We start from the raw sequence: 57,671 nt of genomic DNA, 5'->3' as shown, positions 1-57,671 counted from the left end.
CCCTTGTTTGGCCCCTGTTACAAACGCATCAAACACATTGATCTTTTTGATGGAAGCGTACAATGGAATTCCAACGACAAAGGATAAAAAGATCAAATTGGATAATTGACTGGCCAAATCGCTCATAGAGTTAATCCGTATCCATCTTAAAATAAGAAAGTTTTGCAAATTGCTTAACAGCAACTATTCCAACAATCGTTGAAACAGAGGTAGCCAATAACGAACTAATAATTACATTACTCGGATGAAGATTGCCATTCGCTGCCAAAAAAGCAATCGCTGTTGCTGGAATTAATTGCACACTCGACGTATTAACGGCAAGAAAGGTACACATTGCATTGCTTGCTGTATGGGCATGAGTATTTAAGCGCTGCAATTCTTTCATGGCTTGCAAACCAAAGGGGGTTGCAGCATTCGCAAGCCCAAGCATATTAGCAGAGATATTCATAACCATAGCGCCCATGGCAGGATGATCGACAGGAACTTCAGGAAAGAGACGTTTCATAACAGGGCGAAGCACACGTGCAAACGTGTTAATAAGCCCTGACTCAGACGCAATCCCCATAATACCCAACCACAGCGCCATAATTCCTGTGAGTCCCAACGCTACTTCAAATCCAAGCTTAGCTGAGTCGGTCACGGCATGAACCACTTGATCAAGCCGCCCCTGAATAAAGCCTACAATGACCGATAAAAATATCATGCCAAGCCAAATGGCGTTTAACATGGAAATGTCTCCAAATAACGAATATCTCAGTATCCTGCAATTTATCTACGCTGATTCATCAGGGAAAAATTACCATAATGTACTAGTTATTTTTTGCTTGAATAAATTCGTGTACACTTATTCATTTGCATCAACGCACCTATCCTGATGAAGAACCATATTGTTTTAAAGCACTTTCTCGCGGCTGTTGTTCTTACATTAACTACGGTGAGCTTTTCAGCAACCACCATATATAAAGAGCAGGAAGCAGATAAAATAATTGCACAATTGTATCATAGGCTTAACGAGAAGCCGATATTAAGCATGAGCGATAGGATCGATGCATTCAGCGAAGCTTTATTGGGTAAACCTTACCTTTTAGGCGCTTTAGGTGAGGGGAGCGAAGGTGAGTTTGATCAGTTTCCCTTATATCGCTGCGATGCGTTTGATTGTGAAACCTATGTAGACACGGTGCTCGCTCTTGCTTTGAGCAATAATTTAAACACCTTTAAACGATGTATCCGTAATATTCGCTATCGTGATGGTCAAGTCAACTTCACGGATCGCAATCACTTCGCTAGCCGCGACTGGAATGGAAATAATCAACGCCAATCGTATGTGAAAGACATTACCCTTTCTATTACAAATGAAAAACAAACGCTCGTGGCGAAATGGGCCAAAACCACCATCGATAAGCCTTCTTGGTATCGTTTCTTTACGCACTCCAAAATTCGAGTTGAGGGTTTGAGCGAGCAGGAAAAAAATGAGAAATTGACCGCCCTAAAACAACTTGGCAGCACATTAGAAGTAGCAGAAACGAAAATTCCCTATATTCCTTTAAATGAATTATTTAATGAAAGAGGCGAGCCTAATCAATATGTATTTAATCAAATTCCTCATGCGTCAATCATTGAAATCGTGCGACCTAACTGGGATCTTCGTAAACAAATTGGGACCGCTTTACATGTATCTCATCTTGGCTTTGGGATATGGGTCAACGGGAATTTAATGTTTAGAGAAGCTTCCTCTATTCATCAAAAAACCGTTGATGTTTTACTGATAGATTATTTGCGCGATGCCCTAAAAAGCCCTACCATTAAAGGGATTAATATCCAAATCGTGGTTCCAGAAGATACGCTTGAAGAAGATTGCAGAGTTCCTAACTCCCTAATCCATCCTTAAATCCGACATTTCGCATCACCGTATTTTTAACAAAAAAGACGCCGGTGCGGAATATCAGTTAAATCATATTGTATGTACCAATCGCTATGGTGCGATTGTAGGGCAGTTGATAAAATTCAATATTTAAATTGGCTGAGTAATTTCTAACGAGGAATGCAAAGAGCTTTTCTTGCCAGTAAAACCATAAAGTATTTTTCTTTTTGCTGGCCACCACATTGGGTATTTCTAACAAATAAGTCGCAGAATCAATATTTACTGAAAAAGGTAATAAACCCCGATCATTGGCAACATATAATGCCTGAGGTATTGAAATCGAGTCCATGAAACCATAGTGCAGGGTTAACTCACAAATATTTTCCTTAGGGCAATGCATCTCAAATCGATCCATGGTTGAAACATAGGGAATGTTTTCGACCTTATAATTTACGATCAAAATATACTCAGGTAAGGTGCGAACCAACTTTAAAAAATGTAAAAAACTGCCGCCACTTCTATCATAAACATCCGTAATAAAAATAGCGGTTGTATCAGGAAGGTGATGAAGGCTTTTGTAATCAAACTGCTTTAATATTTTTGTAAATTCTTCTTTTTTCATGTAATACTCTTTTTGAAGAAATTGTCGACCTTGAAACCAGGTATACATGATGAACGCGCAGATCATCGCAAATACAACCGGGACCCATCCACCGGTCATTATTTTTTGAATATTAGCGCCTAAGAAAGCAAAATCGATGATTCCAAAAAAGCTAAACAATACAATTAAATTCAGTGGGTGCCAGTGCCATTTTTTAACCGCCAAATAAATAATTAGCATACTGGTCATAATCATATCTAAGTTGACGGCGATACCATAGGCATGTGCCAAAGCATTAGAAGTTTGAAAGGTTAAAATCAAAAACAATGTCCCGAGAGCTAAAACTAAGTTCATTTGTGGAATATAGATTTGCCCTCGCTTTGCTTTGGATGTTTGGATAATAGGCAAATGAGGATATAGCCCCAGCAGCACCGCTTGTCTTGTGAGTGAAAACACAGCAGAAATCACCGCTTGCGAAGCAATGATGGTTGAGACCGTTGCGATAATTAATAAAGGAAAAGAAAACCATTTCGGCGCGAGCATGTAAAAAGGATTAACAATCGCTTCGGGATGATTTAAGAGATAAGCGCCTTGACCAAAATAATTTAATAAAAGCCCAGGCAAAGCAACAGTAAACCAACTCACGCGAATGGGGCGTTTTCCAAAATGGCCGAGATCAGCATAAAGCGCTTCTCCTCCCGTTACGACTAAAAAAATTCCCCCCAACAGCGCGTAGCCCGTCCATCCATTAACCATAAAAAAATGATAGGCATATAGGGGGTTAACTGCCATTAAAACAACTGGATTTTGGATAATGTGAACAAAACCAAGGATCCCAATCGTCAGAAACCAGGTAAAAATAATCGGCCCAAAGATAAAACCAATTTTAGCCGTTCCGTAGGATTGAACTGAAAATAACCCAATTAGAATGATGATAGTAAGCGGGATCACCCAATTAGATAAAGAAGGAACAATAATATTTAACCCCTCAATGGCGCTAATCACTGAGATTGCAGGCGTTAACATGCCGTCACCAAGCATAAGACCTGCTCCGAAAATTCCGAGAATAAATAAAATTCTGGTCTTATCACCTATGTAGCGCTTCACCAACGCTAATAAGGCTAGTATTCCCCCTTCCCCATCGTTATCCGCACGGAATAAGATCACCAAATACTTAAGAGAAATGACGAGAATCAACGACCAAAAAATTAAAGACAAAACCCCCAACACATCCGTTAGATTAATAGGAAGTCCGTGAAGCGATTCGCGCATAGCGTATAAAGGGCTCGTACCGATATCACCATAAACGACCCCCAACGCCGCTAGAGACATGGTAAAAAGCGTCGGATTTGTCTCGGATCTTACGTCATGCAAAATTAAGATATCCCTTAAAAATCAATTATTAAAAAAAGGATATCAGTGGACTTCGGACAAATCAATCAAAGTATAAACGCTCCCTTCGTTCCGGACACCCATTAGAAGGCTGCCAAGATTTTTTCTAAGTTATGCTCTCTTCTAATTTCAAGGGGTTAAACAAAAGCAACTCAAATGGATCAATCTCATTTTTGTTTGCTAAGACCAATTGAACCATTTTTGAGTGCCCTTCGTGGTTTAGAATCCACTGAAAACGATACCCTCGTTCCTGCTTGGAGTGTCTTACGGCTGTATGCATCAAATGAAATAACCCCCAGGGACCAATAAATTCCCTGGTCATTAAAACTTCATTATTAGATTGGGTGATTCGGATAAACGATTCATGATCAACCATATCGCTGGAAGGCCAATTAAAGCTTACCCACTCTTGAGGACCATTCCGATAAGGATAGGATTGACCATTACTGACCAAAAGAATTTCTTTAACGCCAGAGATTGGGATCGGATAGACCGAAAAACGCCAGGTTAAATCATTTTTGCCATTAGGAAATAAAGCCTGGGTCAGACGGTCTAGAGCAGCGAGATGGTTTAAAAACGCGGTTGAAAACGGAATGCTAACACCTAGCCAATCTCTTGAAATATAGCGGCCTCCTTCACGCCGGACTAACGGCTGCAGCCTTTGTTTAAACGTAGACAATACCCCATCTTGAGGTTGAAAGAAATTTATAAACAACCCTAAGTTAGCATCCTGGCCCGCGTGATTAAAAGGAAAATTACTGGCTAATTGTTCTTTAAACGTTGTTAATACTTTACTCTTCCACTCGCTTTGTAATTCTCTCATTGTTTCATTAATAAGCGCCTGATAACAGGTTCGTACTGGAGACAAAAGTACGTTTCTCATGGCTTTACGCACAGAAACATCGGAAACCCGATTCATCATTTTCTCAACGAGCATGGATGTCTTATACAATTCCGTTTCCTGCCCATTTCCTGTTAATAAATGTACGACATACTGTTCAGCTGCTTGACCCAATCCTTGACCAATGGCTAATCGTTCTGTCTCTTGCTGCAATGCACTGAGTTGTTTTAAATAGGGTCCCAACATCGAATTAGAATTTAGATTCGTTTGAGTCATCTCAAACCAAGTGTTCATTTTCTGTTTGACGTAATTTGGTAAAGGGATTTGTTCTTCTTTGGGAAGAAAAGCCTTCAGCGCAAAATTTGCATGAATTGTTTGGAATAACTTTAAAAATGGCCCTGCTTCTTGTTCTAATAAGGTAAGTTGTTGTGCTGCTTCTTCATAAAACTGAATCGGGGTGTATTTGAGCGCAGATACGAATTTACTCCATTCTTTTTCATAGTTTTGAAAATAAAGCGTATTCAATTCATTCAACATTTTTTGTGCCCCATTTTTATCATGGATAGATTGTATGGTCTGGGGCTCATTTTGAATCAATTGATGTAATGGAGCATGAATGACCCAATCGTGTTTTGCATCATAGCGAGCATGCTTTATAAAAGCCGGCCTAATGACTTTTTTATAACTATTAAGCGAATAAAACTTAGGCAAACGATAGTTCACTTGCCATAAGGTTACGCCTTCCTCGCCAAACAACGCTTCCGCATTAAGAGAACCTAACGTTTTCTTAAACTGTTTTTCAATTTCCGCAAAGACATTCATAACGCTAGAGTCTGTTTTTAAGTCTTGACGTGCAATGCTTATCAACGCTCGATTAGGGGTTGCAAACTGCTTTCGTTCTTTTAAATTTAATTGCTTTAAATATTCTAAATACGTTTGGCTTAAGCTTCGAAGTATGGCTTTGGAGTGCGTTTGTTTTGAGTGATTGCCACGAATGGCTTGCCAATTCGATGCAAACGCTTCACTGGCAAAATCAAGCTCAATATGCTGCGGATAATTCAACATTAAATATAATTTGAACTGGGTATAATAACTCCCACGAATTATGGAATTCGCTTCTTTATTACCTCTTATCCACTGTTCATGATAGGCCTGCAAATCTTTCATGACCTTGTGTTTAACCCCTTGATAAACTAGGTTTAACCCTTTTGCCAATATTTTGTCATAGACCTCAAGCTGACTCTGTACTTGGCTAATTCCCAGAGTTTGATAACTACTCTGATTTTCTTTAAAGTGGCGCAAGTTGAATACATGTGCTGCAATAGGTTGAAGCTCGGATAAATCAAACGAATCGATGGGATTTTCTAAAGCTTTGAGCCCTGACTCGGCGAGTTTTTTTCCATTATTCAAAAGCGTTGCATGAGTCAAGTAAGTTGAAATGAGTGAGCCAAAACCACTTAGAATCATTAAAATAACCAGAGCCAATTGGCTCCGATGCGTCCACTTTTTTATTTTTTTACGTTTATAACTGGGTTCAACCTGTAAGTTCTGATTAAACAATTGCTTAGACATTAACTCTTGAACAAAATAAGACTCTGATTGAGCGTCTGAGTTTTGTCCTGTTAAATAAACGCCACCTAAGTATATTTTCTCTTGATATATAGAATCCTGGCATAATCTTTCCACAAATTCTAAGAGCGCTTCGGATAATTGCCTAAAGTGCTGAGGAAACTGCAAAAGCTCTGCTTTTGTTTTATTAGGCCGCTGAAGAGAAAGTTGCTTAACCAAGGCAGCATAAAGCCCTTCATAGATCTGTTCTATCCATTGGTTCAACTGCGATGAGATGCATTGATGTTGAGCAAATATAACCCCAAACACTTTTTTTCTTGACTCGATATTCACTGAATCAATAAAGGAGTAAAACCCTTCTATGCTATCGCAATGGGTGATGACTAAGTTAATTGGAAGTTTAATATGTAAGGCTTCGTAGAAGCGATTCAGTTGTCTTAGAATGGTTTCTTGTAGATTCACTTCCTGACTTAGGGATTCTGCACTGATTACTAACGTCATCCCTTTTAATCGGGACTTAATTTTTGTTTTTTTTAATTCTGAAATGAACCACAACCAATTTTCGTCGTTATAAAGCATTGAGCCAGGTATATCGAATAATACGCGTTCATTTAAATACCATTGATCATAAGAACAAGTCTCTTTTGCAGTTTGACATGTAACTTTTTTAGCCGAACGACCCAATTCGTGCAAAAGTGCTGTATTACTTGATGCTGGGGAGCCAATTATCAGATAGTAGGGGATATTTGCCTTTGAGGCTTTACGTCCGAGATGTTTTTGCCAGTTGAATGTTTTAATGTGCTGCCAATGATTTCTTAGAACAAACTCGAAGTGTCTAAGCCAATCAGGCTTGCCGTATTTGAAGAAATACCGCCCGCTAAAGACGCCGCCTATGAAGACACTAAGTCCTATAATAAACATCAATATGCGAAGTATTGAGCGGGTATATACGCCAAAAGCTAATAAAAAAAGCAATAAGGCGATGCCTGCTAGAATTAATCTTTTTTTTGAGAGCATTCCATTCATCAGTTGGACGTATTGTTTCATTCTATTCCTTTAAGAATTCAAGGGTTGATAAACGAGAAAAAGCACGTTGATATTCACGTATCGTTTTACGATCTTGCTGGGCTTGATAATGGATGCCGCCCCAAAGCATAAGGTAAGCTAGGCTTAATGCGCTTAATCCTAGTAGTACCACTTTAATCACGCTAACCTCAGATTTTAGGGATTTAAGCGCTAATGCATCCTTTGCCGTAGATAAATTAAGTTCGGGATAATGGCGTATTTGCTGAATCTGCAGCTTGAGTTCTTGCTTTAATCGAATTAATTCAGACCTGTCTTTTGTTCGATATTGCCCTTCAAAGCCTAATTCAAGGCAGAAATAGTACAACTCCAAGCAATCAATGTATCGCTCGCCGTGAAATCTTATGTGATTTAATTTTGTAAAAAAGTGTTGTCCTGCGGTATTTTCATCAAAATATTCCAGTTGCAAAGGATTTGTTATCCAGATTTCGCTTGCAGGCCCTTGCTTTCGAATAATTAACTCATCAAGTAATGCAATCAATGCATATTTACCTAGTTCAATAAGTTCGGGATGAGCCTTCTTTTCACCTGCTTGGTGCTCAAACTGCAACAAGCTTTCTTTACATTGATGACGTAATGTCTTTGCTTCAGGAAAAATATCCTGTTTTGGACTGATGATTTTGGTAACTAAATTAAGTACCTGGTTGGCTCCTAGAAATAAACTATTCATAGATCAGTCCTTTTTATAAGGAAAAGAAATAACTTCAATGGGCATGAACGCTAAGTCGGGACTTATAAAGATTGCCAATTTATTTTCAGATAGGACGCCATCCCAAAACTCAGATTGTTTGTTTAGCAAAAAATAATGATAATGTCGTTTGGTCATTAACTGTTTTGCAGGAGACGTTAAATATTGAAACTCTATTCCCTGGGTAAAGCTTTGAACAATATTCATAATGTGTGAAGGCGCTGCGATTTTAACTTGTGATGTAATTTTCTTTAAAAGCACTTCAGTCATTTCTTCATGATAGAACGCCAGACAAAATTGCTTCGTGTTCAATTCACTTTCACTTAGTTCATTTGATTCAAAGTGGGTTTCAGAAACTTTGCGCAAAACAACATCCCATGTATTAGACGGCATAAGACGCTTCATAACGGTATGAAATCGTTGATTCAGTTCCGAAAATAGAGGTTGTAGGCGGTTTTGATTATAGGCTGGTAATAAAGACTCTGATAATGGCTTATCAAGATATCCCCATAACTCCCCAATTAAAGCAACACAAGCCTTATAAAGCTCGTAAGGATGTCTTGATGGTGCAGTTTGAATTTCAGAGAACACGGCATAATGCAACGTTAATGTTTTCGTTAAATTTAAATAAATGAAATCGCGATAATCAAAACCATGGGTAAAATCCTGATGCTTTAATTTTTGTTCAGTTAATTGCTGAATATTGCGTTGCAATGCATTTTTAAATTCTATAATCCAAGAAAGGATAAAAGGCGATACTCCAAGACGTAATAAAGGGGGACAATAGGTATGGCTGATTTTATAGGTGCATTGGAGCGTATCGTATTCAAGCTCTGCGATTTTTATTCTTAGCTCATGATCGCTTCGATCTGCATCTAGTTTCAAATAAATATGTTGCTTGGCGAGCAAAACTTCTCTTTTTCTATTGGGATCATATTGATCCGCAACGAGTTGGTAATCTCCTTGCCATGTGGGATGGCTTGGTGGACTGTATCCAGATACTCCTGTCACCGTTTCGGATGTTGGCAGCGCCAAATAGACATCAAGTGTTGGGAGCGGTTCTTTAGGTAACTCAACCACCAGCGGTTCATCTAGTGGATCATCAAAGTCGATCCATCGTCCATCCTCTAACAGTGCAACACATCGAATAACTTTAAATAGGCCTTGCGGTAAAAAACGTTCATCGAATGTTAACACAGCAATTCCCCAATTATATGCGTGAAGATAATTTTGAACTAATCGTTGCTGATGATGCTGATACCTATCCCAGAGTTGAAAATGCTGTTGTCCTAGTAGCGTACCTTCTGCCCAAATCACTTTGCGATAAGATGGCATTATTGAATCTCCACGGTATTTTGATTGGCTATAACGGTGATAGGCTTGAGGAACGCTCCTATAGGCCCCATAATGGGTTTTAACGTTTTCCAGCTTTGACCCTCTGGATGCCTAAAAAGAGCGACAACGGCTAAGTATTCCGCTTGTGCTTTAGGCGTTATTTTGATTGCTTCACGTTCCCCAGGATTAAGGGTTAGCTCCCTTTTTTCAAGCAAAGTTGCCCCTAGGGTTTGAACATCTGATTTCCATAATTGTCGAAAGGTCGCTTCCTTAAAAAGCGTTTCGTCATTGAGTTGATAAATTTTGATTCGCACCGGGAGTGAATCGCCCATGTTATCGCGATTTAATTGTTTCGTTGCTGAAACCTGCATGCGAATTGAGGGATGAGTTAATGAGCTACAAGAACAGAACAAACAAGCTAAAACCAATAACGAAAGATAGCGATATTTCATTGGACCTACTTCCTTGTTGTGGATTGGACATATGGTTCATTTCCCGGCTTTTTCCTCATCTTCCCCGGGCAATGCGTTCGTAAATTACCATCGCCATGTTGAAATCTCAAGTGTTGATTGCGAAATTTTTTGCAATCCTTAATAATGAGATGATAAACCGTATACAGGAGTTGAAATGCCATTTTGGATTGATTCCAGACGTTTGACCTGCGTAGCCTTATCCACTGCCTTATTAAGTGGCTGCTTACAACCGTTTAATCCACCTTATAATAATTTTCGTGACGATCATCGCAAGGTAAAATATACAGTCGCTGGTGCTGCCTGGGGAGCAACGGTTGGAGCAATAGCTGGCTCTATTGTCAGTAGTGCAGGAGTAGGCGCGGTCATTGGTGGCGTAACAGGATCTTTTGCGGCTTATCAATTAACCAGAAAACCCCAAGTTATCAATGAGTTGAAACGCTGTGATATGCAATATATAAAATATGCAGACATAGAAACCTTGATTGTTCCTACGGATACGTATTTCTATTTTGATAGCCCAAGAATGAATGATTTAGCTTTTCAGGGGTTAAATAACATCGTTCGATTACTAAAATTTTATCCTTGCACCCCCATTTATGTCGCTGGATTCACGGATGACGTAGGTTCCAGAGAACACAAACGAAAATTAACACAAGCCCGCGCCGAGGCCATGATTACGTTTTTATGGGCCAATGGAATACAAGCTTATCGGCTACATCCTGAAGGATATGAAGATAAATACCCCGTCGGGGATAATGATTTAATTCGAGGCAGTGCATTTAACCGTCGGTTAGAAATTCAGTGGCAAAGCGCTCCAAGCACACAAGCCCAACGTCTGGCATGTGCTATGCCTCCTAAACGACTCCCCTCTAAGTTCGGTCGCACAAAATAGGATGGCCGAGGGAATAGCCCTCATTCATATTTTTTTACAAGTCGTTGTATTTGTCTACAGCAGCTCCTTTTGCTATTATCGCTTTTCGGTCATTAAAAACGAGTCCCATGCTGTCCAGATTCATAGGCGGAATTCTTCTTATTGTTGGCACATCCATTGGTGGCGGAATGCTGGCTTTGCCTGTTGCCAATGCAGCGACTGGCTTTTGGCAATCCTCACTTTTTTTATTGTTATGTTGGATTGTCATGACCTTAGGTGCTTTTTTCATCTTAGAAGTCAACCTATACCTCCCCTCTGGAAAAAACATGATTTCTATGGCCGCAGCAACGCTTGGGAAACCAGGCATACTGACGGCTTGGCTTAGTTACCTTTTATTACTCTATGCATTACTTTCTGCTTACATTTCAGGTGGGGCTGATGTGATGGGGGGATTGTTTAAGCTGATTGATATTCACATTGCTCCTTGGATTTTAACGATTGTATTTACCGTCTCATTCGGATTAATCGTTTATAGCGGCATTCGAAAGGTTGACTTGCTAAATCGTGGTTTAATGTTTGCCAAATTAGGCGCATATTTTCTACTTGTTTTTTTAATCGCTCCCTATGCGAGCGTAAAGAACTTTGAAAGCGGAGCAATGCATCATATTACTGGAACCATCATGATATTAATCACGTCTTTTGGTTTTGCCATCATTGTGCCGAATCTTCGTGAGTATTTTAATGACGACGTTAACGTATTAAGAAAGTTAATCTTTATTGGCTCACTTATTCCGTTATTCTGCTATATCGCCTGGGATGCAGTGATTATGGGAACGTTACCCTCTCAGGGCGACCATAGCTTGGCCAGCTTGATGCAAGACCCCCATGCTACCAGTACACTTGCCCGGATGCTCTCTCTCCAAGTGGACAATAGCCTTATCAGCTCAATGTTTAATTTTTTCACATCCATCTGCATGTTAACTGCATTTCTGGGAGTCTCGTTATGTTTATTGAGTTTTTTAAGCGACGGCTTAAAATTGGCTCAGAAAGGTAAAGAAGGTTTCGGTTTGTTTTTATTGACCTTTCTGCCACCGTTACTCATTGTAATTTATTACCCTGGGGCGTATATTCATGCTTTAAATTACGCGGGATTCTTGTGCGTAATACTGTTATTGCTTTTACCCGCATTGATGTCTTATTGCGGACGAAAGCATTTTAACCCAAGGTTTGTCGTTCCTGGTGGAAGAATTACCCAGCTTTTGGTTATAGCGAGTTCCATTGCCTTAATTCTCATAGCCATGTAACCAAGCCACTTAGTAGGCAATACAGCTGATCTATTCTTGTGGGATTGACGCATTGTGGTTTTTTATTGTACCATATTGTATAATTTTTGGGCTGTTGATTGTGTTAAACTCTAAACTCATTGGCGGTATTTTACTTATTATTGGCACGTCAATTGGCGGCGGTATGCTGGCTTTGCCCGTTTCCACTGCCGCGACAGGCATGACCAACTCCATTGTGTTCTTATTTGTCTGCTGGTTGATTATGACCGCTGGGGCTTTATTAATTCTTGAAGTTAACTTAAGGCTTCCAGCAGGCAGTAATATGGTCTCCATGGCTCGTGAAACTCTGGGCTTACCCGGTCAATTAATTGCCTGGATAACGTATCTTTTTCTCTTATATACATTGCTCGCCGCTTACATTTCTGGTGGCAGTGATGTTTTCAATGCCCTCTTACACAATGCACACATCGAACTTCCCAGCTGGCTTACTTCCGTTACGTATACTTTTTTATTTAGCTTGGTTATTTATAGCGGAATTCGTGCGGTAGATTATGTAAACCGAGGGCTTATGTTCGGTAAGCTAGGCGTGTATTTGCTCTTGGTTTTTATTATTAGTCCACATATTCACCCAGCCTCATGGCAAGGTGGCCAATTATCTGCCATAACAGGCAGCTTAATGATTTTAGTTACCTCATTTGGCTTTGCTTCTATTGTTCCAAGTCTTAGAGAATACTTTAATGATGATATCCCCGCGTTACGAAAAGTGATTCTATACGGCTCTCTCATTCCTCTATTGTGTTACATTGTATGGGAGGCGGTTATTATGGGTGTGGTCGATCGCCATGGCATGCATGGGCTTATTGCATTAACCCACAGCGACCACGCAACCAGCGGCTTGACTCAAGCATTAAACGAGGCCATTCATAGTAACTGGATCACTGCATTTTTTAGTTTTTTTACTTCTATATGTATGATTACTGCGTTTTTAGGGGTATCCCTTGGTTTGTTTGACTTTCTTGCTGATGGTTTGAAGTTACAAAAAGAGGGGCTTCAGGGTAAAGTAACCTTGGCCTTAACGTTTATCCCACCGCTTGTCGTTGTGCTCATGAGTCCTGGGATCTACCTAAAAGCTTTAAGTTATGCAGGCGTTTGCTGCGTGTTATTATTGTTGTTACTTCCTGTGATGATGGCTTGGCGAGGACGAAAGCAAGCATCTCATCCGCCATTAATTTTTATTCCTGGAGGGAATATAGCGTTAGCGATCATAGGGCTTACCGCGGTAATCTTATTAGCCATTGCCTGGCAATACGGATAATGTTTCTAAAGGACTTGACGAACCCCCGTTTATGAAAATTCGACCCTTTTTAAAGTGGGCTGGCAATAAGTATCGCTGCCTTGATGCCATTTTAACTTCATTACCTGAAGCTTCAAGGCTGATTGAGCCTTTTGCAGGTTCAGCCGCAGTATTTCTAAATGCAAATTATCACGAATACCTCTTGGCAGAAGAAAATAACGATTTAATTGCACTCTACACTCATCTTCAGCAGGAAGGAGCTTCGTTTATTCACTACTGTAAGAGGCTTTTCACACCTCAAAATAACGAGGAAAGGCAATATTACCTTTTACGTGAAGAATTCAATACATGCAGAGATTCACGTAAGCGCGCAGCCCTTTTTCTGTATTTAAACCGCCATGGCTATAATGGATTGTGTCGCTACAATCTGCAAGGGATCTATAATGTTCCTTTTGGGCGTTACACTAAACCTTATTTCCCTTTGTTTGAAATGGAGTATTTCTTTAATAAAAGTCAGCAAGCAACCTTTATGCATCGCGACTTTCGGGAAACATTTAAGCTTGCAAAACCAGGGGATATTGTATATTGCGACCCACCCTACGCGCCTCTCAATCAAGACAGTAACTTTACCGGTTATATTGGAAAACAGTTCGGAGAAAAAGAGCAGATCATGCTTGCGAAATTGGCTGAGGAAAGTGCAAAACTCGGGATAACCGTTATCATTTCCAATCACGATACCGATTTTACTCGCCATCATTACCGCCATGGTGAAATCAAATCGTTTCCAGTGAAGCGCTCTATCAGCTGTAAAAGCAATCGGCGTATCAATGTGAATGAGTTAGTAGCGATATTTCGTTAGGTTAAACTACCGCTGTATGACGGTCTTTTAAAAAGAAAGCAACGACCATCACCATCAATAACGATAACGGCAGAATAGAAAGTGCAACCTGATAGTCGATGACGGTGTAAATATGCTCGCCATCAATCATTTTTCCATCCCCAAAGGTATCTAATAATTTGCCGACTAAAGGTTGAAAAATAACGCCGCCTAACGTGACAATCATATTGGTCGCGGCAAATACCGTTCCGGTTAAGGTTGCTCCGCTATTTTCTTTAGCCATCACAAATGCAATAATTTCCGTCGCGCTGAATACGCCATAGAAAAACATTAATATATTTAAACTAGAATAAGAAAGATCAGGACAATATAAAATAATGCTGATGCAAACTAAGGACATCACTGCCCCAACCACCAACGACAACACTCTTCGCCCACTTAAGTCCGAAATAAATCCAGCCACAGGGGCTCCAATGGCCCAACCTAAAAAGAGCATGGAAATGGTTTTAGCTGCTTCAACTTTGGTTAAATTATGAGCTTGCTCCAAATAAGTCTTTCCCCAAAGTTCCCCAAAAACTGAAAGTGAGGTATATAAACAAGCAGCAACAAAGCCAATTAGCCAAACTTCTCCAGAGGTTAAAACCTTAACCACATCTTTGCAAAACTCAGGCCAAGGTAAACTTTTTAATTGCCGAGCCCCAGGGCCATCACGAACAATAAAAAAGATAAATACTGAAAGAATGGCACCAAACAAGACCATCGAAAACAACACCGGCTGTAAGCCAATGCGAATCGTCATTTCCGTAAGTTTTATCTCGCCATAAACAAGCCCCAACATTCCCAATGTCGTAATTAACCCGGCTACGAGTGAAAAATACTTACGCGGCAACCAATAGGTCGCAAGCGATAAAACGCCTACAAACGCAAACGACGAACCAAATCCAACTAAAAATCGACCACTTCCTGCAATAAGCATGGATGAGGAGTAGGTAAACATAAAAGAACCTAACGTGCAACTTAAGCAGGCAAACGTCAACAAACGACGTGGGCCAAAACGATCCATTAAAAGTCCTACAGGCAATTGCATCGGTGAATAGGCAAAATAATAAAACGCTGATAGTTGTCCAAAAGTCGATGCTGAAATATGGCCAAATGCAGCACTTAATTCACTTTGCAAAGCGCCTGGTATAATTCGCAATATAAATTCATAGCAATAAAAAATTGCTCCAATGGTACATACCAGATAGCCAAACGATAAGGTCTTAAATCTAGGTAGTTTATTGTCTATTACTTCTGTCTGCGGATGCATAAGTTTCTCTTAAAAACAGCGTCAGGATAGCGGCGATTAAAATGCCCAGAGGAATAATTGACATGGCAAATTGATAATCATCTGCGGTATAAAACTGACTCATTTTATCTAAAGGCAACACTTCTACAGGGACGGAAATCACGTGCATATGAGAACTCCAATCTAACAATGCGCCGACTAAAGGCTGTAAAAACATAGCGCCTATCATGACAATCATATTCGTCATGGCGATGGCGGTTCCGGCTGCTTCCTTAGGGCTTAATTCTCTTCCCACTGCAAATACAATGGCTTGAGCGCTATACAAAATACCAAGCATTAACATCAAGGCATACAATGTGTAATGGTTAAGACCAGGCATATAAAGTATAAACATCATAATAAAAGCCGCACCCGTTGCGCCCACAATCATCGGTGGTTTTCGTCTATGAAGCTTATCCGATATAAAACCCATTAAAGGCGCACCGATTGTAAAACCTAAAAACAATAACGAGTTTGCAAAATGCGCTCCTGATTCCGTCATACCATACGCATGACGTAAATAAGGAATTCCCCATAACTCTGCAAATACGGTAGTCGGCAAATACACAAGACATCCATAAAATCCGTTAATCCAAATCTGTCCATTTTTAGCGATAATACCCAGATCAACCATATTTTTTTTAAAGCTGTCTATTGTCCCACTTTTCCGTGTTTTTCGTTTATTATCTTTTATTCCAAACCACAGTAGAACGGCCAACCCTATTCCGAAAAAACCGGTGATATAAACCGTGGGCTGCCATCCTAAATTAAAAACCATTGAGCCTAAAATATTATCACCCACCATAGCGCCGATTGTACCCAAAGCGGCCGCCATGCCTGCCACCATAGCAAGTTTATCTTCAGGAAGCCAAATTGTAGCTAATTTTAACACTCCTACGAACGCAAAAGAAGAGCCTAGCCCAACTAAAAAGCGTCCGGAAGCAGCAACCGCGAACAACGTGGTCCCTGCAAACAAAAATGTACCAATCACACACAATAGACAAGCGAGCGTTAACAAACGACGCGGTCCATAACGATCCATTAGAACACCCACCGGCAGTTGCATGGGAACATAAGCGTAGTAGTAAAAAGCAGATAAAAAACCAAACCCACTGGCCGAGAGATTAAAATGGTTTCTAAGCTGTGGTTCCATAACACTTGGAGCAATACGCAAAAAATACTCATAAGCATAATAAACCGCTCCAAGGCTGCATATCAGCCATGCGATGATTTGATATTTTTTATTCTTATTGCTAGACAAAACATTCTCCTTAACTGATTGGGTTAAGTATACGTTTTAGTTCGAACGGCACTAGACGTCTTTACGGCTAACACCACTTGCAATGGCTGCATTGGCAACAGCCTTGGATACTCGTTCACGAAGTCGAGGATCAATAGGCTTCGGAATAATATAATTAGGACCAAATTCCCAGTCGGTAACCCCAGGGTAATTTTGTTTCACTTCTTCGGGAACTGGCTCATGAACAAGCTGGCGTATCGCTTCAACCGCAGCGATGTGCATGGCCTGATTGATTCGCGTTGCACGAACGTCCAATGCGCCCCGAAATATGTAAGGAAAGCATAAAACGTTATTCACTTGGTTGGGGTAATCGCTGCGGCCCGTTGCAATAATTAAATCATCACAAATTTTTAAAGCCAGTTCCGGACGAATTTCTGGGTTTGGATTCGACAGTGCAAAAATCACAGGTTTGGGTGCCATTAATTTGAGTAGGTCTGCGTTTAAAAGATCAGGTTTTGCAACCCCAATAAAGACATCCGCATCGACCAAGGCATCCGCTAACGTTCTGCGATCTGTGGCACGAGCAAATGCATATTTATAAGCATTCAAATCATCTCTTTGGGTGTGGATTACGCCTTTGCTGTCTAGAAGAAGCATTTTATTTTTATCAGCGCCTAGTGCAACCAGCAAACGCATGGAGGCAATGCCTGCAGCGCCTGCGCCGATACAAACAATTCTTACCTCCGAAAGGGATTTATTTTGTAACTCCAATGCATTTAAAAGACCTGCCGCGACCACAATGGCAGTCCCATGCTGATCATCATGAAATACAGGAATATTGACTTGTTCTGTCAAGGCCTGTTCTATTTCAAAACACTCAGGGGCTTTGATGTCTTCTAGATTTATACCACCAAAGGTAGGAGCAATATTTCGTGCAGTAGAAATAAATTCTTGAGAATCCTCGGCTTGTATCTCAATATCAAACACATCAATGCCCGCAAAACGTTTAAACAAGACCGCTTTTCCTTCCATAACGGGCTTGCTCGCCAAAGGGCCAACATTTCCAAGACCCAACACCGCTGTTCCATTGGTCATGACGGCAATTAAATTTCCTTTAGAAGTATATCGATAAGCATTTTCTTGATTTTCAGCAATGGCCAATACTGGCTCAGCAACTCCGGGGGTATAGGCCAAGGACAAATCATCCTGAGAATTGGTTGATTTTGTAATGTGCACCCCGAGTTTGCCAGGAACTGGAAACTCATGATAATGCAGTGCGCGCTTAGTTAATACATCTTTATCCAACTCATTACTCTCTATAATTTAATGTCAGTTCGATATCACCTTAAACAAATGGTTCAATCGAACAGGATTATTGAATGATCCCTATAATAGGCTTTGTTTTCGTACCCTGAGTCAAGTCTTTTTTATAGCAATAGATACTTACAAAAAAAAGGCGCATCACAAATGCGCCCTGGTTTCATTCAATTTAACTATCTAAATGAATTTATCGCAATCAAATTATTCCTTCTCTTCTGCATTGCTCTTGCGTGTCTTATAACGATCACGGAACTTCTGTACACGACCTCCAGTATCCACCAGTTTTTGCTTACCGGTATAGAAAGGATGGCACTGAGCACAGACTTCAATCGTTAAATCATGACATAAGGTTGAGCGTGTTTCAAATGTACTGCCACAGCTACAGGTCACATGGATGGTCTCGTACTCAGGATGAATCGAAGCTTTCATATTACCACTCTCTTAAAAATTCAAAACGGGCATCGCCACCTGATCATTTGCCAGGCACCATGCTCTAAAATAAATGACGTGCAACAATATCAGACTTCGGTTATAAAATCAATTACGAGATTAGATAGTTGGGCCAAGGCCCAACCTACAATAACCTCACATGCTCATGAGTTAATGAACTTAGTCTAAATAATCATGCACCACACGACCATAAGGTAAGGTTAGATCAGACACAATATGAGTTGCAGCAATAATTTTTTTCACTGGCAATTCCGCCACAGGCGCCAAGGCATGCTGAAACAATTGTAATTCAGCAGGGCCTGTCCAGGCGCCTTTGATGGAGATATCCTCAAGTACATATTCAACCAACTCACATACACGAACACTGCCATCCACATGCGGTAAAATTTTTAATAAATAATTCTTTCCTTTTAATGATTCAGCGACCTTACTCGAATCCAACGATTCATATTTATAACCCATTGTTCCTGTAGCCACCCGGCAATCCCCATAATCGAGAGTCCCCATGAGTGTTTCTTTTTCAACAATTAACCGTGGCTTAGCCAATTTTTTAGGAAACCCCCAAATTTCTCGCCCACCGGCAATAGGAGGATGGTCATCTAAATACATAGCATGAGAATAACCGCCGTTTTGCCCTTTATAACGCACTGGAATGACTTGGCCAGACTCGGTATAGTCACCAAACCCTGTGGAATCGGGCATACGTATGAATTCAAATTTTACTATGGGATCGGTTACTTCCAAAGGTTCTGGAACGACTTCGCGTAATAAGTCCATCTCCGTTTCATACGTAATAATCAAAAACTCGCGATTGATGAAGCGATATGGTCCCTTTGGATAACTGGGCCTATACATAGGCATGGCAAAGGCGTTTTTTTTAATCTCTGATTCCTTCATTCTTTGACTCCTATTTTTTTAGATTCCGCCATGTCATGCAATGCGATGCCAATATCTGGAGGAACGGGTTTTAACCAGGGTGATTGTTCTGTTCCTTTCTTTCCATCCGCATACCCTTGCTCAATATGTTCACAGATGGATTGTTTAGAAAACTCATAATCTTTTGAGGATAAATCATCATCGTCCCCTGCATATAAAAACCGAACTAGGGTTACCGTTTTATTCCAACCATCATGAAGGCATTTTTCTAAAAACTCAGGATCTTCTTTTGATTTTGGGACATTTTTGGCTAAACGATGAATTTTATAGCGAAGCGAATGAATTTCATGATGCATTTCAAGAAGTTTTTCAAAGCGACTTGAATACTCGATGTCTTTGCGACGTTTTTCAACATCATCCATAGACAACGGATCAAGCCCAAACGAATCAAATAGATGCACCATAAAGCACAATAGGGCTTGAGGCCGATGGTCCATCATCACGTAACTTAAAGGCGTATTACTGGATAACCCACCGTCCCAATACAATTTGCCGTCGATTTTTACTGGTGGAAACCCAGGTGGTAAGGCGCCACTCGCCATAATATGTTCTGGACCGATGTGGTGTTTTTCTGAATCAAAATAATGAATTGCTCCAGAGCTCACCTCAACAGCGCCAACACTTAAACGAATTTTTTTTTCAACATTAAGTCTATCAAAATCAATACACTCTTCGAGTGTTTCTTTTAAGGGGGTCGTATCGTAATAACTTAACATAGGCATCTCGAATGCCGAGAGCAAAGAAAGCCATCTAGGGCTAAAAAAACCTGGCTGACCAAACAATACGGCGGATTGGGAAGAAAGAAAATGCTGGATGCGCCGATTTATAATGCCATCTGGCAACCCGAGTTTATCAAAAAAGGAGGGGGTGGCTATCTTTTCCCAAAAACGACGCATTTGAGGAATTCGCTCATTCACAGGATTTCCCGCGGCAATGGCCGAATTAATCGCGCCAATGGATGTCCCCACAAACCAATCAGGAAAATAATTCGCTTCTTGGAGCGCTTCCAAAACCCCGACCTGATAGGCTCCCATAGACCCACCACCTTGTAAGCAACAAGCTATGTAATCAAACTCTTTAGATGATTTTTTTTTGTTGGTTTTTGGCACGCGATTTACTCCATAAACCAGCCATGGCTAACAACAAGCGATTGACCGGTTAATGCATTAGATGGAAAAGAAGCAAAAAATAAGGCGGTTTGTGCCACATCGTCTGTCGTCGTAAATTCGCCATCGACGGTGTCTTTTAGCATCACTTTTTTAATAACTTCTTCTTCGCTTATGCCCAACTCTTTCGCTTGTTCAGGGATTTGTTTATCAACAAGCGGTGTGCGGACAAATCCAGGACAAATCACGTTCGCGCGAACATTATGAGCCGCGCCTTCTTTGGCCACGACTTTACATAAACCGAGTAAACCGTGTTTAGCGGTCACATAGGGTGCTTTAAGCAGCGAGGCTTCTTTGGAATGAACTGAGCCCATATAGATCACACTGCCTCCACGGCCTGATTGATACATATGTTTTAAACAGGCGCGAGTCGTTAAAAAAGCACCATCTAAATGAATCGCCAAGAGTTTTTTCCAATCCGCATAAGAAAACTTATCGACTGCTTCTATGATTTGAATACCCGCATTACTCACCAAAATATCCACGCTTTTAAATTGCTCGGCAACCTTATCCACACCTTCCTGGACCTGCTCTTCATCAACAACGTTCATCTCAACGGCCATCGCTTGGCCGCCATTATCCTTAATTTCATGAACAACGTTCTCAGCTTGTGAAAGATTGAGATCGGCAATCGCCACTTTAGCCCCTTCTTTCGCATAAACCAAGGCAATTTCTTTACCAATCCCGCTCGCAGCCCCTGTGACAATAGCAACTTTATTAGATAAGCGCATGAGACGTTCCTTCTTTTTATTTTTTATCCTTAAAAAAGTTATAGCAGGGTTTTCAGATTTTTCTATAAATCACGGATTGTAATGTCCGGAAAATGATAATATTGATTTATTTGTAAACATAAATTATAATCTAAATCATTCTGTTCTCTCATTTTATAAATTTAGGAGACAACATGCCTTACACTATTTCCACACCTAATCCTCCTACACAAGAGACCGCGTCAGCTCAAAACCATGATTTCCATTTTGGATGTTATGAGATGCGTGGGAAACGCAAAACACAGGAAGACGCATTGGTCTGGCTTACGTTCGAGGAAAATGCCTTCGCCTCCTTAACTCCAGAAGATATTGGTCATCGATTATGGACTACTTATCAACATTTGCATGTTTCTTTATCACCCGAGATAACCGCTGGCACCACCGCCTCAACAACCGTATTTGATGGTCGCGGTAACTTAATCACAGCAACCCTTGCTGATGCCGTTTCCTTTGCTGCGATATATGACAAAGCAGGAAATATTCATCGTGTCATTCGGTTAAATAGCGTCACTCATTCACCTATGGTTCCTGCGGAAAGTGATCGAATTAAAAAGGCTGGTGGAGTGGTCTTGGATGGAAGAGTATCGGGGATACTCGCTGTATCTCGTGCAATTGGTGATAATCATGCCCTACTTCGAAAAGCCGGTGTTACTTCGGATGCAACCATCGATATTCATTCCCTTAGCGAACTCATCAGTAATTCATCAATTAGCCGAGAAGAGGTCGGTTCGATTCAAATCATCACCACCTGCGATGGCTTTACAGAAAAGGCACCCGAACAAACTAAGGAAGCTCATGAAGCTTATTTAAAAGCCAAACTAACTCAAATAGAAAATCCGAGCACTCTCAGTGAAGAGGAACTCTCGAGACAATTGGCAAGCTTGGCATTAAGCGATGACTCAAGAGATAATATATCTGTTGCTATTCAAACCCTAACCGCCGACTCTCTGGATGCCGGCACTCCCTTTTTAATGGGGGTTTATGATGGTCATGGAGGTGATGGAGCTTCCATCCATGTGGCCACAAAAATAGATGAAGAATTTAAAGCCCAATACCAATTATCACGCGAAGCTTATGCAAAACAAGAATGGAGTGTTTTCCAAAAGGTTGAAATTTATAATCGCGATCATTCTGATAGGAAAATTCAACCAGAGGAAGAATTGGCTATAAATCCAGACAGTAGTGATCCTCTTGATGTATTAGAAACGCCATCCAGCGAATCCGAACAAAGTAGCAGTGATTCACTCGATGAATTGGAAGCATCACCAAATGAACTCGAAAAAGATAGTAGTCATTTATCCCAAGAAACTCCACTTCCAAAACCGGAATTAGATGTTGTGGTTGATAAGCTTAAATCTATCACCCTTAATTATCAGCAGAATTTAAACATTAAAGATCCAATCTTGAAAGGTAAAATTGAAACTATCACAACGGGTTTAATAACTATTCTTGAAAACCCCACACTCCCTAACCAGGATAAGATTCAAGCTTTTTATCAATATCTGGATGCTCCTTATTCTAACGGTGTTCCTTATTCTAACGATGCCCCTTATTCTAAGGATGCTTCAACTAAAAACATCGACATTATTAAACAAGATAACACGCGAGTTGCCAAGAATTTTCTTAAATTCGTTGCAATTCTTGCAGCAACAATATTAACCGGAATATTACCAGGTCTTTTAATCATGGGGATATGCTACGCTGCAACTAAAAAGCATCCCTTGCAATTATTGCAAACGGAAGGTAAACGTTTTGCAAACGAGATTATGGAAGAAAAACCATTGCGTCAATATTCGATGTTTAACAATGAGTCTCAACCACTATTAAAGGAAAAGGAAGAGCCAATCCAAGACCAGCAACCCCCAAACACGCCGTAATCCTATATTGCTCAAAGACTTGGCCCGCTTTTTCGGGCCATCTCAATCAAGCGCTTATAATTCAAGATTCACCCAAATCGGAGCATGATCCGATGGGCGTTCGTTTTTTCTGGGAACGATATCAATTTCACTTGCGCTGCACCGGCTTTGAAGTTCATCACTAAGCAAAATGTGATCAATTCGTAATCCATGATTTCGACGAAATCCTCCTTGGCGATAATCCCACCAGCTAAACGCTTGCTCGCCGGGATGTAAAACACGAAAACTATCGTTTAAGCCCAAATTCATGATGTTGGTTAACGCTTCACGTTCAGGAGGACTAACCAAAACAGAACCTTCCCATGCTTTTGGGTCGTGTACATCAATATCTTCTGGAGCAATGTTAAAATCGCCAACCACCGCCAATGAGGCGTATCGATTTAATTCTTCTTTTAAAAACTGAGTCACTCGTTCAAGCCAATGAAGCTTATAAACATATTTTTCTGAACCCACTTCACTGCCATTGGGTACATATAAATTTACCAAACGCAAATCCCCTATGGATGCCGTCAGAATGCGACGCTGGGGATCCTCTAAATTTGGGATATCCATCATCACTTCCTGCATCGGCTCGCGGCTAATAATGGCTACACCATTGTATGTTTTTTGACCCGAGTAAACCACATGATAACCAAGCACTGTAAACGCTTCTGCTGGAAAATTTTCATCCAAAAGCTTGGTTTCCTGGATAGCTAAAACGTCAATATTCGAGGCACTTAACCAATGAATGACCTGCTCTAATCGTACTTTTAATGAATTCACATTCCAACTGGCTAGTTTAAGCACACCAATCCCCTTTGTATTCGATTAATAAGGGTGCATGATCCGAAAAACGCGCTTCCTTATAAATTTCACTGTCAACAATATGCTCGGCAATGCCTGGAGTCACCACCTGATAATCAATGCGCCAACCAACATTTTTGGCCCACGCTTGTCCGCGATTAGACCACCAGGTATATTCTTCTGCCTGCTGGTTATGAACACGAAAGGCATCCGTAAAACCTAAAGCGCCAAATAACTCATCCATCCAAGCGCGCTCTTCAGGTAAAAAACCGGAATTTTTTTGATTTCCTCGCCAATTTTTAAGATCAATTTGCTTATGCGCAATATTGTAATCCCCACATATAATCAGTTCACGCCCCTCGTCTTTTAGTGATTTAAAATGATTTTTAAAAAAATCAAGACATTCATACTTCACAGCTTGCCGCAAATCACCACTCGTTCCAGAAGGAAGATAAAGCGAGATAATACTTAATCCAGGGTAATCAAACTGTAGGTATCTTCCTTCCGTATCACATGCCTCAAAACCAACACCCTTAATAACTCGCTCAGGTTTTTGACGAGCATACATTGCAACCCCACTGTATCCCTTTTTTTGTGCATCAAAATATTCACAATGATATTCTTTGGGGAAAAATAGGGATTCAGGTTGTAGTTGTTCAACTTGTGCTTTTGTTTCTTGGATACACACAACATCTGCTTGCTGGTTGGCTAGCCACTCATAAAAACCTTTCCGAGCAGCCGAACGAATACCATTGGCATTAAAACTAATTACTTTCACAACAATCACCTAATTAATGGTTTACTCATAGCTAAAGCAACTTTAGCCACACGCTCTCCTAAGTGTTTCGCCAGCGAAATCTCTTCTTCCGTAATGGGTTTATCATTATTAAGCCCCGACACATGCGTCACACCATAAGGCGTTCCACCCGACTCAGTAAGATTCAACGCTTGCTCTGTATAAGGAAGGCCAACCATCACCATTCCTTGGTGTAATAAAGGAAGCATCATGGTGATTAAGGTTGTTTCCTGGCCCCCATGCATCGAGGCAGAAGATGAAAATACACAGGCCGGTTTATCCACTAGATCACCCGACAGCCATAAAGCGCTGGTACTATCAAGAAAATACTTCATGGGTGACGCCATGTTACCAAACCGTGTTGGGCTGCCTAATGCAAGTCCTGCACACTGCTGTAAATCTTCAATAGTGACATAGGGTGCTCCACTTTCTGGAATGGATTTATCTACTGCTTCAATTGTGGTTGATACAGGTGGTACCGTACGAAGCCTTGCTTCAATTCCATCCACTCGTTCAACTCCGCGAGCAATATATTGAGCGAGTTTTGCAACCGAACCTGTACGTGAATAATATAAAACAAGAATATAAGGTTTCGCCATAAAATTGCTCTTTCTCTTATAAAAATCCCGATGATAGTCAATCAAGAAAGAAATTCATAGGGCGAATCAATCGTTTTAGACATTTCCTCTTTGAATCATAATAAGAATCATATATCACATAGGATTAATATATATGATGTTTTTTATTGGCAAATCAATGCATTAGCTCATAGACTATGATCATAGATGATTCTTACCTTGATTCTTATGAATAACAAAGACTTGTTTCACTATGCTAAAAATAAATTGTTTGAAGCAAAACGCTTTGTCGTCTTTGTTGTTAATCATTTTATTGATGATGACTGTACTTATCGAGCTTCGGCGTTAACCTTCACGAGTCTTTTAGCGGTGGTTCCTTTAATGTCCGTTGGCTTTGCCATTTTGTCCATGTTTCCGGTATTTGAACATTTAAGAGATCCCATTCAAGATTTTATATTTGAAAATTTCGTTCCAGCAACGGGTAAAGCAGTTCAAGATTATCTGCAAATGTTTACCAAGCAAGTGTCTAAGCTTTCAATTCTTGGTGTGGTGTTTTTAGTCATCAGTGCGCTTTTAGTAATGTATACCATTGAGCGTTCAATGAATAAAATTTGGCGAGTGAGTTCGGCCAGACGTGGAACTTCCGCGTTTTTACTGTATTGGGCTATTTTATCTCTTGGGCCTTTTCTTCTTGGATTAAGTATTGCCGCAAGTTCTTATCTATTTTCCTTGCCTTTTACTCAACGATATCATACACCCATCGCACTTCTAGTATTCCTCCCATCCATACTGTCGCTGGTTGGGTTTACGTTTCTTTACGTCGTTGTTCCGAATTGCCGTGTGCGTATTTTACATGGATTTCTTGGTGCTTTAGTGGCTACGATTTTGTTTGAATCAGCCAAAAAAGGATTTGCTTATTATTTATCGCAATATAATACCTATGAGTTACTCTATGGTGCCTTTGCTATCATTCCTATCTTTTTTGTCTGGGTTTATTGGGTCTGGTTAATCACATTAATTGGCGCTGAAATCAGCTACGCATTAGCAGTAAATTATGAACGTCGCAAAGGCCCCGCAGTGGATGGGTTCTCCCAAGCCTTGTTATGGTTACATCAATTATGGTTAGCTCAACGCGACGGCAAAAGTGTAACGCTTGAACGTTTGATTAATACCAGTAAGCATCCGTTTGCCGTAGATGTGGGTGACATGTTAGCCAAATTCATTGAGCTCAAATTAGTCAAGACTACCGATGAGGGCAATTACATTTTAAGCAGAGATTTAGATCATTTAACCTTATATGAGTTAATCCAGCTTCTACCTTATCGATTACCCAACACCGAAGAAATTGTCAAACGTGATTCGCTGTTTGAAAAACATTGGCATACAATTATTGCAGAGGCTGATCAGGCTCTTAAAGAAAACCTCGATTTGAGTTTAAATCAATTTTTTAAAAAAAGTTTAGTCGTAACCGAATAATAAAGGAGTATTTTTATGAAAAAATTATGGACGTCGATATTCATTCTGCTTTTAAGCGTTTTGAGCTACCCACTTGAAGCCGCTGATAATAAAGAGCCACCCTCCATTAAAATTGGGGCTTTAGTTACGAACCAGTTATATCCGGTGCGCACAAAAGAAGAGCTGCACCAAACATGGCAAACGATTACAAACGATCTTACCCAAAGCACGGGCGTAAGATTTATTTTTAGAGGATATGATAGCATGGAGTCGCTGATGCATGATCTATCCAAGGGTAAGATAGGAGTTGCTTATGTCAAATCCGTGCCGACAAGTATATTAGTCAAGAAGCACGGGCACATAAAACGCATTGCAACCGCTATTACCAAAGATCCCAGTTCTGGAGAAAAAGATACAACTTATAGTTCTTATATTCTCGTTGCAAAGGATTCTTCTATAAATAGTTTGAATGATTTAAAAAATAAAACCCTTGCGTATTACGACCCCTATTCAGCAAGCAATTACTTAAAAGTTAAAGAAAAATTGAATCAATTAGGGGTTTCCGTTACTTGGTTAAAAGTTGCCTCTTTAGATGAAGCATACAAAGCCGTAGAAAACAATCAAGCCGCAGCAGTAGGTGTTTGGGAGTATCTTTATCATCAATTTAATGAAAAGAATAAATTTAAAATTATTGGAGAGATTTCAGGAATACAACATCCTTCTATTTTGATCAATACACAGGTCGTGTCTCCTGAAGTTGCTGCAAAAGTTATCCAGGAGCTCAATAAAATAAAGATTCATAATATTGTTGATTACAAGGTTCATTCAGAGAAGAAAAATCCCCCTAAAGATGTGCCCGCGCAAAAAGAAGCGGCTCAGTAAATAGGATATGATTAAAAGATTGAAGGCCGTTTTGTTGTGCGTCAGGCTAGGCGCACAACAAATCAAAATCACGACATGCTTTACAAAATATAACGAGCCAAATCCTCATCCGCAATTAATTTTCCTAAGTGCTGATTTACATACGCCTCATCGATTTGTACGGAATCTCCTGAGCGATCGGTAGCCTCAAATGAGATCACTTCAAGAAGCCGCTCCATCACGGTGTAAAGTCTACGAGCGCCAATATTTTCAGTTCGCTCGTTTACTTCCCAAGAAACCTCAGCCACTCGCCGAATGCCTGATTCATCAAAGGATAAACTCAACCCTTCCGTAGACATTAAGGCAATGTATTGCTCCGTTAGTGAGGCATCAGGTTCTGTAAGAATTCGAACAAAATCTTCGACACTTAAGGCTCCTAATTCAACACGGATGGGTAAACGCCCCTGTAATTCCGCGATTAAATCCGATGGTTTTGACACATGAAATGCGCCGGATGCAATAAACAATATATGATCAGATTTAATCATGCCGTATTTCGTTGATACGGTTGTTCCTTCCACTAACGGGAGTAAATCACGTTGTACACCCTCACGTGATACATCTCCACCATGTTCCGGTCTTTTAGCTACTTTATCAATTTCATCAATAAACACGATGCCATTTTGCTCAACGTTTTCAATGGCGCGAGCCTTGATATCTTCTTCATTGATTAACTTAGCCGCTTCCTCTTCAGTCAACATTTTCATTGCTTTGCCAATAGGAAGTTTACGTGTTTTCGTGCGACCGGTTCCTACTTGTTGAAACATCGATTGCAATTGATTCGTCATTTCTTCCATACCGGGTGGCGCCATAATTTCTACACCAATAGGAGAGGCTGCTACATCAATTTCAATTTCGGTATCGTCTAATTTTCCTTCTCGAAGTTGCTTTCGAAAGGTTTGGCGTGTGGTGGACTCTTTCTCATCTTTACTGCTTCCTCGGGCAGTCGGCAATAATGCATCTAAAACCCGCTCCTCTGCTGCATCTTCGGCTAGTGTTTGAACTTTTTTCATAGCGAGCTCACGCTCTTGTTTGACCGCAAAATCTGCCAGATCACGAATAATTGAATCCACATCTCGTCCAACATAACCAATTTCGGTAAATTTTGTCGCTTCAACTTTGATAAAAGGAGCTTCAGCTAATCGAGCTAAACGCCTGGCAATTTCTGTTTTACCAACACCCGTTGGTCCAATCATTAAGATATTTTTAGGCATGATCTCACTTCGTAAAGCTGGATCTTTAATTTGCATTCGGCGCCAGCGATTACGAAGTGCAATGGCTACAGCTCGCTTGGCCTCATCCTGGCCAATGATGTGACGGTCCAGTTCTTCTACAATCTCACGTGGAGTCATCATTGATTTTCTATTGGTCATGAAATTACTCACTATCTAATTCTTCGATGGATATATTATGATTGGTGTATATGCAAATTTCGCCAGCAATTGTTAATCCCTTTTCAACAATTTCTTTGGCAGATAATTTCGTATTTTCTAATAATGCACGGGCAGCAGCTTGAGCAAAAGGACCGCCAGAGCCAATCGCCATTAAATTGTCTTCTGGTTCAATCACATCACCATTTCCGGTAATGATTAATGACGCTTTACTGTCTGCAACCACAAGCAAGGCTTCTAAGCGGCGTAACATTTTATCGGTTCGCCAATCTTTGGCTAATTCAACCGCAGCGCGAACTAAATGACCTTGATGTTTTTCAAGCTTGCTCTCAAAGCGCTCAAATAAGGTAAATGCATCGGCGGTACCACCTGCGAATCCTGCTATCACCTTTTCTTTATAAAGACGCCGGACTTTGCGAGCATTCCCTTTCATCACCGTATTGCCCATGGAAACTTGGCCATCTCCGCCAATCACTACTTTTCCACCCCGTCTTACCGACAAAATAGTCGTGCCACGAAATTGTTCCAAAATCTGTCCTCACAACGTTCAAATTAGATTAAATGGGGCTAACTGTGTAAAAATCAAGTCTTGATATCGTTTTCTTTTGCTGCGGAACCCCAAAAATGAACTACTGTGTAACAAATCGAATATTTTCCGTTCCAATGGGGATAAAATGGGTCGTTATCATTCTAATATTGACCACGTTCAACACATGGGCCTCACCAGAAATCATTGCATCATCCGAGCTCAAAAAGACCCTAAGAGCACACGCTATACCAAAGTATGATTTTAAAGTTATCCATACCTATCCGCATAATTCCCAACGCTTTACTGAAGGATTAGTCCTCCATGACGATAAACTCTATGAAAGCCAAGGGTTGTATCATCAATCCAAGCTCAGCATCATGGAATTTCCGACTCTAACCCCCATTCGAAACGTAACTATTTCATCACGTTATTTTAGCGAAGGGATTACGATTATTGAAAATAATCTATACCTTCTTACGTATCGCGAACATCAAGGGTTCGTATTTGATAAATCCACTTTAAAACTTAAAAACCACTTTTCTTTCAAAGGCGAAGGATGGGGACTAACTTCCGCAAAAAATGAGCTCATCATGAGTAATGGCTCTGGGATCCTCACTTATCTATCAACTACTGACTTTAAGCCAATAAAGCAGCTAGCCGTTACCATTGGCGAAAAGCTCCTCTCTGGACTAAATGAACTGGAATATGTACAAGAGAAAATCTACGCCAACGTGTTACCAACGTCCATTATTGTCATGATCTCATCTAAAACGGGTCAAGTTGAAGGCTGGATTGATATTGAGTCGCTTAAACCAACGAAAGTCTGCCATCCAAACGTTTGTGTTGCGAATGGGATCGCTTATTATCCAAAACATCAATCTTTCTTAATTACGGGAAAATTTTGGCCTTTATTATATGAAGTTAAGATCCGTTGTAGACAAAAAAATAAATGCCCAGCATAAAACCAGGGCAAGTAGGCAAAAAAAGCGTGTAATATTCAAAAATTAGAGCGTTTGCCCTGACATTGCTGGCAAGTTCCTTTGAGTTCAATCACATCTTGCCTAAGCTTAAACGCATGCGCTTCAGCCAGCTTCAAAACCAGCAATTGTAAGGTTTGATCATGCATTTCCGTTACTTGACGACAATGATCGCAAACCATCAGCACTTCAGACACCAACTGTTTATCTGGTTCGCAACATAAGGTAAAGCTCTGTATGGATTCGATTTTGTGAACGATGCCTTGTGAAAGGAAAAAATCCAAGGCTCTGTATATGGAAGGCGGCTTTGCATTCGGCTTAGATTTTAAGAGCTGTTGCAAAACCTCATAAGCTTTCATAGGCTTTTGCGCTTGCCAAAGTATAAAGAGCACCTCGCGACGTAACGAGGTAAGTCTTAAACCAAGGGTTGAACAAAATTGAACAAACGAAGCAGAAGACATCATGGGGTATTAATGAACGAAACACCATTTGGCAATGGTTTGATGTTTAAATACTCCGCTAAACTTTGGCCAATATCTGCAAAACTATCACGCCGCCCAATAAATTGAGGGTTAACTTCAGGGCCAAAGACTAAGACAGGGATATGTTCACGAGTATGATCAGAGCCAGGCATAGTCGGATCACAACCATGATCCGCTGCAATTACCACAATATCTTTAGGCTTTAATAAAGCTTCAAGCTCAGGAAGTCGCGCATCAAATGCTTCTAAAGCGTGGGCGTACCCTGGAATATCGCGACGATGACCATAGGATGAATCAAAGTCGACAAAGTTAGCAAACACTAGGCTGCCATCGGGTGCGTTTCTCATGGCATTTAAAGTCGCATCAAATAACGCCATATTACCATCCGCTTTAATAGTTTCAGTCACGCCTTGATGGGCATAGATATCCGCCACTTTCCCAATGGCAATGACTTCTCGCCCCGCTTCTTTCAAATAATCCAACAAAGTAGGTTGTGGCGGAGGGGTTGCATAATCGCGTCGATTTCCAGTGCGTTTAAAAGAACCTGGAGCCCCAACAAAGGGTCTCGCTATCACTCGCCCAACTTGATAAGCATCTACTAATCGCCTTGCGATTTCACATACATGATATAAACGCTCTAATCCAAAATGGGTTTCATGGGCTGCAATTTGAAACACGCTATCAGCTGAGGTGTATACAATGGGCTTACCAGTTTTGATATGCTCCTCACCTAGCTCTTCGATAATTTCAGTTCCAGAAGCATGTTTTAAACCTAGCACGCCTGGTAGATGCGCTTGCTTGATGAAATTTTCGATTAATTCTAAAGGAAAGCAAGGAATGGTCAGAGGGAAGTACCCCCATTCAAATAAAACCGGCACTCCAGCTAATTCCCAGTGACCACTCGGTGTATCTTTACCAAGACTTCGTTCAACCGCATATCCAAAATACCCTTCTGGCTCAGATAATTTGGCTAATTCAAATCGCTTTACACCTGTACTGGCCATGGCGGCGTGATAAAGACCTAATCGGGCTAAATTAGGAAGCGTTAATGGACCTTGCCTTAAACCGTGCTTATCGCCCTTGCCTTCTTCACATGCTTGATAAATATGACCGAACGTATCTGCCCCTTCATCACCATAGCGGCTTGCATCTTGGCTTGCACCTATGCCAAAAGAATCCATTAATAAAATACATACTCGTGCAGAACTCATGCGCTCTTATCCTTGTTGAACTGGCTGGCAGTGCGTTTCTTTCAATTTAAATAATACGACCAATGCTAGAATCAGCCCGAATGGGATGAGTAAAGCCGCCGCTTGATAATCACCAAACGAATAAACAGGAGCATCATTGACCATTTGCATTTCGCCATGCCACATCAATAGCCGGCTAAATACATTTTGATAAACAATATAACCCCCTTGCGCCAAAATAGAAATAAGACTCAAAGCGGTAGCGGTCATAGCTGGAGGACTGCTTTCGGCGACAAGTGCATAGCTTATGACTTGTGCTGCGGTAAAAAAGCCTAACAGGAAAAATAAAACCGCCATCAATCCCACCGAAACCGGTAAATATAAAATAGCTAGAATCGTTATTAAAGAAGCAATCGCTCCCCACTGCATGGGCATGACACGTCGACCAATCTTATCTGAAATCCAACCAATGATGGGGCCACCCAATATGGCTCCCAAAAACAACATGGAATTCACCATAGCTGCTTGTTCTTTACCCACTCCTAAACGTTGCATGAGATACAAAGACCCCATCATGGCCCCAAATACTGCAACAGCCATATTCATTAAACTCGTGTATAGCGCTGCCCGTAGCGTTTGGGTATTAAAAAATGCTTTCTTAGCCGAAGCCAGCATACCGCCTTGTTCAGCAGACCGCTCATTGTATTCAGCGGGCTTATCTTTAATGCCAAACATCATGAGAAACAATAAAGCCATACCAAGCCATCCCACATAGACTAGCGACTCACGCCAGCCATGATGCAAAACCAACATGGTTAAAGGATATTGAGACATCATGCCACCGGTCATAGCAATGGTCACAACGACCCCAGTTACCATCGCCATACGCTTTGATGAGAACCATCGTGAGGCAATACGCATTGGTCCAAGAAAACAAAAAGCACTGCCAATCCCTGTGATAAATCGACAAAATAAGGCCACATAAAAAGAATGAGAGGATGCCAGCAAAAACGTACTGAATACACACAACACCATCGCGATGATAATCGTTTTTTTGGCTGAGAAACGATCCAACAAAATGCCTGCCACAAACAGGAAAAGCACGTTAGAAACGTAGTAAATGCTGGATAAGTAGGCCATCTTATCGGCCTGAATATGAAAATCGCGCATGATATCGTCTGCGATGGACGCAAACATATTACCTTGTATAAATTCATAAAAGAAAAACAAGGAAGCTGCAAAACAAACCATCCAAGGCAAGAAAATCTTTTTGATTTGATCGAATTGATTGTAGTCCTCAATCATTTGCTGCATAACAATTCCTCACTTATAGGGTTTGCAGTAGGTTTCTCGCGTAAACAAAATGGCAACCAACGCGACCAATGTTGCGATGGGGAACATCCACATAGCAAATTGAAAATCAGTAAAGGTATATAGATCAGAGGTTGCGTGATGTTTTATTAAGCTGCCGAACAACACCTGGCCAACACCACCGCCACCCATAATAATCACAGAAGCCATGCCTGTAGCCGCTCCCGTATTTGAAGAGTCATTGCTTTCTGCAATCAAAGGATACGTAATGATTTGCGTACTTGTAAAAAAGCCCAAAGCGAAAAATAAAATACTGAGCTCTGTAGGAGAAAAAGCAATACCTAAGAATAATGGAATGATGGTAATTAAGGTGGCAATCGCACCCAGTATCATGAGTGGCTTACGCTGCCCCATGGTGTCTGAAAGCCAACCAATAACGGGACATCCAATGATACTCCCTATAAAAATCATGCTCACCACATTACTGGCGGCCATTTTGGGTAAATGATGCACCACTTCTAAATAGCTTGCGCCCCACAAAGCACAAAGCACCATAATTGGAAGATTAAGGCACGAAGTATAAAGCCCTGCCAACCAATTTTGTGGGTTTACTAAGGATTTTAAAACGCTTGGCGATGCCGTTTTTTCAGAAACATGATTCTGGTTGCTGGCAAGCTGTGGGGGGTGATCTTTAACAAAAAATAAGATCCAGAGAAATAACAAGGCGCCAACCCCACCATCAATGAGTAAGGAATCACGCCAACCAAAATGTTCGTTCAAATAAGCCAGTGGCGTATGCGCCATCATTCCGCCGATAAACGCCATGGTCACCAAACAACCAATAACCAGCGCTTGACGCCTAGGGGGAAACCAACGAGAAACCAGAACTACACAAGATAAAAAGCAAAAAGCGTTCCCGATACCCGATAAAAAATGATAAAACGATGCGATAGCAAATGAGTTCGTTAGCGCAAAACCAACCGTTCCCACTACACAGACAAACATAGCAGTCAAAATAACCATGCGAGTGGAAAAGCGATCAAGAATGACACCGGCAGGAAGAAGAAATAGAATATCCGCCCACAAATACGTACTCGACATCCAACTGATTTGTGCTGCATCAATATGAAATGATTCACGTAACGGTTGGTTAATTACGTCAAACAAATTAAGCTGGAAAAACTCGTAGAAGAAAAACAAACCGGCTGAAAGACAAACCAACCAAGCCATCCAATTACCACGCGGCAGTGAAACGCGCGAATCAACTGCGAACGAATCCGACAAAAACCACTCCATAAAGAGGACTATAAAGTGGCGCAAATTATAACAAAAAATCCCAAGGAATGGTATCGTTTTTGTGCAATTTTTTTGCACATCTAAGAAGACATATGTCTTCACTCGTACAACAACTCGCTAATGAGCGTTGAGCGCATAAGTTGGGAATGTAGGACACTGATACACCAATCGCGGCCAGTAGTTAAGAATAAAAAATATATTTTTTCATTTTTGCTATAGTTTAATTTATAGTTAAATCTTTCACTTACATGGAGTAGGACTATGGCGATGAAGGTAACTAAGCGCGGTCAAAATTTGTTAAGAGATCCGATTCTCAATAAAGGCACGGCGTTTACTGCAAAAGAAAAAGAAGAATTTCATCTATTAGGCTTACTTCCTTGCAACACCGAAACGATTGAAGAACAGCTCCTACGATGCCGAGATGCTTTTTCTGCCAAACAGACTCCTTTAGAACAACATATTTATTTAAGAGCACTGCAAGATCGCAACGAAGTGCTTTTTTACCGCTTTGTGCTGGATAATCTTGAGGAAATGATGCCCATCATCTACACCCCTGTTGTAGGGCAAGCGTGTGAATTTTTTCATCATATTTATCGACAACCTCGAGGTTTATTCATCAGTTATCCTGAATACGATAAGATGGATGAGATTTTAAGTGCGGTAGCAAAACTTCGCAAAGTGAGTGTCATTGTAGTAACTGACGGTGAGCGAATATTAGGCCTTGGCGATCAGGGTGCAGGTGGACTTGGTATTCCGGTTGGTAAACTATCGCTTTACACAGCCTGTGGTGGCATCAGCCCCGCCGAAACATTGCCCATTATTCTGGATGTAGGAACCAATAATAAAGAGCGTCTTGAGGATGTGGAATATCTCGGTTGGCGACATACGAGATTAACCGGTGAAGAATACTATGATTTCGTAGATCATTTTGTACAAGGCGTCAAAAAACATTTCCCCCATGTATTGCTGCAATTTGAAGATTTTGCACAACAACACGCTTACCCCTTACTGGAAAAGTATAAAGATGAACTTTGCACGTTCAATGATGATATACAAGGAACCGCAGCTGTTGCTGTGGCTGGAATTATTGCGGCGACAAAAGCTTGTAACGTGCCATTAAAAGAACATCGTGTTGCATTATTGGGTGCAGGTTCTGCTGGATGCGGAATCAGTGAACAATTGGTACATGCCATGATGAATCAAGGCTTAAGTGAAGAAGAAGCAAGAACTCGATTTTATTTAGTGGATAGAAATGGTCTTCTTCATGATGGAATGAATAACCTTTTACCATTCCAAAAACCCTTTGCTCGTAAACAAGAAGAATTAAGCGAATGGTCGTTACAAAGCAGCGGTCTTATCAGCATGATGGATGTGATTCAAAACGCGAAGCCAACGATTCTTTTAGGGGTTTCGGGCCAACCTAATCAATTTACTGAACCCATGATTAAAACCATGGCTAACTATTGTGAACGACCCATTATTTTCCCCCTATCAAACCCAACGTCTAGAATTGAAGTATCACCGCATGATGTATTGCACTGGACGGATGGCAAAGCCTTAGTTGCAACAGGAAGCCCTTTTGATGCCGTTGAGATTAATGGACAAACGATTGACATCGCTCAATGCAACAACTCCTATATTTTTCCAGGCGTTGGCTTAGGGGTAGTCGCTGGGAAAGCAAAACGTGTAACCGATAAAATGATGATGGCAGCCGCCATGGCCTTAAGTGAATTAGCGCCTGCTACTAAAACAGGACAAGGAAGATTGCTTCCCGAATTACATACCATTCGATCGGTCAGTCGTCATATTGCTAAAGCAGTTATTTTAGAAGCCATGAATGAAGGGCATGCTAAAAAACAAACGGATTCAGAAATCGACGAAGCCATCGACGAGGCCATGTGGGAACCAAAATACCAGTCCTATATAGCCGAATAATGCCTAGGAGCCAGCCATGATTAATCCTTTAACCTATGATCCAAAAGGTGATAAAAAAAATTCTGATTATTTTAATGAATATCGTATAAAAATCTATGAGCGACGAAAATCAAGTGGATTAGATGATTTATTAGGGGATATGGCAGCCGTTGTTGTTCAGGTTCAAACAGGCGATGCCCTAGATTATTTGAAAGAATTATATTTAATGACGCCTTATCGATATGCTGCCAGCTATATTAGTGATACGCATAAAATTTATTGCCTGACCAATATCAAGGAAGCACCCATTTATATTGTCATGGAACCCTTAGATCCAAATTTTAAAGACGATATTACACGCGTAAACAAAATGTATCCGAATGCGCGTGAAAAATATAATGCGCGATACGTGGGTGAGATTTTTAAAACCAAAGATACGAAAGAAACCAAAAACATATTAATTTCCCAGGATTTTAACTTTCATGATCCAGAAATCACGGAAAACAAATTCTATTGCAATAAACATGTTCAATTTACACGTATGTCCGATCTAACGTTCAATAGTACTGGGTATACCAGCGATGATTTGTTTGATTTTGATTCTCTTGAGTTAGGACAACCTTTTAGCCTAACTGAAAAGCAACAACAAGCGTTAGATAAAGCGGATCAATTTACTAAAGATAAAGGAACTAAACCGCTTATTAAAGGCATTGATCACATGGCCACACGAATTCTTGCAGGCGAACGTGAAGACGCCATTTTAGAATTTCTTTGCCTTTCAAATTATTATTTCTGGGGGGCTTATAACATTGATGATATGAATTCCTCTACCAATGTGAATCGTTGCTTGCACGGGAATGATATTCGCTCCCCTGCTAAAGTATTCACCGCCAACAACACCCCCTATATGGTCAATTCATTTGAAAATTTACCTATGCCAACGGAAAATTTCGTACGAAATTATGGGCGAAGAATGCATCATATTGCCATGGAAGTGGTCGATGGCGATCATCCAAGTGGAGGAAAAAATATTGATTATGTGATAAGCACGCTTAGAGACTCCGCTCATATTGGATTTCTAGCTAAAGTGTTTGGCGCCTGTGGTGATACCCCTGATCTGCAACAAATATTTTCCAAACACTCCCCTTTATCTTTGCTTATCACAGAATACGTTGAGCGTTGTCACGGATTTGATGGGTTTTTCACGAAAGAAAATGTGGCTGCCTTAACCGAAGCTGCGGGACTTGATGAAACAGTAAGCGCTCATCATAAAAAGCATGGGGTAGTGGGGGATTAATCCCAATTTAATCTAGGCACGATAAACTTCGCCCTCATTCTCAAGAATTCAATTAAATCTGTAATTTTATCAGCCGCTTTCTTAAATGGTTTTGAAAGCGCGTCTTTTTCAAGCAATTTGTTAAAACTCTTTTCCACCCTACAACCTTTTGTTTTTATGCTATTCTATATTTATCCATTTTGATTAAAAAAGCCGCATTGATTTTAACTTTATTTGATAGGTTTGTAATTCATGAAAAGCATCATCAATAAAGCTCACTTTATAAAAGCTGTTGAATATGCAAATACGCGTTTTTTCTCAACCCCCTATTCCATCAGCGGAATGGTAGACCGTTGGTTTAACCAACTGGCAATGATTGAAGTGGTGGATGAAGAAGGAAACAGCCGTATTGTTCATCTATCCCATGACATTGCAGAACGTCATGTTGACATACTCGTTGATGATGAAATCGTTAATAACGATATCATCGCATTGATAAAAAAATATAAAGGAAAAGATGCCTCTCATGAAGAAGAACGCGCCAAACTGCAAAAAAAAATTTATTCATTAAAAAATGGTTTAAGAGACAATCTCCCAAACAATACAAAAACTCGAAAAAAACAAAGCGAGCTTGCGGAAACAATCAAAAAGCTTAAGCTACTTGATGGAGAGATAGCCAAGGCGAATGAGTGGTACAAGAAAATTGTAGAAAAAGGACGAACTTCTTTAAATATTGAACGATTTGAAAAAGAATTTAATGGAAAAATTACAAACATTGTCTATCGACCTAATCACGGTTTAACCCATTCTGTACGCACCGCTTATTCAGTTGCATCCATTTTAGCTTATCGTCAAAAATGCGGTGACGAAGAAACCAAAGTACTAAAACAACCAGACATTGAAAAGTTACAATTAATGATGCTTTTTAGTGTGGTTGGGCGGCGTGATGAAACGGGGTTTAATGATGGCCCCGATGGATGTGAAACCTATAAAAGTTATCGTACGGCTTCAGGTCGCGAATACCTTGCATATAATCGTGAACATTCCAGTCATTTGTATCCAGGGGAGGATTCGCTAGAGAATCTCTATCGTGACGCCTTAGTGGTTGAGTTAATGGGGTATCAGTGTATAAAAGATGCTATAAATCGCCTCCGAGAACCTCCTGGATTGTTTGTGGATTATGTGAGGGAAATGGAAAATAAACTATATGGGAGAGACATTTCTCGTGAGGAAGCCCTAAATCTTATCGCCAGAAATGTTTACAGCCTTGATGCTTTTTTTCAACCCCAATCGGTTCGGGCGAAATCAGATGCCCTACTGAATATGATGAATGATGCTCATGGGTTAGATTTAATGCGCTGTTATCCTCTTTATCCAAATACCGATAATGGTCCCAAAATAATAAAAAATTTAGCTTATCATTTATATCAAATCGATTTTTTTTCGTTTGATGATATGCCGGATGGCGATAAGCTATGTTCTTTTTTTCAATTGTTACGAAATAGCTTTGATACTTTAGAACAAACGGGGCAAAAAACCACCTTTGGACTGCTATCGGCTAAGGCGTTTGAGTCGCAAAAAGAGGGACTTCTGGAAGAGATACAAGCCATTGCCACTGACTTTAAAGATCCATCAAGACGCGATGACCTATTAAAAGAAGCTAAAGAAGCTCATGCAAAAGATAACACTGAAAATTATTTTGAAAGTCGGTTTGCTAGCCCAAGAAATAAAAAAGAGGAAGATGCACTTCTTGATGACTATCGAGCGTATAAGATAACCCACCAAATTGCAGAGCAGCTTAAGGAAGAAAAAACATTACAACCTGATAAACGTATGTTTTTATTTAACCTACACAAACCAGATGATCGAAACAAACTGGATCATCATGCTAGTGCCGCGAGTCTCGTAAGTGCCTTAGAAGCACTCAGTCCTTTTCCAGGCGTAATATCCTCTGAATTACCCATGGTTACTAAGGTAGAGCATGATGAAAAAGCTAATGAGGTTACACTCTATTTTAAAGACGAAAAAAACGCCAAACATTTTGAGAACATTTATAAAGAAATGTTTGGCACATCAGAGCTTCTTCCAAACATCAAACAAGATGATTCGGCTCAATGGGTTATTAAAATAGGTCAAACGACATACAAACAACGCTCTTAGATAGGCTAAACCTTGCTCTACATGCTAAACGCATCAAAGACCTTTACGGTTACGATGTTCCTTTATTAGTGATGAGTCAAGATAAATCACCTTATCGCTATACTGAAGCGATGATCAAAGCGGATCTATTAGAGACTTATCAATGTCTACGGTCTGGTACATTTCCCTTTGACCAAACGTCATTTCCCATCTATAAAACAGACAAAAACGGCGATGTTGTGGTGAAAGATGGACATCCTGTGATTGAGATAACTAAAAAGGGGCGAGAAAAATCTCAACCGAAAAACTTAAATTTTCAAAAACAAATGTTGCTTGAGCTATTTCAAATGGGAATCTCAGAACTAACACATATAGATGAACTAGCTCAGGATGATGTGAATGGACAAGCTATAGGTCCAGAACAAATCGATGGCATCATCTCCTGCATAACAGATAAAATGGACCTGCTAGGTTCACTCACTCGTGAAGCTCGCTTGATGGAAAGCGTTTTATCCTCAAAAGATACCCAAAAACAACAAAAATTTTTTATCAGAGCATCCTCTTTGGGCCATCAATCGTTGCTTGAAACAATGAAAGAAAATGAATCCTTTTCTCTAACTCAACCTACATTGGATAAAGCCATTACCATTGCCCAAGCCAATCAAAATGTAGACCTTGTACGCTTTCTTACTACTTGGAAAGAAGAATACGAGCAAAAATTAAATCAACTTACTGAAGCGTTTCAGCAATTATCAGACTCACTTGAAGGGGCAGCGATAACGCCTGATAAAATTCAATCCCTCTTAGACTTAAATCAGCAGTATGAAGCCTTAAGCTATTACACATCGCTTTCCGATGAATTAACCGCCACTCGGCAGCAATTGCTTGAATACCAACTCTTAAATGACGCGTCAAGAACGGATGAAAACATTGCTAGACTTCCGAATCTTATGAAATTCTTACAAGACACTGATTTCAGAGAACGCTATACCTCAATTTTAGTCCATAAACATGCTGTAGAGATAGAACAATTAATACAAGTCCATGAACGTGTACCTAAAATAAGAAACCACTTCATGGATCTCATTGCCTCTCACGATTTAGATACCGCCAATCAATACATTGATTTGATTGACAATGAATACACTGATGAAGCTAAGATTTTTTACGAAAGTAATGACGAGGAACGCTCAAGTAATAAAGAAATAGTTCGTCACGAATGCCAAGCACTAATTGAAGAAATAAGACTAAGTAAAATTGATGTAAAAAAACCAGATGGAATCATCGATAAATACTGCATTGACAAATCTGGAAAGCTTAATAGCGCATCCTACATAGGGCTGCTTAAACTGCGCCAAGAATTAAACGCCACGAAAAATGCGGTTTCATCCCCTGAAATACAAGCAATAAAAGCTCAATATGAACGACTTCGACTTGCTGGAAAAAAATGGTATGGCTTAGGAAACAATCGTAAAGCTGATAAAATTTTAGATGCCGTTTGCAATGTGTGCTTAGCAGATAGACTTCATGTGTTTTCAAAAGAAGATAATCCAGCTTGCAATCAAGTTCGTATTGCCTTAGCAAGCCATCGAATCTATTTCACTAATCCCGTTAAAGATGGAAAAGTAGTAGTAGATGATGCAGCTAAGAGCTTTGGTATTGTTCAGCGCGATATTCAAAAAAGATACAAAAACGATTTCCAAGAACTTCGTGGGGCTGGTGACAACCACACCTCAGAAGACGACACCAAAATGACCAAATATTAGTCAACAAAGAAAACATGGTTAACAAACAAAATAATCGCAAGCTTATCTAAATTATGGATTGATTCTTAATAAAATGGCCAGAAAAGCATGATCAGTAAGGAGCCTATGACGACACCCATTAAAAACGGAGCAGTCATAACATCCTGTCTGCTGCGATTTTCCATTGCCTCACCCTCGGGGATTAAAGCAGCAATTAATAATAATTAATGCTTTGATACGCGCATAAAAGCCATGCCAAAATCACTCGGGGCAATTTCAAACCCATCTTTTTGATGAGTACATTGAAGGCTATTGGAATGAATTTGATCGACTTTAGCCAAGGGGGAAAGATTGTTCATAAGAGTTTTTTTGACACGTCTTTCTTTATTTCCTGTTATATGTTGATTAATAATGTTAAGTATCTCTTTACATAACGTTAGTTCATGCACTTTAGATACCCCAAATTCAAGGAAGATAATAATGAGCCATGATAAACTTTATCCTGTTCCAGAACAATTTGCTAAACAAGCGTTTATAAAGGAACAAAAATACCACCAGCTCTATCAACGTTCGATTGAAGATCCCAATGGATTCTGGGCAGAGAAAGCCCATGAGTTTATAACGTGGTTCAAACCTTGGTCAGAAGTATCAGAAGGCAACTTTAGCGATTTAAATGTCAAATGGTTTTTAAACGGTCAACTGAATGCCTGCTATAACTGCCTTGATCGCCATCTCGACAAACGCAAAAACCAAATAGCAATCATCTGGGAAGGCAATAATCCAAATGAAAGCAAAACCTTCACTTATAACGAGCTTTACATTGAGGTCTGTAAATTTGCCAATGTATTAAAAAATCTTGGGGTTAAAAAAGGAGACAGAGTTTGCATTTATTTGTCTATGATACCGATTGCTGCCATTTCCATGTTGGCATGTGCAAGACTCGGAGCAATACATTCAGTGGTATTTGGAGGCTTTTCTCCAGATTCTTTGAAAACTCGAATTTTAGATGCTCAATGCAAACTTCTTATTACAGCGGATGAGGCAATTCGGGGTGAAAAAACTGTGGCGCTTAAAGCCAATGCAGATAAAGCGCTTCAAGATTGTCCTGATGTAGAGCATGTCGTAGTGGTTAAACATACCGGCGGAGAAGTTAAATGGAATGCTGATAAAGATATTTGGTATCACGATGCGATATCTCGGGTAAGTGATGATTGTCCAGTAGAAACCATGGATTCAACTGATCCTTTATTTATTTTATATACCTCTGGATCAACGGGTAAACCCAAAGGCGTGTTGCATGGGAATGGCGGATATATGGTTTATACTGCGACAACGTTTAAATACGTTTTTGATTATCATGAGGGCGATATTTTTTGGTGTACAGCAGATGTGGGTTGGATTACCGGACATAGCTATTTGATTTATGGTCCCTTAGCAAACGGGGCTACTACATTAATGTTTGAAGGGGTTCCAAATTATCCAACTTACACCCGTTTTTGGGAGATTATTGATAAACATCAGGTCAATATTTTTTATACCGCTCCAACCGCTATTCGAGCCATACGACGCGAAGGGGATGCTTTAGTAGAGCGTACCAGTCGACGCAGTCTTAAATTATTAGGTTCCGTTGGCGAACCGATTAATCCTGATGTGTGGGAGTGGTATTTTGACGTAGTTGGGGATAAACGCTGCCCTATTGTGGATACCTGGTGGCAAACAGAAACGGGAGGCATTATGATAACGCCTCTTCCTGGCGCAACGCCTATGGCCCCAGGCTCTGCGTCTCGACCGTTTTTTGGTATCGTGCCTGACGTAGTTGATGATAAAGGGAACGGGGTTAATGCGAATCAACACGGTAAACTAGTCATTAAACAACCCTGGCCAGGCATGATGCAAACGATTTATGGCGATCACGAACGCTTTGTTGACGCTTACTTTAAAGAAATCCCAGGGTGTTATTTAACCGGTGATGCTGCTTACCAAGATAACAAAGGCTATTTCTGGATTATTGGGCGAACGGATGATGTCATTAAGGTTTCAGGACATCGATTAGGAAGCGAAGAGGTAGAAAGTGCGTTGTTAGCTCATCATGCTGTTTCCGAAGCCGCTGTTGTTGGTGTTCCGAATGAAATTACCGGCGAGGAAATTTATGCCTTTGTAACCACTCAAGCCCATATTGAACCAACCGAATCGTTAAAAGAAGAGCTGATTAATAAGGTGCGAGATGAAATTGGGCCCATTGCAAAACCCCATACCATTCAATGGACTCAAGCTTTACCTAAAACACGTTCTGGTAAAATTATGCGAAGAATACTTCGTAAAATAGCTAAAAATGAACTTGAAGAGCTTGGAGATACCTCTACCTTAGCGGATCCTAGTGTGATTGATACGCTAATTGCGGATAGAAAAAATCACCTTTAAGCTACTTAACGAGCGGTTTAATGATGGCTATACTGCACTTTCAGGAAAAACCAAATTAAAATGATTAGCAGGGAGTGTTTCAGCTATACACACAAAACTAAAAAAAACCAATTGGTGTGTCATTACCGGCGCCCCTTCTTCTGGAAAAACCACTATCATCAATGCTTTATCCGTAAGGGGATTTCAAACGGCACCGGAAATTGCACGTGCTTATTTAGAACAACTGCTTAAAGAGGATCCTGAAGCGTTTGTTACTCATCGAGGAAACTATGTTGTTCAAAATAAAATATTAGAATTGAAAATAACTCGCGAAAATCAATTACCCTCCGATGCGTTAATTTTTTTTGATAGGGGCATTCCAGATAGCTTAGGGTATTATCGCTATTATCATCTTGAAACCGATCAAATTATGGACAAGATGCGATTGTGTCAATATGCCTATGTATTTTTTTTAGAAGGTCTCCCCATAATATACGATGAAATACGTCATGAAGATGAAATTGAAGCACGCTTGATAGGTGAGCATATCTATCACGCTTATAAAGAATTAGGTTACGAAATCATTCGTATTCCACCTGCCACGGTTGAACAACGAATCACGATGATTTTGTCATCGATCAGGGCGTCGTGCCTAAACCATAAATAAGAATTAAAGTAAGGAAAGACTATGAGACAAAATGTTTTTGTAAACCGAATTTTAAATATGAAAAAAATTAAATACATCGGTTTAGATATGGATCATACCTTGATTCGTTACAAAACAGAGAACTTTGAACGCTTAGTCTATCAGCTAGTAATTGAAAATTTGATTCAAGAAAAAAATTACCCTGAAGAAATTAAGAACTTTACATTTAAATTTGAGGACGCTATTCGCGGATTAGTCATTGACAGCAAAAATGGCAACATTTTAAAACTTAGCCGTTATGCTGCTATTCGCCAAAGTTTTCATGGAACAAAACCCATTAAGTTTGCTGATCAAAAAGAGTTTTATCGAAGCATTTACGTGGATTTGAACGATCCCAATTACATGGCGATTGATACCTCTTTCTCGATAGCATTTTGTGTTTTGTACGGTCAGCTCGTGGATTACAAAGACGCACATCCCGATGTTTTGCCAAGTTATAATTTGTTGGCGTTGGATGTATTAAAAGGTGTAGATGAAGTTCATGCCACAGGTGATTTGAAACGAACCATTATTGAATCGCCGGATGAGTTTATTATTTGTGATGAAGAAGTGGTTCTAGGACTAAAGCGATACATTAAGCATGGTAAAAAAATATTTATTTTAACCAATTCAGATTACAAATACGCACGGCAATTGCTGGATTTCGCAATCAGCCCTTATCTAGAACCCGGCGAAACGTGGTATGATTTATTTGAATACGTCATTACCTTAGCAAATAAGCCTCGTTTCTTTTATGACAAAAGTCGTTTCCTCAGAGTCAATCCAGAAGATGGTACGATGACCAATATCGAAGGTTCCATTCATCCTGGCGTATATCAAGGTGGTTATGCTACTAAATTTACCGAGGATTTGGATTTGGTCGGTGATGACATTTTATACATTGGCGATCATATCTACGGCGATATTCTTCGTTTGAAAAAAGACTGCAATTGGCGTACCGCTTTGGTGGTGGAAGAATTAGGCGAAGAAATTAAAGCGCAAATGAGAGCCCGTCCTATTGAAGAGAAAATTGTTCTGCATATGAAAATCAAGCGCAAATTGGAAGATAAAACGGTATTCTTGCAAACTAAAAGCTTTGAAGAGCGAACAGATAAATATGATCCAGAACTCGAAACCATTCAACAAGAAATCATGGAACTCGATAAGCAAATTGCTCATCTTATTCAGCAACAACATCAGTTTTATAACCCAACTTGGGGAAGAATATTTCGCACAGGGGCTGAAGAAAGCTACTTTGCTTATCAGGTCGATCGCTATGCCTGTATCTATATGGAAAAACTATCCGATCTTTTAGAACATTCCCCTTTAACTTATTTTCGGGCCAATCGCCGTCTTTTAGCACATGATTTAGATAATATAATGGATGATATAGGGGATTGAAAATATTCTATACTTAAACAATACATAACTGACAAAGGACTGTCCAATGTTTGATTTAAGCGAGCTAACCATTAACCCAACCATTGTTTGTAACCTAATACAACGGGCTAAAGAGTTTCATGCAAAAGAAGCTGTCAGCATTCCAGAGATAAGCCCAAATACAGAATATGAATATGATTGGGCGCAAGTTTTGGCAGATCATTACGATGATCTAACTTATCTTGAAATAAATAATGCTATTGTATCACTGCGCTATGATCAGCAGGTTGATTTGTTAGCGTTAATGTATCTCGGGCGAGAAGATTTTGTGGACTTGGAAAATGCCAGGGAAGCCGCTATCAATAACCTTCCTTCTAACTTAACTGATTATTTACTCGGTCACCCCTTTCTTTCAGATTATCTTGAGAAAGGCTTGGCCATGTTTGGGCAATCGTGCGAAGAAGGCTTTTCCCAGTTTGAGTAAGCCTACTCAAACTGGGAGTGGTTTACTTTCTCACCACAATATTATTTTCAACGGAAACAACCCCTGGAACTTGGCGAGCAATCATCTCCGCCGTATCGCTTTGACGAATGGTTTTTACATATCCGCTTAAATACACAACGCCCTCTGAGGTTTCAACATGGAAGGTATAAGGCCGTAAATCGGGGCTATTTTTTAAAGCTTGGTGAACGGAAGCGCTTATTTGAGGATCTTTTGGGCGAAGTTGAAATAAGCCATCCCCTGGAATATATTGACATCCAAATAACATCATTAACATACATCCCACTAGAGTGCTTCGCAAAATCTTATTCATAACTATCCCCCTGTCAATGGATAACGTTTCTTTTATTCTTAATACCACTATAAATCATCCAGCCAATCATAGATGACCGCATTTGCAAATGCGGCATTCCCAACCTGGCAATGAGAACTTGCGCCTTCAAAATCTGTGAACTGATAACAATCAGCGTTTAACGTATTACAAAACTCATGGTATTGTCTTTTAGGCTCAGGGCCTTCACCTTCTCCAATTAAAGCAAGGCTCGGGCATTTAATCTGATTAATATCCTCTCCCACTCTAAACTCTTTCATATAAACAAATGTTTGTTTAAAGGAGCGTCGACCATAGCGAATCATTAATTGTTCACTACGTACCTTAAGTTCTTCTGGAAATTCGCTGTCAGGAATGTGTTTTAGATCCTCAATTGTAAAATCATCTGCATCAGGCATTTCAGAAGGATCCATGCCGGTAAATGAAGACAAATAAGCATGTACATCAAGCACAGGGGAGTTGGCAATTAACGCTTTAATTCTTGCCTCATGACTGGCAGCTCTGGTTGCAAAATATCCACCGATACTCACCCCCAACAAAGCTAAATGCTCCATATCGACTTCTTCTCGAAACGAAAAGGCATCAATTACTTTCGCAACCACATGCTCAAAATCGGGTTCAAAATAGGTATCAGGATAAGTTCTAAATATATCCATCTGTCCCGGGCCTGCAAATAAAATAACGTTATAATTACGCTCAATTCCAGCCAGACCATTCATAAAGAAAGTCTCTTCTAATGTTCCATCAAACCCGCTCACAATTAAAAGCGTTTTACGCTTTTGGCCATCGTTTTCAGGTGAAATAAAATAGACTGGAAGATAAATGTTTTTATAAGGGAGCGAGTGGGACTCAAAATGAACATCCATTGATCCAATGGCAGTAACAAAGCATTCCGCAGAGTTCAAACCAAGTTGGCGATGATGTTCAGAAAGCGTTGACGTGTAGTATTCTGCGGCTCGAAAGGAATTGGATGCTTTGAATAATTGCTGTCGACCACTAACGACATGATTTTTTCTTAACCGCTCGAGACCATCCTCTTTTTGCCAGGCAGCTTGTTGCTCAAAGGCTTGTACCCAATCTTTTGTATTCCCTTCTCGTATTTTATCTGCAATATTAAAACATTCACCAACGGATGCAGCCTGTGCGTAGGTTGCCCCAAGCTGTCGAAGCAACTGAAAATCCATTTCTGGATTATCAAATCCTCTTAATTGAATCGATCCTCGACTGATTTGGCTCATAGGAATCCCTGCTTTAATACGGTAGAATCATAGTATTGTAAACTAATTCAATAATAGCAAATAGAACTTATAAACAATACGGCGCTATAGCTATCACCATACATAATCTGCTGTAAGGAATAACCGTGAAAAAACTCTGCTTTTTGTTACTCTCTCTTCCTTTTTTACTTCTTGGCTGTGGTGTATTACCCTTAGATTTAGGCCAAAATCCTCGTTATCAACCTCTTGTTGGCCGTTGTTTAGCCGCGAACAATAAACTCTTCGTCATGAAGAAAAACGACAATCAGTATCAACTTCCCCGATACCTTCCTTCCACAAAAGCCAACGACTCAGAAGCACAATATTTACCGGTTGGTAGCAAACTAAAGATTATCAAAATATATCGGACTCTAAGTTACAGCGATGTTGGACCTTTTATGTACCTTGACATGAACGTTTTAAATGGTCCATTAAAAAATAATATCATCACATATCAATTTAAAACCCCGCTAAGCGTAGTAGATAACCGTATCGTTGAAGAAATATACGAGCATTCAAAAGTCGATCCAGATCAATTTGAAAAACATTATCTTCCAATTTTCGAAGGTAAACTTCATTTAACTTCTTGCAAGTAAGTGATAATTAAATAAGCGAACCTTTTTATACAGGATCCGTTCAAAATAAACCCGTTAATTAATCTTGCTATAATTACCAATACCGAGGGTATGAATGAGCAATAAGCATGGACCAACTCGCGATAATTGTGAATAACAAAGCTCAAAATGCATCGCTATTCAAAGACTATCAGGAAGCATTTGATCAACATGGATTAAAGTATAAGCTCGTAACGACTGATCCTTCCCTACTTGAACAAACGATTCAACAGTGTAAAGAAAGTTGTTCATTATTGCTTGTTGGCGGCGGAGATGGGACGGTACGAAGTGCCGCTCATCTTTGTGCGCAATCCAATGTCACTCTCGGTGTCTTACCCCTAGGGACGCTAAATCATTTTTTCACTGAATTAGCCTTACCCCAAGCACCCGATGAATTAGTTAATGCAATAAAAGAACGCCAATCCATTTACGTCGATTTAGCCGAGGTGAATGGTATCAAATTTATAAATAACTCATCCATTGGCGTTTACCCTCATTTTGCAAGAAAACGTGATGAATACAGCCGATTTTATAACAAATGGCTAAGCTATCTTCCTGGTTTAATTGAAAGTTTGCGAACGCATGAAACTTTTCATATTACGCTTGATTTTAACGACCAAGTATCGCATGCCAACACGTGTTTTTTAATGATTAGCAATAATTTATATTCGTACCAATTCCCTTTAACGCTAAAAAGAGAACAATTCAACAAAGCCATGCTTGGCATCTATCTATATAAACATACGGATTTAAATCCTATTAGATTACTTAAGTCCTTATTTAATCAACACAATAGTTTTGTAATTAGCCAATCTGAACATGAAGTTAGGGTGACGATTGAAAATCAAGAAGAAATATCGGTATCACTTGATGGAGATACAAAAATGCTTAAATCTCCTTTAGTTTATAAAAGCCTTCCACGGGCTTTAGCCATTTTGAAAAATAACTTATGAAAATTATTCATATATCGGACCTACATTTTGGAGCACATAATGAAACCATTAAAGAGCATTTCTTGATTGAAATGAGTATGCTTAGTCCCGATTTAATCATTATCTCCGGCGATTTGACCCAGCGCGCAAAAAAAGAGCAATTCAAGGCCTTATCCAAGTTTATTAAAGCACTTCCAGCCCCAGTGCTTGCTGTTCCTGGAAATCATGATATTCCTTTATGGAATGGTTTATCTAGGCTTCTTAATCCTTTTAAGGACTACCATAAGCGAATCACCCCCATCACCAAGACTCAATATTTAAACACCACTTTAAGAGCACTTGGTCTCAATAGCGTGAATCCTTTTCGAATAAAAAATGGCAAGCTATCAAAGAATACATTAGATGGCTTGTTTACATTTTTCGAAAAAGATTTTAAAGGACTAAACCTGGTATTTTTTCACCATAACTTTGATTATCTAGAAGGCTTTCATAAACCATTAGAAAATTACGAAGAATTTTTAGACTTTTTAAAACAGAGTTCTATTCATGTTGTGTGCACAGGACACTTGCATTATGCCCATGCCAGCATCATTACCAAACAAAATGGTAAGCCTTGTTTGATTTTACATGCAGGCTCCCTATTATCAAATCGCACTAAAGATAATGTTAATAGCTATTACCTGCTAGAAACACAAAACTTATCCTGCACCATTAGCTGGAAAGTGTATAATCAAAATCAATTTGAAATCATTACAAAGTATCAGGTTGATTTAACCAAACCCAACAGCGTATTAACCCCTATTTCAAAAACTCATTAAGAGAGTGGATGAATTGCTTCACTATCACACAGTGCCAAATCAAATGAACTGGATTGTTCCTCTACTTGGCGAGCTAAATCACGCAATGCCGTGCGCATTCCTTCTTCGATTACAGGATGATAGAATGGCATTTGCAAGACATCAAATGCCGTTAATTTCTTATAAATAGCCCAAGCTAAAAGATGAGCGATGTGTTCACCATCAGGTGCGATCAATTCTGCCCCTAAGAGCTCCCCTGTTTTTTTCTTGCCATAAATTCGTAATATTCCTTTATTTTCCAGCATAATTTTGGCGCGACCTTGATCGGAATAGTCCACTTCACCAATCACTATATCTTCTTGTTGCAACTCCTTAAACGATTGCCCAATCACAGCGATGTTAGGCTCCGTGAATAGAATTCGAAGCAGTGTACGCCTTCGAAAGCATTGCGTAGAATTTACTGCGTTAAATCCAGCAATGCGCCCTTCATCAGCGGCTTCATGGAGTAAAGGGCGTTCTTGATTGACATCACCGGCTATAAATAATGAAGTATCTTGTATTTGCATGGTTGTTTTATCAAAAATAGGAAGACCTTTTTCATCATGCTGAATTCCTATGGACTTAAGCCCTAGTGATTCAAGGTTGGGTTTTCGCCCTATAGCCGCAATGACCTTCTCAACCGGAATTTTTTTATCTCCTACGATCATTAACGAACCATTTTCCATGGTTAAAGAAACTTTTTCGTTTAAAACCAAAGAAAATTCCTGTTTAAATATCTCAGTAGCGGCTTTATTTACCTTAGGATCAGTTAACCCTCCAATAAAAGAGCCTTCGTTATAAACTGATAATTTAATGCCCAACCGAGACAAGGCCTGGCCAAACTCAAGCCCAATACTACCTGCTCCTATAACAGCCAGTTCATTGGGTAAATCATTTTGTTCAAAAAGGGTTTCACTGGTTAATAGCTTGGTTTTAAAAAAATTCCAAGATTCTGGGATAATGCTTTCAGAGCCGGTGGCAAGAATAATTGATTTCGCTTGAATACGTTGATTTCCAACTTGAATGACATCTTTTGAGAGCAGTTTCGCTTCTTCGCAAATTAAGTTATCTCCCAAGGATTTTGTGAATTCAACCACACTTTGAGTAAAACGATCTCGCTCATCGCGAACGTGGGCGAGAACGTCTGGAATCTTAACCTGAACATGCTCTTCGCCATAAATTCCCATGGGTTTAAAATGATGACGATGATGATAATAATTAGCAGCCTGTAATAAAACTTTGGAGGGCATACAACCCACTCGAGCACAGGTTGTTCCAAGTGGGCCTTTATCAACAACCACAATATTTTCTGTGACTTTGCGTGCTTCTTTATAAGCAGACAAACCGGCGGTACCGGCTCCAATAATGGCTACATCAACATCCCTGTTCATAGCAAGTTGCCTTTTAAAAGATAATCATGCTTTTAAGCATAGCCTCATCAAAAGAGACATGCTACTTTTGCGGCAACCTTACGTTAATTAGGGTTCTTACAATATTCACCCAGTTGTTCAGGTACCGCCAATTTATAAATTTCTGCAAAATGTTTATAAAAACCGACGCGATTTAGAAGATTCGGATTTTCTCCTTGCCCACACTCAATACCGCCATTAATGATATTAATTGTCTCACCAAACAAATCATTTTTATAAGCGGTTGGATCGCTTAACATCACACTATGAGCCGCTGGCTTAGGAGGTTGTGGTGTCATCCAAAACCAGATAGCCGTTTCCCAGGCAAGGATAGGATCAGTCCCCACCAAGCCAGGATTGCTCAGTAACACCTTGGGATCACCGAAAATAGCTTGACTTGCCTGACCATAATTGTAATTCCAGGATAATTGCATGGCACCCCGACCATGATACGACTGCCCAGATACGGGTTTATATTCACTAGAAGGATCCGTATATTGCGGACATACAGTACCTTTGCAGCCTACTTCTTCAGCAAAACATAATCCCCAAGCAAAAGGACCACCCGGTGCGGTTGGCCAGCCACCGGTCGTTTCATGCGATACATTAGCCAGAAACGCTATCAATTCTCTTTTATTTTGTTCTTCTGTTCCTTCATGTAGAAATAAAGGATATTTTGCAGCCGCTTTTTCTAAGCCTTCGTAGCTAAATACTGGATTGGCATGAGGAAAAAAGGCTTTAAACTCTTCTTCATTTAAAGGAAGCAGCCCATCATTTCCATAAGCTAAACCACTACCTAATACCAGTGTCACAAAAAAATACTTAATTAACTTCAAATTAATCCGCTGTTTCATTTTAGCCTTCCTTTGAGGTAAAAAAATAATGGGCGGATGATAGGAGTAGGAAGTAAAAATTACAAGCTTAATGTTTTCTTGGAAATGAGGAGGGATTGACTAAAATTCTTCCTGGTAATTTAGAGCACGCATGTTTTACAATGACGCGAGTTTTATCGTTGTAAAAGTACCGTTCATGCAAAACCAATCTTTTCGTTGGGCCCTCATTGATTTAGAAACCACCGGAACGCACGTAACTCAAGATAAAATCACCGAAATCGCTGTAATTATTGTCACTGAAAAAGGGGTGGAATCGACTTGGAACACTCTACTTAACCCGAATCAGAGTATTTCCGAAGCGATTGTGCTCCTTACAGGGATAAGCAATCACATGGTAGCTAAAGCACCTCCGTTTGCAGAGATTGCGGAAGATTTAATCATGCTACTGCAAGATTGTGTATTGGTGGCTCATAATGTTCGTTTTGATTATGCGTTTTTAAAAAATGCCTTTAAATCCTGTGGGTTAAGTTATCAACCTTCCATGCTTTGTACCTTAAAATTATCTAAAGCATTATATCCGCAATTCAAAAGGCATAACCTAGCTAACTTGGTCGAGCAATTTGGCATTCCATTCGAAGTACAACACCGCGCAAAAGAAGATGTGTTTGCTTTATATCTTATGCTCCAAGCCATTAAGGCTGAATGCTCTCTTTCCATGGTATTAGAGCAGGCAAACATTCTTCATAAAAAACCGTGTATACCAGCCCATCTTAAAACCAATATCCACTCACTTTCTAAAACACCTGGTGTTTATCTATTTTATGGTCGAGATAAAACCCTTCCACTTTATATAGGAAAAAGTGTTTCATTGCGTCAACGAGTACTTTCCCATTTTCAAGCCGATCACAGTCATGCGAAAGAATTTGCAATGGCTCAACAAGTAGAAACGATTGAAGTGATTGAGACGTCAGGAGAGCTCAGTGCGCTCTTGTTGGAATCATCCTTAATTAAAAAAAAAAATCCTATTTACAATCGAAGACTTAGACGAAAAACTTTAATCGTTAGGTTCAAAATAGCCGAACTTAACGGGTATAAAACCATAGAAATCGTCCGAGAATCCAGCAACGAATCATCCAACTATTTGATAGGAGCATTCAGCAGCATTCGCTCAGCTAAATCCAGTTTGCAACATCTCGTCAAAGCGTTTCGTCTCTGTCCTAAATTATGCTACTTAGAACATACAAAAGGCGCTTGTTTTTATGTGCAACTTAAGCGATGTCATGGCGCTTGTGAACAATTTGAACCAGCAAAAGAATACAATCAACGAGTTTTCAACGCTTTAGAGCAATATCAACAACAAACCTGGCCTTTTAAAGGAAAAATTGCCATTAAAGAAACTCATCCGACAACAAAGAGCGTTCAATATTTAATTTTTGATGAATGGCGGTATTTAGGCACATACGATTCTCCAACCGTACCCATGAGTGAATCTAAAGCGCATGATGTTGACGTCTATAAAATTCTATCGGCTTATTTGAAGAAGAATACCAAACAAACCGAAATCATCGAACTCAATTCATAATAAATCTTTAGGAAGCAAGTAGAGATGACGATGGGCTGCCACGATCAAACCGTAGCCGATTAGGACGTAAGCCATAAGTCCCTACCTGCTGTGCTTTAAGCGCAGCATCCATGCTATGAACCCTCAAAACTTCTGGATGCTGCGGTCAAAGCCGCAGCAAGTAGGCAAAAAAAGCGTGTAATGTTCAAAAATTAGATGTGTTTGCCCTGGTAACACTGTAAGATTGGTTTAAGGTTTTAGTGCTGTCTTTTTCTTTGTAGGGTGTAGCCTTTTTAGAAATATCAACAACCGGCTGCTTCCCTTCCAAACTAATGGTCATGATTTCTTTATTGTTAAAATCAAAGCTTCGCAAATCAATGGTTTTAATTGTTTGGTCCTCATAAGTTCTTAGGTAGTAGCGCAAATTAACGGGATCTTTTACGGTCGTGGCCCAGGTTAAATCATACTTAACATCACCATTTTCTTTGCTTTGAACAGCCCCATAGGGAATATCAAATTGATTTAAAATATGAAAGGTTTCAAAGACTGCATCTTCTGCCGTTTCGGTTGGAACCGCTGTAGCAGAGAAAATAGCGGCCTGAACAAACCGTGAAGGCGGAGTAAAATCACCTGGCAAACCCCGAAGACCATTTCCTTCGCCAAATTGGTTCAGCTGATATCCATCAACGGTTTTCTTTGGAACATTTAGCGGCGATAAGGTCATGTAGTTTGATAGATTAGTTAAATGCCAATCAAAGGTAGGCGAGTTGGTAAATACACCAATCGGGTTATCTCTGACCACGAGTTTCCCATCAATTGGCTCGACCACTAAACTTTTACCCGATTTATCATAAAAAACATAATGAAAAGGAGGAACACCATTCCAGTCTTTTTCGGCTGTTGGCACAATCACAACAGAGTTTACCGCTTCTTTTAATTCATCAACCGTTGCAAATTGGGTTAAAGCCCAGTTTATAAACTCCGTAGGGGCTAACGCCGAGCTCTTATTGTCATCGGTTACTGATGTATAAGAGGCATATCCTGGGAAGTAAAATGCTCCAGCAGAAAACCCTTTCTCGTTCACCCCATCAATAATGGCTGAAGCACCGAATGCAGTTGCTCCTACTGCAGCATATTTTGCACTATACTTAAGTCCTGATGAACCATCCGGTAACGTTCCTGAAAAGGCATAATGTCTTGGAACAACGAGACCATCTAGCTCTAAAGGCATACCAAATTCAACTGTACGACCATTGATATAACTGCCATCTTTAGCCGTTAAATGAAATCCCGTACAAGCAAAGGACATATTGGATAAAGATAAAAGAGAAGAAATTAAAAACAATACTCGGGTTCGTTTCCAATTTTTTATAAGTAACATCATGTATCTCCCTGATAAGTAATTAATAAAAATTAGCCATCTTCCTGAGGTCTGTCAATTAAATCCAAAAATTAAACGACTTGGCCCGCTGCCCAGCCCGAAGACCAAGCCCATTGGAAGTTATATCCACCTAACCAGCCCGTCACATCCAGTGCTTCCCCAATAAAATACAATCCTTTATGGTTTAAAGCTTCCATGGTTTTGGAGGATATGGCATCGCAATCAATTCCTCCTAGCGTGACTTCCGCTGTTCGATACCCTTCCGTCCCATTCGGTTTAATCTGCCAATTATTCAATTGTTGCACAACCGCTTCTAATTCTACGTTAGAACAATCCGCCATGATTTTTTCATTGAGCCCTTTAGGAATAAACACTTCAACTACTCGTTTTGGAAAATATTGCGATAAAATGGAGAAAAGTGGTTTCCGTGACGCGTTTTTTCGCTCAGACTTTAATTTCTCTAATAAATTGAGACTGGGCAATAACTTGATGTGGATAAATTCCCCAGGCATCCAATAGGAAGAAATCTGAAGTATTGCAGGGCCACTTAAACCACGATGGGTAAACAAGATATTTTCACGAAAAGCCATATTGTCTGTACTTACCAAGCTATCCACACTGATTCCTGATAACGGTGAAAAACGTTCTTTATCAGCGATATCCAAGGTAAGCGGTACTAATCCCGCGCGGGTGGGCCAAACGTTTATGCCGAATTGTTCTGCCACTTTATAAGCAAAAGAGCTAGCACCCATGGTGGGTATAGATAATCCTCCCGTTGCAATCACGAGAGACTGACAAACATACTCTCCATTTGATGTGATAAGCCGATACGTTTGATTGTTTTGTTTTTTAATTTTTTCAATGGATGTCTCTAGGCTTATTTCTGAATTGACTTGCCTGCATTCCTTGACCAATAACTCGACAATATCCTTAGATTTATTATCACAAAATAACTGTCCTAGGGTTTTTTCATGAAAAGGGATCTGATGCTTTTTTACCAATTCGATGAAATCCCATTGCGTGTAGCGAGACAGTGCGGATTTGCAAAAATGAGGATTATGAGAAATATAATTATCAGGCGATGCGTAATAATTAGTAAAATTACACCGCCCACCACCTGACATTAAGATTTTTTTACCCACTTTATTGGCATGATCCAAGACTTGGACATGGCGTCCACGCTTCCCAGCCTCTATCGCACACATCAAACCCGCGGCCCCTGCACCTACGATAATGACATCAAATTTTTTCATCAGATCTTTTAGGAGAAAACTTAGAATTATAACATGTCGTGATGGAAAACACTGAGCTTGTGTTAAACGCATCAGGGAAAACGCATCTAATTTTGAACATTACACGGTTTTTTTACCTACTTGCCCTGCTTTATGCCATAGGTATCTACACAAATGCTTCTCCTATTATTTGGCGAAGCATTTGTTTAAGTTCTCCTGGGTCATATCGTTCTAATAAATCGAGTGCATTAAGAAGAGAACAAAGCCCTGTAAAAAGAGCTG

Annotated in this window: 51 protein-coding genes (1 of these 51 running past the window's edge); 21 read left to right on the top strand and 30 right to left on the bottom strand. The window is 40.0% G+C overall.

Going from position 1 to position 57,671, the window contains the following annotated elements:
* Positions 1-126 carry the 5' end (the start) of a spore maturation protein gene (locus tag E1O41_RS10910; protein WP_131777366.1) on the bottom strand. 408 nt of this gene lie to the left of the window's left edge, so the window shows 126 of its 534 coding nt (coding positions 1-126); it begins with the start codon at positions 124-126; its stop codon lies beyond the left edge, outside the window.
* 4 nt (positions 127-130) lie between these two features.
* Entirely contained in the window at positions 131-727 is a 597-nt protein-coding gene (locus E1O41_RS10905) for a nucleoside recognition domain-containing protein (RefSeq protein ID WP_131777365.1), read from the bottom strand.
* Positions 728-874: 147 nt separating this feature from the next.
* Here E1O41_RS10905 and E1O41_RS10900 point away from each other — a divergent pair, with 147 nt between their 5' ends.
* Positions 875-1,888, top strand: coding sequence for an N-acetylmuramoyl-L-alanine amidase-like domain-containing protein (locus E1O41_RS10900; RefSeq protein WP_131777364.1), 1,014 nt, complete (start codon positions 875-877; stop codon positions 1,886-1,888).
* Between the two features lie 58 nt (positions 1,889-1,946).
* On the opposite strand, the gene E1O41_RS10895 is transcribed toward E1O41_RS10900, so the two are convergent.
* From E1O41_RS10895 to tssJ, 5 genes are all read right to left on the bottom strand, one after another.
* Positions 1,947-3,794: a potassium transporter Kup gene (locus E1O41_RS10895; protein ID WP_131777363.1), complete on the bottom strand. Its 1,848-nt coding sequence runs from the start codon at positions 3,792-3,794 to the stop codon at positions 1,947-1,949.
* 166 nt (positions 3,795-3,960) lie between these two features.
* On the bottom strand, positions 3,961-7,311 hold the full coding sequence (locus E1O41_RS10890; protein WP_131777362.1) for a type VI secretion protein IcmF/TssM N-terminal domain-containing protein: 3,351 nt from the start codon (positions 7,309-7,311) through the stop codon (positions 3,961-3,963).
* A gap of 1 nt (position 7,312) precedes the next feature.
* Positions 7,313-8,017: a type IVB secretion system protein IcmH/DotU gene (gene icmH, locus E1O41_RS10885; protein ID WP_131777361.1), complete on the bottom strand. Its 705-nt coding sequence runs from the start codon at positions 8,015-8,017 to the stop codon at positions 7,313-7,315.
* A gap of 3 nt (positions 8,018-8,020) precedes the next feature.
* Positions 8,021-9,370 carry a type VI secretion system baseplate subunit TssK gene (gene tssK / locus E1O41_RS10880; protein WP_131777360.1) on the bottom strand — a complete coding sequence of 450 codons (1,350 nt, stop codon included), beginning with the start codon at positions 9,368-9,370 and terminating at the stop codon, positions 8,021-8,023.
* Entirely contained in the window at positions 9,370-9,822 is a 453-nt protein-coding gene (gene tssJ, locus E1O41_RS10875) for a type VI secretion system lipoprotein TssJ (RefSeq protein WP_131777359.1), read from the bottom strand. The genes tssK and tssJ overlap by 1 nt, the downstream gene beginning before the upstream one ends.
* A gap of 175 nt (positions 9,823-9,997) precedes the next feature.
* Here tssJ and cmpA point away from each other — a divergent pair, with 175 nt between their 5' ends.
* The 4 genes from cmpA (at position 9,998) to E1O41_RS10855 (ending at position 14,150) form a co-directional block, all read left to right on the top strand.
* Positions 9,998-10,735, top strand: coding sequence for a C-OmpA-like family protein CmpA (gene cmpA, locus E1O41_RS10870; protein WP_131777358.1), 738 nt, complete (start codon positions 9,998-10,000; stop codon positions 10,733-10,735).
* Between the two features lie 107 nt (positions 10,736-10,842).
* Positions 10,843-12,018: an amino acid permease gene (locus tag E1O41_RS10865; protein WP_131777357.1), complete on the top strand. Its 1,176-nt coding sequence runs from the start codon at positions 10,843-10,845 to the stop codon at positions 12,016-12,018.
* A gap of 100 nt (positions 12,019-12,118) precedes the next feature.
* Complete coding sequence (locus E1O41_RS10860; RefSeq protein WP_131777356.1) at positions 12,119-13,312, top strand: amino acid permease; 1,194 nt, start codon at positions 12,119-12,121, stop codon at positions 13,310-13,312.
* A gap of 31 nt (positions 13,313-13,343) precedes the next feature.
* Positions 13,344-14,150 (top strand): Dam family site-specific DNA-(adenine-N6)-methyltransferase, encoded by an 807-nt coding sequence (locus E1O41_RS10855; RefSeq protein WP_131777355.1) that lies wholly within the window; start codon positions 13,344-13,346, stop codon positions 14,148-14,150.
* A 1-nt stretch (position 14,151) separates the two neighbouring features.
* Here E1O41_RS10855 and E1O41_RS10850 read toward each other — a convergent pair whose 3' ends face one another.
* The 7 genes from E1O41_RS10850 to E1O41_RS10820 form a co-directional block, all read right to left on the bottom strand.
* Positions 14,152-15,438: an MFS transporter gene (locus E1O41_RS10850; protein WP_131777354.1), complete on the bottom strand. Its 1,287-nt coding sequence runs from the start codon at positions 15,436-15,438 to the stop codon at positions 14,152-14,154.
* Positions 15,407-16,717: an MFS transporter gene (locus E1O41_RS10845; protein WP_165481183.1), complete on the bottom strand. Its 1,311-nt coding sequence runs from the start codon at positions 16,715-16,717 to the stop codon at positions 15,407-15,409. The genes E1O41_RS10850 and E1O41_RS10845 overlap by 32 nt, the downstream gene beginning before the upstream one ends.
* 51 nt (positions 16,718-16,768) lie before the next feature.
* Positions 16,769-18,001, bottom strand: a complete 1,233-nt coding sequence (locus tag E1O41_RS10840; RefSeq protein ID WP_131777353.1) for a malic enzyme-like NAD(P)-binding protein — start codon at positions 17,999-18,001, stop codon at positions 16,769-16,771.
* Between the two features lie 216 nt (positions 18,002-18,217).
* Positions 18,218-18,445, bottom strand: a complete 228-nt coding sequence (rpmE, locus tag E1O41_RS10835; protein ID WP_131777352.1) for a 50S ribosomal protein L31 — start codon at positions 18,443-18,445, stop codon at positions 18,218-18,220.
* A 180-nt stretch (positions 18,446-18,625) separates the two neighbouring features.
* Positions 18,626-19,363 carry an acetoacetate decarboxylase gene (locus E1O41_RS10830; protein WP_131777351.1) on the bottom strand — a complete coding sequence of 246 codons (738 nt, stop codon included), beginning with the start codon at positions 19,361-19,363 and terminating at the stop codon, positions 18,626-18,628.
* Positions 19,360-20,511, bottom strand: a complete 1,152-nt coding sequence (locus tag E1O41_RS10825) for a patatin-like phospholipase family protein (protein WP_229669386.1) — start codon at positions 20,509-20,511, stop codon at positions 19,360-19,362. The genes E1O41_RS10830 and E1O41_RS10825 overlap by 4 nt, the downstream gene beginning before the upstream one ends.
* 5 nt (positions 20,512-20,516) lie before the next feature.
* The gene (locus E1O41_RS10820) at positions 20,517-21,299 is read right to left on the bottom strand and encodes a 3-hydroxybutyrate dehydrogenase (RefSeq protein WP_131777350.1); all 783 of its coding nucleotides are present in this window, start codon (positions 21,297-21,299) and stop codon (positions 20,517-20,519) included.
* Between the two features lie 173 nt (positions 21,300-21,472).
* On the opposite strand from E1O41_RS10820, the gene E1O41_RS10815 reads away from it, so the two are divergent.
* Positions 21,473-23,215 carry a PP2C family serine/threonine-protein phosphatase gene (locus tag E1O41_RS10815; RefSeq protein ID WP_131777349.1) on the top strand — a complete coding sequence of 581 codons (1,743 nt, stop codon included), beginning with the start codon at positions 21,473-21,475 and terminating at the stop codon, positions 23,213-23,215.
* A gap of 54 nt (positions 23,216-23,269) precedes the next feature.
* On the opposite strand, the gene xth is transcribed toward E1O41_RS10815, so the two are convergent.
* Genes xth through wrbA form a run of 3 tightly spaced genes read right to left on the bottom strand, consistent with a single transcriptional unit; the run spans position 23,270 to position 25,432 of the window.
* Positions 23,270-24,040 (bottom strand): exodeoxyribonuclease III, encoded by a 771-nt coding sequence (gene xth / locus E1O41_RS10810; RefSeq protein WP_131777348.1) that lies wholly within the window; start codon positions 24,038-24,040, stop codon positions 23,270-23,272.
* Positions 24,033-24,815, bottom strand: a complete 783-nt coding sequence (locus E1O41_RS10805; RefSeq protein WP_131777347.1) for an exodeoxyribonuclease III — start codon at positions 24,813-24,815, stop codon at positions 24,033-24,035. Before E1O41_RS10805 ends, xth begins: the two co-directional genes overlap by 8 nt.
* Positions 24,816-24,820: 5 nt before the next feature.
* Entirely contained in the window at positions 24,821-25,432 is a 612-nt protein-coding gene (gene wrbA, locus E1O41_RS10800) for an NAD(P)H:quinone oxidoreductase (protein ID WP_131777346.1), read from the bottom strand.
* Between the two features lie 207 nt (positions 25,433-25,639).
* Here wrbA and E1O41_RS10795 point away from each other — a divergent pair, with 207 nt between their 5' ends.
* Both E1O41_RS10795 and E1O41_RS10790 read left to right on the top strand, forming a co-directional pair.
* Positions 25,640-26,887 (top strand): YihY family inner membrane protein, encoded by a 1,248-nt coding sequence (locus tag E1O41_RS10795; RefSeq protein WP_131777345.1) that lies wholly within the window; start codon positions 25,640-25,642, stop codon positions 26,885-26,887.
* Positions 26,888-26,902: 15 nt separating this feature from the next.
* Entirely contained in the window at positions 26,903-27,748 is an 846-nt protein-coding gene (locus E1O41_RS10790; protein WP_131777344.1) for a phosphate/phosphite/phosphonate ABC transporter substrate-binding protein, read from the top strand.
* An 80-nt stretch (positions 27,749-27,828) separates the two neighbouring features.
* On the opposite strand, the gene hslU is transcribed toward E1O41_RS10790, so the two are convergent.
* Together hslU and hslV are read right to left on the bottom strand one after the other, a co-directional pair.
* Positions 27,829-29,160: an ATP-dependent protease ATPase subunit HslU gene (gene hslU, locus E1O41_RS10785; protein WP_207384524.1), complete on the bottom strand. Its 1,332-nt coding sequence runs from the start codon at positions 29,158-29,160 to the stop codon at positions 27,829-27,831.
* Positions 29,161-29,164: 4 nt separating this feature from the next.
* A complete protein-coding gene (hslV, locus tag E1O41_RS10780) occupies positions 29,165-29,707 on the bottom strand; it encodes an ATP-dependent protease subunit HslV (RefSeq protein WP_131777343.1) in 543 nt (180 codons plus the stop codon).
* A gap of 95 nt (positions 29,708-29,802) precedes the next feature.
* On the opposite strand from hslV, the gene E1O41_RS10775 reads away from it, so the two are divergent.
* Positions 29,803-30,669, top strand: a complete 867-nt coding sequence (locus E1O41_RS10775) for a glutaminyl-peptide cyclotransferase (protein ID WP_131777342.1) — start codon at positions 29,803-29,805, stop codon at positions 30,667-30,669.
* A gap of 35 nt (positions 30,670-30,704) precedes the next feature.
* Here the strand turns inward: E1O41_RS10775 and E1O41_RS10770 are convergent, their stop codons facing one another.
* The 4 genes from E1O41_RS10770 to E1O41_RS10755 are packed head-to-tail and all read right to left on the bottom strand — an operon-like array spanning position 30,705 to position 34,951.
* On the bottom strand, positions 30,705-31,148 hold the full coding sequence (locus E1O41_RS10770) for a transcriptional repressor (RefSeq protein ID WP_131777341.1): 444 nt from the start codon (positions 31,146-31,148) through the stop codon (positions 30,705-30,707).
* A complete protein-coding gene (locus tag E1O41_RS10765) occupies positions 31,145-32,377 on the bottom strand; it encodes a phosphopentomutase (RefSeq protein WP_131777340.1) in 1,233 nt (410 codons plus the stop codon). The genes E1O41_RS10770 and E1O41_RS10765 overlap by 4 nt, the downstream gene beginning before the upstream one ends.
* Positions 32,378-32,383: 6 nt before the next feature.
* Entirely contained in the window at positions 32,384-33,670 is a 1,287-nt protein-coding gene (locus E1O41_RS10760; protein ID WP_165481182.1) for an MFS transporter, read from the bottom strand.
* A gap of 9 nt (positions 33,671-33,679) precedes the next feature.
* On the bottom strand, positions 33,680-34,951 hold the full coding sequence (locus E1O41_RS10755; protein WP_165481181.1) for an MFS transporter: 1,272 nt from the start codon (positions 34,949-34,951) through the stop codon (positions 33,680-33,682).
* A 273-nt stretch (positions 34,952-35,224) separates the two neighbouring features.
* Between E1O41_RS10755 and E1O41_RS10750 the strand changes: the two genes are divergently transcribed.
* The 4 genes from E1O41_RS10750 to E1O41_RS10735 all read left to right on the top strand — a co-directional run bounded on the left by E1O41_RS10750 (position 35,225) and on the right by E1O41_RS10735 (position 42,058).
* Positions 35,225-36,898, top strand: coding sequence for an NAD-dependent malic enzyme (locus E1O41_RS10750; RefSeq protein ID WP_131777339.1), 1,674 nt, complete (start codon positions 35,225-35,227; stop codon positions 36,896-36,898).
* Between the two features lie 16 nt (positions 36,899-36,914).
* Positions 36,915-38,174: a hypothetical protein gene (locus E1O41_RS10745; protein ID WP_131777338.1), complete on the top strand. Its 1,260-nt coding sequence runs from the start codon at positions 36,915-36,917 to the stop codon at positions 38,172-38,174.
* A gap of 231 nt (positions 38,175-38,405) precedes the next feature.
* A complete protein-coding gene (locus E1O41_RS10740; protein WP_131777337.1) occupies positions 38,406-40,313 on the top strand; it encodes a SidE phosphodiesterase domain-containing protein in 1,908 nt (635 codons plus the stop codon).
* 71 nt (positions 40,314-40,384) lie between these two features.
* The gene (locus E1O41_RS10735; RefSeq protein WP_131777336.1) at positions 40,385-42,058 is read left to right on the top strand and encodes a hypothetical protein; all 1,674 of its coding nucleotides are present in this window, start codon (positions 40,385-40,387) and stop codon (positions 42,056-42,058) included.
* Between the two features lie 203 nt (positions 42,059-42,261).
* On the opposite strand, the gene E1O41_RS11985 is transcribed toward E1O41_RS10735, so the two are convergent.
* Positions 42,262-42,396 carry a hypothetical protein gene (locus tag E1O41_RS11985; RefSeq protein WP_268237681.1) on the bottom strand — a complete coding sequence of 45 codons (135 nt, stop codon included), beginning with the start codon at positions 42,394-42,396 and terminating at the stop codon, positions 42,262-42,264.
* Positions 42,397-42,517: 121 nt separating this feature from the next.
* Here E1O41_RS11985 and acs point away from each other — a divergent pair, with 121 nt between their 5' ends.
* The 4 genes from acs to E1O41_RS10710 all read left to right on the top strand — a co-directional run bounded on the left by acs (position 42,518) and on the right by E1O41_RS10710 (position 46,986).
* Entirely contained in the window at positions 42,518-44,458 is a 1,941-nt protein-coding gene (acs, locus tag E1O41_RS10725) for an acetate--CoA ligase (protein ID WP_131777334.1), read from the top strand.
* Positions 44,459-44,543: 85 nt separating this feature from the next.
* Positions 44,544-45,104: an AAA family ATPase gene (locus E1O41_RS10720; RefSeq protein ID WP_131777333.1), complete on the top strand. Its 561-nt coding sequence runs from the start codon at positions 44,544-44,546 to the stop codon at positions 45,102-45,104.
* A gap of 21 nt (positions 45,105-45,125) precedes the next feature.
* Complete coding sequence (locus E1O41_RS10715) at positions 45,126-46,523, top strand: HAD-IG family 5'-nucleotidase (RefSeq protein WP_131777332.1); 1,398 nt, start codon at positions 45,126-45,128, stop codon at positions 46,521-46,523.
* A gap of 46 nt (positions 46,524-46,569) precedes the next feature.
* Positions 46,570-46,986, top strand: a complete 417-nt coding sequence (locus E1O41_RS10710; protein ID WP_131777331.1) for a DUF3775 domain-containing protein — start codon at positions 46,570-46,572, stop codon at positions 46,984-46,986.
* Positions 46,987-47,008: 22 nt separating this feature from the next.
* On the opposite strand, the gene E1O41_RS10705 is transcribed toward E1O41_RS10710, so the two are convergent.
* Both E1O41_RS10705 and E1O41_RS10700 read right to left on the bottom strand, forming a co-directional pair.
* A complete protein-coding gene (locus tag E1O41_RS10705) occupies positions 47,009-47,317 on the bottom strand; it encodes a BON domain-containing protein (protein ID WP_131777330.1) in 309 nt (102 codons plus the stop codon).
* A 47-nt stretch (positions 47,318-47,364) separates the two neighbouring features.
* Complete coding sequence (locus E1O41_RS10700) at positions 47,365-48,573, bottom strand: alpha/beta hydrolase family protein (RefSeq protein ID WP_131777329.1); 1,209 nt, start codon at positions 48,571-48,573, stop codon at positions 47,365-47,367.
* Between the two features lie 125 nt (positions 48,574-48,698).
* On the opposite strand from E1O41_RS10700, the gene E1O41_RS10695 reads away from it, so the two are divergent.
* From E1O41_RS10695 to E1O41_RS10685, 3 genes are all read left to right on the top strand, one after another.
* Positions 48,699-49,187 carry a hypothetical protein gene (locus E1O41_RS10695; protein WP_131777328.1) on the top strand — a complete coding sequence of 163 codons (489 nt, stop codon included), beginning with the start codon at positions 48,699-48,701 and terminating at the stop codon, positions 49,185-49,187.
* A 107-nt stretch (positions 49,188-49,294) separates the two neighbouring features.
* The gene (locus E1O41_RS10690) at positions 49,295-50,158 is read left to right on the top strand and encodes a diacylglycerol/lipid kinase family protein (protein ID WP_131777327.1); all 864 of its coding nucleotides are present in this window, start codon (positions 49,295-49,297) and stop codon (positions 50,156-50,158) included.
* Positions 50,155-50,955, top strand: coding sequence for a metallophosphoesterase family protein (locus E1O41_RS10685; RefSeq protein ID WP_131777326.1), 801 nt, complete (start codon positions 50,155-50,157; stop codon positions 50,953-50,955). Before E1O41_RS10690 ends, E1O41_RS10685 begins: the two co-directional genes overlap by 4 nt.
* On the opposite strand, the gene E1O41_RS10680 is transcribed toward E1O41_RS10685, so the two are convergent.
* Positions 50,952-52,364 (bottom strand): dihydrolipoyl dehydrogenase, encoded by a 1,413-nt coding sequence (locus E1O41_RS10680; RefSeq protein WP_131777325.1) that lies wholly within the window; start codon positions 52,362-52,364, stop codon positions 50,952-50,954. The two genes, E1O41_RS10685 and E1O41_RS10680, sit on opposite strands and share 4 nt — an antisense overlap.
* Positions 52,365-52,447: 83 nt before the next feature.
* Positions 52,448-53,236 (bottom strand): chitinase, encoded by a 789-nt coding sequence (locus tag E1O41_RS10675; protein ID WP_131777324.1) that lies wholly within the window; start codon positions 53,234-53,236, stop codon positions 52,448-52,450.
* 130 nt (positions 53,237-53,366) lie between these two features.
* Here E1O41_RS10675 and E1O41_RS10670 point away from each other — a divergent pair, with 130 nt between their 5' ends.
* Positions 53,367-54,797, top strand: a complete 1,431-nt coding sequence (locus E1O41_RS10670; RefSeq protein ID WP_131777323.1) for a 3'-5' exonuclease family protein — start codon at positions 53,367-53,369, stop codon at positions 54,795-54,797.
* A 184-nt stretch (positions 54,798-54,981) separates the two neighbouring features.
* On the opposite strand, the gene E1O41_RS10665 is transcribed toward E1O41_RS10670, so the two are convergent.
* Together E1O41_RS10665 and E1O41_RS10660 are read right to left on the bottom strand one after the other, a co-directional pair.
* On the bottom strand, positions 54,982-56,160 hold the full coding sequence (locus tag E1O41_RS10665) for a linear amide C-N hydrolase (protein WP_207384523.1): 1,179 nt from the start codon (positions 56,158-56,160) through the stop codon (positions 54,982-54,984).
* A 68-nt stretch (positions 56,161-56,228) separates the two neighbouring features.
* Positions 56,229-57,410 (bottom strand): BaiN/RdsA family NAD(P)/FAD-dependent oxidoreductase, encoded by a 1,182-nt coding sequence (locus E1O41_RS10660; RefSeq protein ID WP_131777322.1) that lies wholly within the window; start codon positions 57,408-57,410, stop codon positions 56,229-56,231.
* Between the last annotated feature and the right edge of the window lie 261 nt (positions 57,411-57,671).

The sequence above is a fragment of the Legionella impletisoli genome, from assembly GCF_900639875.1.
Lineage (GTDB): Bacteria > Pseudomonadota > Gammaproteobacteria > Legionellales > Legionellaceae > Legionella_A > Legionella_A impletisoli.
The sequence above is the reverse complement of the archived record's forward strand: the minus strand, read 5'-3'. Positions and strand labels throughout refer to the sequence as shown.

Bases quoted from the DNA above. Each gene is read 5' to 3' on its own strand.
- E1O41_RS10765 (WP_131777340.1), bottom strand. From the start codon at position 32,377: ATGAGTTCTGCACGAGTATGTATTTTATTAATGGATTCTTTTGGCATA.
- wrbA (WP_131777346.1), bottom strand. From the start codon at position 25,432: ATGGCGAAACCTTATATTCTTGTTTTATATTATTCACGTACAGGTTCG.
- hslU (WP_207384524.1), bottom strand. From the start codon at position 29,160: ATGACCAATAGAAAATCAATGATGACTCCACGTGAGATTGTAGAAGAA.
- E1O41_RS10675 (WP_131777324.1), bottom strand. From the start codon at position 53,236: ATGAAACAGCGGATTAATTTGAAGTTAATTAAGTATTTTTTTGTGACA.
- E1O41_RS10685 (WP_131777326.1), top strand. From the start codon at position 50,155: ATGAAAATTATTCATATATCGGACCTACATTTTGGAGCACATAATGAA.
- E1O41_RS10740 (WP_131777337.1), top strand. From the start codon at position 38,406: ATGAAAAGCATCATCAATAAAGCTCACTTTATAAAAGCTGTTGAATAT.
- E1O41_RS10890 (WP_131777362.1), bottom strand. From the start codon at position 7,311: ATGAAACAATACGTCCAACTGATGAATGGAATGCTCTCAAAAAAAAGA.
- E1O41_RS10820 (WP_131777350.1), bottom strand. From the start codon at position 21,299: ATGCGCTTATCTAATAAAGTTGCTATTGTCACAGGGGCTGCGAGCGGG.
- E1O41_RS10865 (WP_131777357.1), top strand. From the start codon at position 10,843: ATGCTGTCCAGATTCATAGGCGGAATTCTTCTTATTGTTGGCACATCC.
- cmpA (WP_131777358.1), top strand. From the start codon at position 9,998: ATGCCATTTTGGATTGATTCCAGACGTTTGACCTGCGTAGCCTTATCC.
- E1O41_RS10790 (WP_131777344.1), top strand. From the start codon at position 26,903: ATGAAAAAATTATGGACGTCGATATTCATTCTGCTTTTAAGCGTTTTG.
- E1O41_RS10750 (WP_131777339.1), top strand. From the start codon at position 35,225: ATGGCGATGAAGGTAACTAAGCGCGGTCAAAATTTGTTAAGAGATCCG.
- E1O41_RS11985 (WP_268237681.1), bottom strand. From the start codon at position 42,396: ATGAACAATCTTTCCCCCTTGGCTAAAGTCGATCAAATTCATTCCAAT.
- E1O41_RS10660 (WP_131777322.1), bottom strand. From the start codon at position 57,410: ATGAAAAAATTTGATGTCATTATCGTAGGTGCAGGGGCCGCGGGTTTG.
- E1O41_RS10855 (WP_131777355.1), top strand. From the start codon at position 13,344: ATGAAAATTCGACCCTTTTTAAAGTGGGCTGGCAATAAGTATCGCTGC.
- E1O41_RS10745 (WP_131777338.1), top strand. From the start codon at position 36,915: ATGATTAATCCTTTAACCTATGATCCAAAAGGTGATAAAAAAAATTCT.
- E1O41_RS10710 (WP_131777331.1), top strand. From the start codon at position 46,570: ATGTTTGATTTAAGCGAGCTAACCATTAACCCAACCATTGTTTGTAAC.
- E1O41_RS10665 (WP_207384523.1), bottom strand. From the start codon at position 56,160: ATGATGTTACTTATAAAAAATTGGAAACGAACCCGAGTATTGTTTTTA.
- tssJ (WP_131777359.1), bottom strand. From the start codon at position 9,822: ATGAAATATCGCTATCTTTCGTTATTGGTTTTAGCTTGTTTGTTCTGT.
- rpmE (WP_131777352.1), bottom strand. From the start codon at position 18,445: ATGAAAGCTTCGATTCATCCTGAGTACGAGACCATCCATGTGACCTGT.
- E1O41_RS10760 (WP_165481182.1), bottom strand. From the start codon at position 33,670: ATGCAGCAAATGATTGAGGACTACAATCAATTCGATCAAATCAAAAAG.
- tssK (WP_131777360.1), bottom strand. From the start codon at position 9,370: ATGCCATCTTATCGCAAAGTGATTTGGGCAGAAGGTACGCTACTAGGA.
- E1O41_RS10900 (WP_131777364.1), top strand. From the start codon at position 875: ATGAAGAACCATATTGTTTTAAAGCACTTTCTCGCGGCTGTTGTTCTT.
- E1O41_RS10775 (WP_131777342.1), top strand. From the start codon at position 29,803: ATGAACTACTGTGTAACAAATCGAATATTTTCCGTTCCAATGGGGATA.
- E1O41_RS10680 (WP_131777325.1), bottom strand. From the start codon at position 52,364: ATGAACAGGGATGTTGATGTAGCCATTATTGGAGCCGGTACCGCCGGT.
- E1O41_RS10905 (WP_131777365.1), bottom strand. From the start codon at position 727: ATGTTAAACGCCATTTGGCTTGGCATGATATTTTTATCGGTCATTGTA.
- E1O41_RS10895 (WP_131777363.1), bottom strand. From the start codon at position 3,794: ATGTCTCTAGCGGCGTTGGGGGTCGTTTATGGTGATATCGGTACGAGC.
- icmH (WP_131777361.1), bottom strand. From the start codon at position 8,017: ATGAATAGTTTATTTCTAGGAGCCAACCAGGTACTTAATTTAGTTACC.
- E1O41_RS10735 (WP_131777336.1), top strand. From the start codon at position 40,385: ATGAGTCAAGATAAATCACCTTATCGCTATACTGAAGCGATGATCAAA.
- E1O41_RS10795 (WP_131777345.1), top strand. From the start codon at position 25,640: ATGAATAACAAAGACTTGTTTCACTATGCTAAAAATAAATTGTTTGAA.
- E1O41_RS10670 (WP_131777323.1), top strand. From the start codon at position 53,367: ATGTTTTACAATGACGCGAGTTTTATCGTTGTAAAAGTACCGTTCATG.
- E1O41_RS10700 (WP_131777329.1), bottom strand. From the start codon at position 48,573: ATGAGCCAAATCAGTCGAGGATCGATTCAATTAAGAGGATTTGATAAT.
- E1O41_RS10850 (WP_131777354.1), bottom strand. From the start codon at position 15,438: ATGCATCCGCAGACAGAAGTAATAGACAATAAACTACCTAGATTTAAG.
- E1O41_RS10815 (WP_131777349.1), top strand. From the start codon at position 21,473: ATGCCTTACACTATTTCCACACCTAATCCTCCTACACAAGAGACCGCG.
- E1O41_RS10830 (WP_131777351.1), bottom strand. From the start codon at position 19,363: ATGAAGGAATCAGAGATTAAAAAAAACGCCTTTGCCATGCCTATGTAT.
- E1O41_RS10770 (WP_131777341.1), bottom strand. From the start codon at position 31,148: ATGATGTCTTCTGCTTCGTTTGTTCAATTTTGTTCAACCCTTGGTTTA.
- acs (WP_131777334.1), top strand. From the start codon at position 42,518: ATGAGCCATGATAAACTTTATCCTGTTCCAGAACAATTTGCTAAACAA.
- E1O41_RS10715 (WP_131777332.1), top strand. From the start codon at position 45,126: ATGAGACAAAATGTTTTTGTAAACCGAATTTTAAATATGAAAAAAATT.
- E1O41_RS10705 (WP_131777330.1), bottom strand. From the start codon at position 47,317: ATGAATAAGATTTTGCGAAGCACTCTAGTGGGATGTATGTTAATGATG.
- E1O41_RS10690 (WP_131777327.1), top strand. From the start codon at position 49,295: ATGGACCAACTCGCGATAATTGTGAATAACAAAGCTCAAAATGCATCG.